Below are 51,840 nucleotides of genomic sequence, written 5' to 3'. Positions count from 1 at the left end.
TCTCCTGAAGGAACGTTGAAGACGACGACGTTGATAGGCCGGGTGTGTAAGCGCAGCGATGCGTTGAGCTAACCGGTACTAATGAACCGTGAGGCTTAACCTTACAACGCCGAAGATGTTTTGGCGGATTGAGAGAAGATTTTCAGCTCAGATTCAGAGTCCGAAGGATTTTACGCTGAGACAAGGCGGCAAACGCAGCGACGGAAGGAGCATACAGAAGTATGTGACTGACGTTCGCAAGAGCAGCCAACGCCGTATCAGTGTAAAAGACACAGGACAGAGCACAAAGAATTTGCCTGGCGGCACTAGCGCGGTGGTCCCACCTGACCCCATGCCGAACTCAGAAGTGAAACGCCGTAGCGCCGATGGTAGTGTGGGGTCTCCCCATGCGAGAGTAGGGAACTGCCAGGCATCAAATTTAGTGTGCTGATATGGCTCAGTTGGTAGAGCGCACCCTTGGTAAGGGTGAGGTCCCCAGTTCGACTCTGGGTATCAGCACCACTTAATACGGTTAAAGTTTGGCATTTGAAAAAGAATTTGTCTGGCGGCAGTAGCGCGGTGGTCCCACCTGACCCCATGCCGAACTCAGAAGTGAAACGCCGTAGCGCCGATGGTAGTGTGGGGTCTCCCCATGCGAGAGTAGGGAACTGCCAGACATCAAATAAAACAAAAGGCTCAGTCGAAAGACTGGGCCTTTTGTTTTATCTGTAGTCTGTCGGTGAGCACTCTCCTGAGGAGGACAAATCCGCCGGGAGCGGATTTGAACGTTGCGCAGCAACGGCCCGGAGGGTGGCGGGCAGGACGCCCGCCATAAACTGCCAGACATCAAATAAAGCAAAAGGCCCAATCGAAAGATTGGGCCTTTTTGCATTTATCTCTCTATGGAAAAAGTTATCGGATAATGACGCCGACGCGTTTTATATTTGGTTTATACCCTTCATACTTCAAGTCGCTTATGTGTTGGCTACGGATTACTCGGCCCATTCATGGGCCTCGCCCTGACGGGCCGTCGCACGCGACGTTCAAATCTGCTCCCGGCAGATTTGTCGCTCACCCCAGTCACATAGTTATCTATGCTCCTGGGGACTCACTCCCTTGCCGCCTTTAAGCAACTCGAATTATTTTGGGTATATAACATCTTCGTAGAGTGGATAAAAACCGTTTTAGTAAACGTGATTTCCCGCCATATATCCGCCTGAACCATCGAATGTGAACCGTGCTGAAGTAGATGTACAAACGGCTTTTACTTACGCCACTAATAAGCAATAGAGATATTCGCTGAGGACTGAGAATCTGGCCTATTTGGCTATTTTATTTGCCAGTTTGGCCCTGGGACAGTGCTCAAAATCCTCATGTATTACGTGTATGCTCCGGTTTATATCCAGACTGTCTGTAATAATTACGCCTAATGGACCACGCTCTAAGTCTTACTGTATAAAGCCTGTTTGTAATGCGGCTTACGATGCTATCAAGCTACAATTTTGTCTGCATCGGACAAGGAACAGAATAAATACTATCGGGATGGGCGAGTAAGAAAAGAGAGCGTTTTACCGTGTTAACTTTCGGGGGACAGGCTGAATAGATTACGTCGCTGAGTATCCTTACGACCTTTATATTATTACTGAAAGCGCGGCATTGCCGCGCCTGCATGTATCATTTAGAAAGCGCAATGATACCCATCGTCAACCCTGCTACCGCCGCAGCGCCGCCAGCAATAGCGCCTGCTGTCTCCCAGTTATCCTGCGTAGTACCTTTCATACATGTATTGGTATGAACCAGCCGCCCTTGATCGTCATAAACCGGTACGCAGGGAGAATCATGTGCACAACCTGCCAATATGGTGGTAAGCAATGCAACTGGGATTAGTCTTTTCATGGTGTTACCTCATTAATCAGCGTTTCGCGAAGTACAGCAACGTAAATGCTGGCTCTAACCGCTGCGAAAACGAGAGTTATTTTACCACCACAGAAAAAATGGCCGACATGAGGAATCATCTCAATTCATGTGAATTGTAAAAACTATGGAGAATGCAGAGGTAAGCGGAGAGGGGAATAGCGGAGATAAAGACGTACCGTTTAAAAAGGCGTCCGAAGACGCCTCTGTTTACCGGTTAATCATGATGGCGATTAAATCGGCGTTTTACAACAACGAAGAATACTGGTACGAAGAAGATAGCTAATAAGGTTGCGGTTAACATTCCCCCCATAACCCCTGTGCCTACTGCGTTCTGTGCCCCACTACCTGCGCCACGACTGATAACTAACGGCATTACCCCGAGAATAAAGGCCAGCGAGGTCATTAGAATAGGACGTAAACGCATACGGGATGCTTCCAGCGTCGCTTCAATCAATCCACGTCCTTCTTTCTCCATAAGATCTTTGGCGAACTCAACAATCAGGATGGCGTTTTTAGCAGAAAGGCCAATAGTGGTTAACAAGCCAACCTGGAAGTAAACGTCATTGTTCAGACCGCGCAATGACGCTGCAAGCAGAGCGCCAACCACGCCGAGCGGTACGACCAGCATTACCGAGAACGGAATTGACCAGCTTTCATACAGAGCGGCAAGGCAGAGGAAAACGACAATGAGTGAGATTGCGTACAGCGCCGGCGCCTGGTTACCTGACAACCGTTCCTGATACGACATACCTGTCCAGTCATAGCCAATACCGTTTGGCAGCTGTGAAGCCAGATTTTCCATTAACGACATGGCTTCACCGGTACTTCGTCCGGGCGCTGCTTCACCGAGCAGTTCCATTGACGGCATTCCGTTATAGCGTTCCAGGCGTGGCGAACCATAAATCCACCGTGCTGAGCTAAAGGTAGAGAAGGGCACCATCTCGCCATTGGCGCTGCGAACATAAAGATTGTTGATATCTCCCGGCAGCATACGGAACTGAGCGTCAGCCTGAACGTATACTTTTTTCACTCGTCCGCGATCGATAAAGTCGTTAACGTAATAGCCGCCCAACGCCGCGGAGATGGTTTCGTTGATATCAGACAGCGAAACACCGAGCGCCTGCGCTTTTTCTTGATCGACATCCAGCTTGAACTGTGGCGTGTCTTCCAGCCCATTCGGGCGTACGCGCACTAATAGATCAGGATGCTTCGCGACCATACCCAGCAGTTGATTACGCGCTTTTGTTAACGCATCGTGACCGAGTCCTCCCTGATCAATCAGTTCAAAGTCGAAACCTGTCGCGGTACCTAACTCGACAATTGCCGGCATGTTGAAGGGGAACACCAACCCGTCGCGAATCTGGCTAAAGGCGCGTGTCGCTCTGGCGATAACGGCTTCGACGCTATTTTCTTCACCGTTACGCTCTTCCCAGGGTTTAAGGCTGACAAATGCCATCCCTGAGTTTTGTCCCTGACCGCTAAAGCTAAAGCCGTTTACGGTAAACACGCTTTCGACGTTCGCTTTTTCATTATTCAGGTAGTAATGAGTGACTTGATCCAGCACTTTCTGCGTACGTTCTTGCGTAGCGCCAGAGGGGAGCTGAATCATGGTCAGGAATACCCCCTGATCTTCTTCCGGCAGGAAGGAGGTCGGGAGGCGTAAAAACAGAACCGCCATTCCGACTACAATAAGTAGATAGATAATGAGATAGCGACCCGTATTACGCACGATACCGCTTACGCTGTTAGTATAGTGGTTAACGCTGTGATCAAACTTGGTATTGAACCAGCCAAAGAAGCCACTTTTTTTCTCGTGATGTTCAGCAGATACGGGTTTAAGTAGCGTAGCGCACAGCGCTGGCGTCAGAATCAACGCAACCAGAACGGATAGCGCCATTGCTGAAACAATAGTAATAGAGAACTGGCGATAAATTGCCCCGGTCGAGCCGCCAAAAAAGGCCATCGGGATAAATACCGCAGACAGTACCATCGCGATACCTACCAGCGCTCCCTGAATCTGCGACATGGATTTTTCCGTCGCCTCTCGGGGAGAAAGGTTATCCTCCATCATTACACGTTCAACGTTTTCTACGACCACTATCGCATCGTCAACCAACAGTCCTATCGCCAGTACCATGCCGAACATCGTCAGGGTATTGATGGAATAGCCAAAGGCGGCGAGTACCGCAAAAGTGCCTAGCAATACGACAGGAACAGCGATGGTAGGAATCAGGGTTGCCCGGATATTCTGTAAGAACAGATACATTACCAGGAATACCAGAATAATCGCTTCAAACAGCGTTTTTACCACTTCGTGGATAGATATTTTTACGAAGGGCGTTGTGTCATAAGGATAAACCACCTTCATTCCCTGAGGGAAGAAAGGCTGCAGTTCTGCCAGTTTTGCTTTGATTGCGGTTGCGGTATCCAGCGCGTTAGCGCCGGTCGCCAGTTTAATACCGAGACCGGAGGCCGGTTTACCGTTAATGCGCGCTACAACGTTATAGTTTTCACCGCCAAGCTCAATACGCGCGACATCTTTGAGATGGACGACAGAACCGTCGGTATTGACACGCAACGTAACTTTGCCGAACTCTTGCGGATCTTTCAGACGCGTTTGGGCGATGATTGAGGCGTTAAGCTGCTGGCCCGGTAATGCTGGCGTGCCGCCCAGTTGGCCTGCCGCAATCTGGTCGTTCTGTACTTTTAACTGGTTGATGACATCAACTGGCGTGAGCTGGTATTTATTTAGCAGATTCGCATCCAGCCAGATACGCATGGCGTACTGTGCGCCAAATAGCTGAACGTCGCCCACACCATTCAGACGGCTGATAGAATCCTTAATGTTAGAGGCGACATAGTCAGAGATGTCGTCCTGGGTAGTGTTCGGATTATCCGAGACGAACCCGGCGACCATCAAAAAGCTGCTGCTGGACTTTTCAACGCTAATCCCCTGCTGCTGGACTTCTTGCGGCAGTAAAGGCGTGGCGAGCTGCAATTTATTTTGCACCTGAACCTGCGCGATATCCGGATCGGTTCCGGACTGGAAGGTCAGGGTGATGGTCACGCTACCAGCAGAGTCGCTGGTAGAGGACATATACATCAGGTTATCGATACCGTTCATATTTTGTTCGATAACCTGAGTAACCGTATCCTGTACCGTCTGCGCATCCGCGCCAGGATAGGTTGCAGAAATAGAAACCGCTGGCGGCGCAATGGTTGGATACTGCGCAACGGGAAGTTGCATTATTGCCAGTGCGCCAGCCATCATCAGGATAATGGCCAGAACCCAGGCGAAAATAGGACGTCTAATAAAAAAGTTTGCCATGTACGGTTACCTTATTGCGCCGTTTTCGCTGCAGGAGCATCGGTAGTGGCTTTCACCTGGACGCCCGGTCGCGCTTTTTGTAAGCCGCTGACGATGACCTTATCGCCCGGTTTTAACCCTTCGCTGATGAGCCATTTATCGCCAATAGCCTGAGCCGCCACGACATTGCGGGCTTCAACCTGGCTTTTATCGTTAACCACCATCACCATTGCGTCGCCGCGCGGCGTGCGGGTTACGCCCTGCTGGGGGACAAGGATGGCATTGGGCTGGACGCCTTCATCAATGCGGGCGCGCACAAACATACCGGGAAGCAGACTGTGTTGCGGGTTAGGGAAAACTGCCCTGAGCGTGATAGAGCCGGTGCTTTCATCTACGGTAACGTCGGAAAATTGCAGCGTGCCTTTAATCGGGTAGACCTGACCATTTTCCATTACCAGTTGAACCGTGCTACTGGCGCTGTCTTTATGCAGGTTACCTTGTTCGACGGATTGCTTGAGTCGCATAAAGTCGTTGCTTGATTGCGTCACGTCGACATAAATCGGGTCGAGTTGTTGCACGGTAGCCAGTTCAGTTGACTGACCATTAGTCACCAGCGCGCCTTCAGTCACATTAGATTTTCCTATACGCCCGCTGATGGGTGAGGTGACTTTGGTATACGCAAGGTTAATACGCGCGCTTTCAACAGCGGCTTTTGCCGCCACAACGGCGGCATCGGCCTGGCGGGCGTCGGCAATCGCCTGATCATATTCCTGTTGGCTGATATATTTTGTGCCGACCAGTGGAACATAGCGTTTGACCGTCAGGTGCGCGATAGCCGCAGCCGCTTCGCTTTTAGCAAGTTCGCCTTTAGCGCTGTCATAATCGGCCTGATAGGTGGCAGGATCGATCTGATAAAGCGACTGCCCGGCCTCTACATCGCTACCTTCGGTGAAGTTTCTTTTAAGCACGATCCCGCTCACCTGGGGGCGAACTTCCGCAATGCGAAATGCGGACGTACGTCCGGGAAGTTCGGTCGTTACGGCTAGCGGCGCTGTTTCGACCACATGGACGGTGACTTGCGGCTCGCCGGCATGAGCCTGGGTATCTCCCTGGTCATTACAACCGGCCAGCAGCGCAGCAGAGAATATGATGAATGAGGGCAGGAGTGAAAACCTGGCATGTTTCGTCATTACTGTTCCTTAAAAAACCGAAAGCTCGTTATTCACCGGATAACGGTAAGGCGTTAACGCGCGAAAAATAGAATAGCAGTGGGGTATCCTACAAATTATTAGCTTGTGATGTAAGCAATACTTATTTTGGGATGGGGTTCACGGCACATAAAAGCAAAAAAAAGAACTATTCCCTGTCGTTTCATAATGTCCCGATTAGTAAAATCATGATGTTGAATAACATGATTCGAAATATATATTTTATATGAATGTGTTTTATTAATTTATTTGTTTTTATTATTGTTTTGGCGGTGTTGTGCGAAATAAAAATAGCTGTCTCTCGTCTGACTAAAAAGGACATGGTAAAGTTGTTTTTTATGCTGAGTATTTTATCAGCGTATTTATCGTTTTTATGGTCCAGGATATCTTAATTATGGCGAAGAAAACGAAGGCGGATGCGCTTAAAACGCGGCAACACTTGATTGAAACCGCTATTGCGCAGTTCGCTTTGCGCGGCGTTGCCAACACGACGCTGAATGATATCGCTGATGCCGCTGATGTCACGCGGGGCGCCATCTACTGGCACTTTGAGAATAAAACGCAGTTGTTTAATGAGGTTTGGTTACAGCAACCACCTTTACGCGAACTTATTCAGGATAGGCTTACGGGATGCTGGAATGATAATCCTTTACAGGATCTACGAGAGAAATTTATTGCAGCCTTACAATATATTGCGGCAGTGCCTCGTCAGCAGGCATTAATGCAGATTTTATATCATAAATGTGAATTCCATAATGGTATGATATCGGAACAGGCCATTCGGGAGAAGATTGGTTTCCATCATCAGTCGCTGCTTGAAGTATTACAGCGATGTATGGATAAAAAGCTGATCTCAGGCAGTCTTGATCTGGATGTCATATTAATTATTCTGCATGGTAGTTTTAGCGGAATAGTAAAGAACTGGTTAATGAATCCCACAAGTTATGATCTTTATAAGCAGGCGCCTGCATTAGTCGATAATGTATTAAAAATGCTAAGCCCGGATGGCAGTGTGAGGCAATTAATGCCAAATGAACAACAGGCGGAAGAAGCCTGAGATTATTTTGAGTTGATATTATATATTGACCTTGTGAATATATTGGCAGGGTCCCGAATATCGCGAGCAATTTCCTCTGCCGTACGCGGCTTGCCAAGCAGGAACCCCTGAAGTGTATGGCATCCTAACTGGGTCAAAAATTGTTGCTGCGTTTCATTTTCTACCCCTTCTGCCACAATTTGCAGATTTAACGCTTTCGCCAGCGCGACAATAGCCGCAACAATGGTCGCGCCGTCGCTTGCCTCGCTGAGTTCATGTACGAAAGCGCGATCAATTTTTAGTTCGCACGCCGGAAGACGTTTCAGATAGAGAAGGCTGGAATAACCGGTGCCAAAGTCGTCAATAGAGGCCTTAACCCCCATTTCCGTTAATCTGGTGAGTATAGCGACGCTTTGCTCTGGCTTGTTCATCGCCGTGGTTTCGGTGATTTCCAGAATCAATAAATCGGGACGGATACTGTGTCGGGCCAGGCTCCGCGTAATGGTGTCCACAAGGCCGGGCTGCTCAAATTGTAAGGCGGAAAGATTTACCGCCACTGACCATAAGGCGTATCCCTGTAAGTGCCACTCGCGTAGCTGTCGACACGCCTCGTCTATCACCCAGCTACCGATAGTGACGATAAGACCCGTTTTTTCCGCCAGCGGTAAAAACTGGTCAGGATTCAGTACGCCTTGTTTTGGATGATACCAGCGCAACAGGGCCTCAAATCCTACAATGGGGCCGGCAGGAGCCTGAAATTTAGGCTGATACACCAGCCTGAGCTCTTGTCTTTCCAGCGCCAGCCACAGATCATTCATTAGCTGAAGCTGGGTTTGCGCCAACATATTCATTGATGGCTGAAAGAAATGGTATCCGTTACGCCCTGTATGCTTCGTGTGGTACATCGCGGCATCGGCGTTGAACATCAGTTCCCGTTCGTTTTTTCCGTCCAGCGGATAGAGCGCTATTCCCACGCTAAGGGTGACGACCAGTTCATACGGATCTATCGTAAAGGGCGCATCTATCGAATGTACCAGCGCGCTGGCAAGGGAAGCCGCTTCGTCAGGCGCGCTGACTTCTGCAAGCAGCACAAATTCGTCGCCGCCAATCCGCGCCAGGGTAAACTGACCGCTCAGCGGGTGGTTCAGACGATGCGTGACCGCTACCAGTAGCTTATCGCCAATATCATGACCATAAGCGTCATTAACGGCTTTAAAGCCATCCAGATCCATAAACAGTAGCGCGAAAGACGTGCCTTCCCGATTCGCTTTGCTGATGGCCTGTTCCAGACGATCCTCAAGGAGTACCCGGTTTGGTAAACGGGTGAGCGTATCATGCAGCGCCAACTGCGCCAGTTCCTGGTTCGCCTGCGCCAGTGAAGAGGCAAGTAGTGCGGTACGGGCCTGAAGCCGGGCGTCAAATAAAGAAACCAGCAGAGTAATGCCCAGGATAGTCAGCGCGACCACGCTGACAAGAACAGCCAGCCAGTTGCTATCGACGCCACGATGCTCCATCGGCCAGTTTTGGGGAAAGTGTGCGGCCTTCATACCGGCGTAATGCATGCCGGCGATAGCTATCCCCATTAATACCGCAGCGCCTGCTCGCCTCAGGGCGACATCTGTTCCCTCATGACGCAGGCGGAACGTGAGCCACAGCGCGCCGCAGGACGCCAGTAGCGCGATAATGATAGAGAGGGCAACCCATGCGCTATTCCAGACGATAATGGAAGCAAATTGCAGCGCCGCCATCCCGGTATAATGCATTGCGCTGATGCCCAGTCCCATCACCAGCGCGCCCGGCAGTAAACGGCGCAGGCGCAGTTTTTCAGCGCTGACCAGCCATAGCGCAAACAGGGAGGAGCCGATCGCGATCAGCATGGAGAGGCCGGTGAGGAACGGATCGAAGCGCATGTTCATCGCGTGATCCATCGCCAGCATCCCGACAAAATGCATCGCCCAAATACCGACGCCCAGCGCGAAGCCGCCGCCCATTAGCCATATTCTGGCGTTTGATCGGGCGCTTCCGGCTACGCGTCCGGCCATATTTAATGCGGTATAGGACGCAAAAATAGCGACAGCAAATGAAACCGCCACAAGGATGTGGTTGTACTCACTAACCGGCATGTATCATTAGCTCATTGGTTATGCAGGAAAAAAAAGGACGAGACAGTATCACCCCTTCTTTTATCCTCAACGTGTTTTAATTCCCTGTTTTTATAAGGGATAAAAGAAATCCGGGTGATAAATAATCATAGGTTAAATCGCCCGGTTCGCTACTCCAGATCGGTACAATTGATCAATTTGAGAGGGTTAACCGAATCCATGTTTCGGCACTTATCCTGTTCAGTTGCCATCAATTCGATCCATTGCATCAAAAGCGCATCAAAAAGAAAAACGGAGACGGCAAAAACAACCAGCCACCAATACTTACGTATCATCGTCAAATCCTGTGTATTCATGCCCATGCGTGCTGGGAATATACATGAAATTTTGACGCTGAAAAGCGGACTTACAATGCTTTTACTTCTCTGAAGATAGCGCGTTTATCCCGACATTTCGCTGCTTTTTGGACAGGTTTTGTGTTTTTCTCTTTTTGACTTTTGCAAGTTCATTTTCTGAATAATGCGAAGTGACGCTCAATCTTCTGAGCCCCATTTTTACGTACTCATTATTGAGTTCAATACCGATAAACTTACGACCTGACGCCGCTGCGACAGCACCTGTGGTGAAACTGCCCGCGAAAGGGTCCAATACGGTATCGCTCGGGTTAGAAGAGGCCAGTATGATCCGTTTTAACAGCGCGCTGGGCTTTTGCGTAGGATGGTTTTCATATTCATCCATCAGATAACGTACGCGAGGAAATGACCAGACGTTGCCCGGCACTTTTTTCTGATTGTATGGTTGGGGCGGGTTTTTTCGATAATCGATTAGCGCGCGCTTGGCGCCCGTGGTGGTCTCGACCAGAATCGCGTCACGGTTAAAGGTATAGCTTTTCGGGTTTTTTACCATCATCAGGATCGGTTCATACATAGAACCAAAGTATTTTTTCGCCTGCACCCCGGAACTATCATAGGACCAGACGATACGGCTTTTGATGGTAAAAAGCGTTCGGCATTTGAGATCGATATACGGCATATTTTCTGTGCTATTCATGATGTACATGGTGCCGTGTTTCTTCAGTACGCGGTGGCACTCATCAATGCATTCATACAGCCAGGCCAGAAAAGACGCTTCGTCCCAGGATTCGACCATACCGTCGAAATCTTTTCCGATATTGTAAGGCGGATCGGCAAAAATTAAGTCAATGCTTTCAGAAGGCAGTTTTTTAAGTTCTGTTAGCGCGTCACCGTGAATAATCTTCTTCGATTCATCGCCAAAGTACTGAGGTTCACATTCCGCTTTCATGACCAAATTCCATGTGATGCGTATAAAAAAGGCGCTTCCCCATGCCGAGTAGCGCCTTTTTAAACAAGCAGTTAGCTAATCGAAATTAGTTCATGCCGTATTTTTTTAATTTTTTACGCAGCGTACCACGGTTGATGCCCATCATCAGAGCAGCACGGGTCTGGTTACCACGGGTGTATTGCATCACCATGTCCAACAGGGGCTGTTCTACTTCAGCCAGTACCAGCTCATACAGGTCATTAACGTCCTGACCATTCAGTTGAGCAAAATAGTTCTTCAGTGCCTGTTTAACCGAGTCACGCAGGGGTTTTTGGGTTACCTGATCCTGAGAGTTAACGGTAGAAACGGTCAGTACGTCAGAATTTACGCGTTGTTCGAACATAGTTCTGTCAGCTCTTTATTTCTGTTTACGCAAAATTTTCGAAGTATGCCTCCAACGCCTCCAGCTGTTCGCTGGCGTCCTCAATAGCGTTGAATGTGCGCCGAAACTGGTCGTCTGGAGCGTGCTCCTGGAGATACCAGGAGACGTGTTTACGCGCGATTCGGTACCCTTTTGCCTGACCGTAAAAGTCATGCAGTTCCCGAACATGCGTGCAAAGCAAGCGCTTTACCTCTGCCAGCGGCAGCGGCGGAAGCAGCTCCCCAGTGTCCAGATAATGCTGGATTTCCCGAAAGATCCAGGGTCTTCCCTGAGCTGCGCGGCCTATCATCAGGGCATCCGCCCCTGTATAGTCGAGAACAGCTCTGGCTTTATGCGGGTTAGTAATGTCGCCATTCGCGATAATCGGAATGGAAACTTTCTGCTTAACTGCCCGAATACTGTCGTATTCAGCTTCTCCGTTGAACAAACAGGCGCGGGTGCGGCCATGGATGGTCAGAGCCTGAATACCACAATCTTCAGCCAGTTGGGCAATCTCTACGCAGTTACGGTGTTCCGGCGCCCAGCCGGTGCGAATCTTGAGAGTCACAGGAACGTCCACTGCGTTTACGACCCCGATGAGTATAGACTTCACTAAATCCGGGTACTGCAAGAGGGCTGAACCTGCCAGCTTACGATTCACTTTCTTCGCCGGGCACCCCATATTGATATCAATAATCTGGGCGCCGCTTTCCACGTTAATACGTGCGGCATCGGCCATCTCAACAGGGTCGCTACCGGCAATTTGCACCGTGCGAATTCCTGGCTCATCAACGTGCACCATCCGTAAACGAGATTTATCGCTTTCCCACACTTGCGGGTTAGAAGACATCATCTCGGATACTGTCAATCCTGCTCCCATCTCATAGCACAGCGTCCGGAAAGGTCTGTCAGTAATGCCAGCCATGGGCGCTGCGATCAGGCGATTTCTGAGCTGATATTGTCCGATGCGCATGAGTTAAGAAATGACCATACTGTGACTGCAAGGCGGCGTATATTACGCATTTTTTGCACGAGATGAAAGGCCAAACTTTGAACAATCCACTGTTGTAGATCAATGAATCGTGCTTAAAAACAGCAAAATAAATTTATAATTCAGTAAAATCATAGAGTTATTTATTGTCGGCGGTTTTGTACGCGCTTACAAATTCCCGTAACTTCTCTCTATTTCTTCGTCCAGAAACAAGATAAACGGAATAATCTGCTTTTTTTATAAGCTAATTACCCCAAATGAATGGGATCGCCGTCTCGTTTCAGGACAAGATCACTTCCCGCTGCGCGTGATTTTTCTCCATTGCCAGTCGGAAGGGGGCGCACAGACGCGCTTTTGTGTTCATGAATGGCACGCATAAATTTTCCCAGCTGTGCTGAAGAGCGCTTTAGCGGATGCTGCAGAACAACCCGGACAGCATTACTAAGCACGAGGGCGATGGCTGTGACCCGTTAAAACGCCAGTACCTTTTGTCCGCTGGTAGCAGCTGATCATCCAGACGGATAGTGACAAAGAAGTCATTTCAGGCATTCATTTGATGAATTTAATGATGTCTCGGTGCCTGAAAGGCGTTAAGGCAGTTGTGTGGAGAAAAGCGTGGCCGGGCGACCACGCTGACAAGAATTATTTTTTACGGCCAGTAATGCGGCACCACTCTTCTTTTTCGACGACCGGGTCGAGAGTGAAAAGCTCGGCGTAAGCATCGCAGACGCTTTCCGCCTGGCTGGCTAGAATACCTGAAAGCCCCAGCAGACCGCCCTCAACGGGCAGTACGCTGATTAACGGGGCCAGTTCGCGTAATGGGCCTGCCAGGATGTTAGCGACGACCACGTCGGCTTTCATGGCTTCTGGCTGGTCTTTCGGCAGGTACAGCTCCAGCCGGTCAGACACGCCGTTGCGTTCGGCATTATCGCGACTGGCCTGAATAGCTTGCGGATCGATATCAATACCAATCGCCTTTGCCGCTCCCAGCTTCAGCGCGGCAATCGCCAGAATGCCTGAACCGCAGCCAAAGTCGATCACGGTTTTGCCGTTGAGATCGAGCCCGTCCAGCCATTGCAGACATAAAGAAGTGGTGGGGTGCGTACCCGTACCGAACGCCAGTCCCGGGTCGAGCATCACGTTGACGGCATTCTCGTCCGGAATGTCACGCCAGCTGGGACAAATCCACAGACGCTCGCCAAAACGCATCGGATGGAAATTATCCATCCATTCGCGTTCCCAGTCTTTATCTTCCAGTTGTTCGATTTTATGGGCAAATCCGGCACCCAGCAGCCGATGTTGCTCCAGAATCGCGACAACTTCTTTCATGTCGGTTTCGGCGTCGAACAGACCGATCACATCGGTATCGCCCCACAGACGGGTTTCGCCCGGCAACGGCTCAAAAACCGGCGTATCGTGCGTATCCTGAAAGGTAATGGAAACGGCGCCCGCTTCCATCAGCGCATCACTCAGCTCTTCAGCATTCGCGCCGGTGGTATTCAGTTTCAATTGGATCCATGGCATGGCAAAACTCTTTATTTATCAGTAGACAATACGGTGGCTTGCGAAGCGGAAGAGCCGAATCGGTTTCCGATCAGAAAAGCCAATAAACTTAACAGTAACGCGGGCACAATCGGATGAAAGCCCAGGTACTGAATATTAAATGTGGCAAGTAGGGCATATAGCACGCCGCCCACGATCATGGCGCTTAGCGCGCCTGCCGCGTTTGCCCGCTCCCAGTAAAGGCCCAATACCAGCGGCCATAAGAACACCGCTTCCAGGCCGCCAAACGCCAGCAGGTTGAGCCAAATGATCATCTCTGGCGGTTTCCATGCGGCCAGCAGCAACAGCGCGCCTAGCAGTAAAGTAATCGCTGCCGACATACGCTTCAGCCGGATCTCATTTTGCATCTGATCGGGGCGTAGATTGAGATAGAGATCTTTAATGATCGTCGCGGAACTTTGCAGCAGTTGGGCGTTAATTGTTGACATGATCGCCGCCATTGGCGCAGCGAGGAAGATCCCGGCGGCAAACGGCGGCAAAACTTTCACCATTAGCGTTGGGATCACCAGATCCGGCACCGTCAGATCTGGAAGCACCGCGCGACCCAGCGCGCCGGCAAGGTGCATCCCGAACATTAAAATCGCCACGACAATCGTACCGATAATAATGCCCCGGTGTACCGCTTTACTGTCTTTATAGGAGATGCAGCGCACCGCCGTATGCGGCAGGCCAATCACGCCAAAACAGACCAGTACCCAAAAAGAGGTCATAAAAGCGGGAGAAAGTATGTCATCGGCACCCTGCGGCGTTACCAGTTTGGGGTCGAGAGCGTGCAGCGTGTCAACGGCCTGACTTAGACCGCCCGCCGCATGGACCACGCCCACCAGCAGCACTATCGTGCCGACCAGCATCACCAGGCCCTGTAGCGTATCGTTAAGTACGCTGGCGCGAAAGCCGCCAAACGCCGTATAGAGTGCGATACTGACGCCAAATATTAGCAGGCCGGTTTCGTAGGGAATTCCCGCCGCGGTTTCCAGCAGTCGCGCGCCGCCGATAAATTGTACGGTCATTGCGCCAATAAACGCGACCAATAAACTCAGGCTTGACAACCACACCAGCAGGCGGCTTTGGTAACGAGCGAATAGCATATCGTTAAGCGTGACGGCATTATAGCGACGCGCCAGGATAGCGAATTTTTTACCCAGAATACCCAGTGAAAGCCAGACGGCGGGAAGCTGGATCATCGCCAGCAAGACCCAGCCCAGACCGTATTTATAAGCCGCGCCGGGACCGCCGATAAAGGAACTGGCGCTAATATAGGTGGCGGTAAGCGTCATCGCGAGCACGATCCCGCCCATCGAACGGCTGCCAAGAAAATATTCGTTTAAAAAGGTGCCGGCGGTACGCTTGCGCATAGCGTAAATCGAGACTCCGAAGACCACGATCAGATAGGCTACCAGTGGTAGAATGACCTCAAGCTGCATTGTCATCCTCCAGCGGAATATCGCGATAAATGAATTTCACCATCGCCCAGCACAGCAAAATAAAGACCAGCGGCGTCAATAAGCAGGCCATCTCGAACCAGTGCGGCAGACCGGTAATTCCCGGCGAGTCTCCAGGTAAGTAAGCAGCCACTAACCATGCCGCCAGATAGCAAAGGGTCAGCCACAGCGCCCAGCGCGCCTCTTTATGGGCCTGAACAAAACGAGCGTCCATTTTTTGTCCCTTATGGGTGAAGAAAGCGGGAATTGTACATGATGGGGCATCGCTATCCCCAGAAATAAAAAAGGCCGGATTCACCGGCCTTTTGAGATTAACGTGCGATTACTTTTCCTGAAGACCGAGTTTTTTCTCCAGATAGTGGATGTTGGTTCCACCGTGCTGGAAGTGCTCGTCATTCATGATGCGGGTCTGCAGATCGATATTGGTTTTGATACCATCGATAATCAGTTCCTGCAGGGCATTTTTCATACGGGCAATCGCCACGTCGCGGTTTTCACCGTAGCAGATGAGTTTGCCGATCATGGAATCATAGTACGGCGGCACCGTGTAGCCCGCGTAGATATGAGATTCCCAGCGAACGCCAAAGCCGCCAGGCGCATGGAAGCGCGTGATTTTGCCAGGGCTTGGCAGGAAGGTGTTCGGATCTTCGGCATTGATACGGCATTCTACCGCATGGCCTCGAACGACAACTTCGTCCTGTGTGATCGACAGCGGCTGACCCGCCGCGATGCGCAACTGCTCTTTGATCAAATCGACGCCGGTAATCATTTCAGTCACCGGGTGTTCAACCTGAATACGGGTGTTCATTTCGATGAAATAGAACTCGCCGTTTTCGAACAGGAATTCGAACGTCCCTGCGCCGCGATAGCCGATGTCTACGCACGCTTTCGCGCAGCGTTCGCCGATATAGCGACGCAGTTCCGGCGTAATGCCTGGCGCCGGGGCTTCTTCAACCACTTTCTGGTGGCGACGCTGCATGGAACAGTCGCGTTCCGCCAGATAGATAGCGTTGCCCTGGCCGTCCGCCAGCACCTGAATTTCGATGTGGCGTGGATTTTCCAGATATTTTTCCATGTATACCATGTCGTTGCTGAAAGCCGCTTTCGCTTCCGCTTTGGTCATGGAGATGGACTGCGCCAGTTCAGCATCGCTACGAACCACGCGCATACCGCGGCCGCCGCCGCCGCCGGACGCTTTGATGATCACCGGATAGCCAATACGTTTGGCATGAGCGCGGTTCGCATTCATATCGTCGCCCAGCGGGCCGTCAGATCCTGGTACGGTCGGCACGCCCGCTTTTTTCATCGCGGTAATCGCGGACACTTTATCGCCCATCAGGCGGATGGTGTCCGCTTTCGGGCCGATAAAGATAAAGCCGGAGCGTTCAACCTGCTCGGCAAAATTGGCGTTCTCAGAAAGGAAGCCGTAACCCGGGTGGATTGCCACCGCGCCGGTGATTTCAGCGGCGCTAATGATAGCCGGGATGTTCAGATAACTTTTTACGGACGGTGCCGGGCCAATACAGACCGTCTCATCCGCCAGCAATACGTGTTTTAAATCGCGATCCGCGCTTGAGTGCACAGCGACGGTCTTGATGCCGAGTTCTTTACAGGCTCGAAGAATACGTAATGCGATCTCGCCGCGGTTGGCGATGACAATTTTATCCAACATGTTCGCCTCGTTACTCGATGACGACCAGTGGCTCGTCAAATTCTACCGGTTGACCACTTTCGACCAGAATCGCTTTCACAGTACCTGCTTTGTCTGCTTCGATCTGGTTCATCATTTTCATGGCTTCAACGATGCACAGGGTATCGCCCACGTTCACTTTCTGGCCCACTTCGATGAACGCTTTCGCGTCCGGGCTTGGGGTGCGGTAGAAAGTACCAACCATTGGGGAGCGTACGATGTGACCACTGATTTCCGCTGCGGCAGGCGCTTCCATTGCTGGAGTAGCCGTTGGCGCGACAGCGTTAGACAGAGCGGGTTGCTGCATCATCGGCGCCGCATAAGCCTGCTGCATCACCGGAAAACCGGCGTTTGCCGTTGTGCGGCTGATGCGAACAGATTCTTCGCCTTCAGAAATTTCCAGTTCGGAGATACCTGATTCTTCAACCAGCTCGATCAGTTTTTTAATCTTACGAATATCCATGAGTGGGTTCCGTACTCTTTGTTTAGTGTGATTGTGACAGGCGTTTTAGCGCCGTCTGTAAAGCATGTGAATGACTGCCGCGGGTAAAATACCGCGCATCTTTGATTTGCCTGTTATGCCGTAGCACCCGAAGGTGAAATTCATGATTTGCCAGTCATTGTGTGGCTATCTTCTGCCATTTTCGGGCAAAAAACAAAATATACCTTCATTGCACGATTGTCACCCTTTCTGCGAACGAAAATCGCCGTTGGGCAATGTAAAGTCGCACATTATAACTATTTCGTCGCAATTGGCAGCTAAATACTGGTCTTATCAGGGAAGATAATCAACCCGAAACATAAAAAGGACATTACCTGTTTTGCGTTTTGCAATCGACCGCACAGTTCACCAAACTAGCGCCACCACTGGCGAAACTTCCGGTAACGCAACGCTAAAAGGGCTAACGCTAATGCCGCGTAGATGGCCGGTTGCGGTGATAAAATCTTTACCGACCACAGGTAATGTATGGGAGCCAGGATCGCGACAAGATAGACGACGTTATGCAATGTTTGCCAGCGTTTGCCCAATTTACGCTGCGCAAATTGCGTTGAGGTCAACGTCAGCGCCAATAACACCAGCCAGCTAATGATCCCAAGCGTCAAATAAGGGCGTGAAATCAACTCGCTTCCTAACAGCGCCAGGTTATGTATCCCCAGTTCCAGTAAGGCATAGCTGGTTAAATGCAGCGTAGCCCAAACGAAACACCATAACCCCAACAGGCGGCGTGTGCGTATCAATAATGGCTGTTTAGCGTAGCGCGCCAGCGGTGAAACCAGCAAGGTGGCGAGCAAAAATTTGAGTGCGGTTCTGCCGGTAAAGTGTTGGATATCCTTTACCGGGTCTGCGCTGAGTCCACCGTGATTTATCGCCCAAAAGAGCCACAGAAGCGGCAAAAAACCGGCAAGATGCAGACAAACTTTTAGCCAGGTTATCTGTTTTGCTGTCAGACGCACTTAAAAATTCTCCCGCAAATTGAGACCGCGATACAGCGAAGCGACTTCATTGGCGTAGCCGTTAAACAGCAGCGTCGGCTGCCTTTGCACATCAAGGATACCGCCTGAACCAATAAAGCGTTCGGTAGCCTGAGACCAGCGTGGATGATCCACATGCGGGTTCACATTGGCGTAAAAACCATATTCGTTGGGAGCCGACAAATTCCAGGTGGTTGGTGGACGTTCGCGGGTGAGTTTAATGCTAACAACAGATTTAATACCTTTGAAACCATACTTCCATGGAACGATGAGTCGAATGGGCGCGCCGTTTTGCGGGGGTAACGCCTTACCATAGACGCCAACGGTCATCAGAGTCAACGGATGCATGGCTTCGTCCAGACGTAGCCCTTCGACATAAGGGTATTTCAGTCCGCCGCCAATAAAGCGATCTTTCTGTCCTGGCATATCATCCGGCGCGTATAGCGTTTCGAATGCCACATATTTAGCGTGGCTGGTGGGCTGTGCCTGCGCGAGTAGCTTATATAAAGGGAAACCAATCCACGGCACGACCATGGACCACGCTTCGACGCAGCGCATTCGATAGATACGCTCTTCTAATGGAAAACGATGTGTTAAATCGTCGTAATCCAGCGTAAATGGCTTCGCGACTTCCCCGCTGATTTTCAACGTCCACGGTTCGGTTTTCAGACTTCCGGCATTGGCCGCCGGGTCGGCTTTATCAAGGCCAAACTCATAGAAATTGTTGTAGCCCGTCACCTTATCTTCCGGCGTTAACGCTAAATCGCTTCGCCAGGCGGCAGGCTGACTAAACTCAAGCGGTTTACCGGCAGGCGCTTTCGGACGATCGTTGCCTTTAAACCAACTGAAGAGATCGGCCTGCGCCGTTGAGGGTAAGGATAAGGCGGCCGCGCTGATGCCTAATGCTTTTAGCACCTGTCGGCGCTGCATAAAAAAAGCCGATTCCGCAGTCACATCGGCTTCTGTTAATGGACGTATCTTTTTCATCACAGACTCCCGGTCTACCCACCACAACATGGCGTGTAGTGAATATGACAGGGAGTGTGTCAATGTGTAAAAATAAATAGTTAATTAAGTGTAAATTTTTTTATACGTGACGTTATTTTATCTTCACCAGCGTACGGCCCTGAACCTGATTATTGATGATGGCATCGGCGAACTTCGGCGCATCCGCCAGCGTAATCTCTGTGGCGGCCTGAGCATAGAACGATTCCGGCAGATCCTTAACCAAACGCGCCCAGGCTTCTGCGCGACGTGCCGGTGGGGTCATCACCGAGTCCACCCCTTGCAAACGCACATTACGCAGAATGAATGGCATAACGGTGGTCGGCAGCGCGAAGCCGCCCGCCAGGCCGCAGGCGGCCACGCAACCACCATAGTTCATCTGTGCCAGCACTTTCGCCAGCACTTTATCGCCAACGGTATCAATTGCACCGGCCCACAGCTGTTTTTCCAACGGGCGAGATTCAGCAAACTCATCGCGGCTGAGAATACGGTTAGCTCCCAGGCTCTTAAGATAGCCGTGGGTGCTTTCACGTCCTGATACTGCTGCAACCTGATAGCCCAGCTTATGCAGTAATGCAACGGCAGTACTGCCCACGCCGCCGCTGGCGCCGGTGACGACAATCTCACCGTCTTGCGGGCGAATACCTGCATCTTCAAGCGCCATGACGCACAGCATGGCGGTAAAACCGGCGGTGCCGATGATCATGGCGTTACGGCTGCTCAGTCCCGCAGGCAGCGCGACCAGCCAGTCGCCTTTAACGCGTGCGCGTTCGGCCAGGCCGCCCCAGTGGTTTTCGCCCACGCCCCAGCCAGTCAGTAGTACTTCCTGGCCTGCATGAAAGCGAGGATCTTCGCTTGCGTGAACGGTGCCGGCGAAATCAATACCAGGAATCATCGGAAAATGACGGATAATTTTCCCTTTTCCGGTGATAGCCAGAGCATCTTTATAATTCAGGCTGGACCAGTGGACATCCACCGTCACATCACCTGCCGGCAGTTGACTCTCTTCGAGATGTTGCACGGATGCGAGGGTTTTACCGTCCTGCTGTTCTAAGATCAACGCCTGCATAACCTGTCCTCACTTTACATGGTAGATTGGAAAAATAGCTACGAAGACTATACTCGCTAATTAAAACGTGATGCCGATGCAACGCAATAAATTGCCAGATAGATCCATTTTGGTAGTATGCCTGCTTCATTGCGCGCCGTGGCGAATTCCGCCTTCAGATTCGCTTTTTCATACTGTTTATAACCGTCGGAGTTAACTCAAGGATGCGATTAACGACGAAATTCTCAGCTTTTATCACGCTGCTCACGGGGTTAACGATCTTCGTGACTCTGATAGGTTGCTCGCTAAGCTTTTATAACGCCGTACAGTATAAGTATGTCAGCCGTGTGCAGGCGACGGCGACAGCCATTGATACGCACCTGGTGACCCATGATATTGTCTCGCTGACGCCGCAAATCGACGAACTCATGATCGCTTCCGATATTGTGCGTGTCGATCTGTTGCAGGGGGAGCGCAGCGTCTACAGCCATTCTCGCGCCAGAGGTTATCGGCCAGCCGGCACCAGCGACATGTATCGCGAGCTGGTCGTACCGCTGATAAAACATCCAGGAATGTCGCTACGTCTGGTTTATCAGGACCCGATGGGTAACTATTTTCACTCACTGATCACCACGGCGCCGCTGACGCTGGCGATCGGTTTTATCGTTCTGATTTTGTTTTTATCGGTGCGCTGGCTGCAGCGGCAGCTTTCCGGGCAAGAGCTTCTGGAAATTCGCTCAACGCGTATTCTGAACGGCGAACGCGGGGCGAATGTCCGCGGTTCTGTTTACGAATGGCCAGCGCGCACCAGTAGCGCGCTTGATGTATTGCTTTCCGAAATTCAGTTTGCTCACGAACAGCGTAGTCGCCTGGACACCCTCATTCGCTCCTACGCCGCGCAGGACACCAAAACCGGACTCGGTAACCGTCTGTTCTTTGATAACCAACTGGCGACGCTGCTGGAAGATCAGGAAAAAGTGGGAGTGCATGGCGTGGTGATGATGATCCGCTTGCCAGATTTCAATCTTCTGCGCGACAGCCTGGGAGGCAATCAGGCGGAAGAGCAGATGTTTATGCTTATCAATCTGCTATCGACATTTATTATGCGTTACCCAGGCTCGCTGCTGGCGCGTTATCACCGCAGCGACTTTGCCGTGCTGCTACCGCATCGAACGCTGAAAGAAGCGGAAAGTATTGCCGGACAACTTTTAAAAGCTGTCGATGCGCTACCGGCTAACAAAATGCTCGATCGTGACGATATGGTACATATCGGCATTTGCGCCTGGCGCAGCGGACAGTCCACCGAGCAGGTGATGGAACATGCTGAAGCCGCGGCGCGGAATGCCGCCCTGCAGGGGGGAAATAGCTGGGCTATCTACGACGACACTCTGCCGGAAAAAGGGCGCGGCAATGTACGCTGGCGCACATTGATTGAGCAGATGCTGAACCGGGGCGGACCGCGACTTTATCAAAAACCAGCGGTCACGCGAGAAGGTCGTGTGCATCATCGGGAATTGATGTGTCGCATCTATGACGGTAAAGAAGAGGTGAGCTCGGCGGAGTATATGCCGATGGTGTTGCAATTTGGTTTATCGGAAGAGTATGACAGATTACAAATTAGCCGCCTGATTACGTTGCTGGGCTACTGGCCGGATGAAAATCTGGCAATGCAGTTGACGGTTGAGTCGCTGATTCGTCCGCGTTTTCAGCGCTGGTTGCGCGATACGTTAATGCAGTGTGAAAAATCACAGCGAAATCGCATAATTATTGAACTTGCGGAGGCAGATGTTTGTCAACACATCAGCCGGTTACAACCCATCCTTCGCTTAGTCAATGCGCTTGGCGTTCGGGTGGCGGTGACACAGGCGGGTTTGACGCTGGTTAGCACGAGCTGGATTAAAGCGCTCAATGTGGAATTACTCAAGCTGCATCCGAGTCTGGTCAGAAACATTGAGAAGCGAACGGAAAACCAGCTTCTGGTTCAAAGTCTGGTAGAGGCCTGCGCGGGTACGCCTACGCAGGTTTACGCGACGGGCGTCCGTTCGCGCGGCGAGTGGCAAACGTTGACAAAACGCGGCGTGGCTGGCGGGCAGGGTGATTTTTTTGCCTCCTCCCAACTACTTGACACAAACGTGAAAAAATATTCGCAAAGATACTCGGTTTAACCTGCCGTTTAATTTGTTTTCACGTAGAATAACGCGCGCTGCGCCTCATGGGGGTGTGCTTGTCTGCTCGCCAGATTGTTGCAGCAAATATGCAGGTGAATGACCTTTGACAGGTTGCAAACGAAGGCGAGGATTGCTGCTGATTTTTTCAGCCCTGAGGGACTCAGGCCGAGATTTGTAACAAAGGAAACGAACTGCACTAATTTTCACCGTAGCAGATGATTTTTGCGCCTTGTCGCTGCTGCGTGTGGTTGGTAAAGTAAGCGGATTTTGTTTTCCGCCCCAGCTTTCAGGATTATCCCTTAGTATGTTGAAAAAATTTCGTGGCATGTTTTCCAATGACCTGTCTATTGACCTGGGTACCGCGAATACCCTCATTTATGTAAAAGGACAAGGCATCGTATTGAATGAGCCTTCCGTTGTGGCCATTCGTCAGGATCGTGCCGGTTCGCCGAAAAGCGTGGCTGCAGTCGGTCATGATGCGAAGCAGATGCTGGGCCGTACGCCGGGCAATATCGCTGCGATCCGTCCGATGAAAGACGGCGTTATCGCTGACTTCTTTGTGACCGAAAAAATGCTCCAGCACTTTATCAAACAAGTGCACAGCAACAGCTTTATGCGCCCAAGCCCGCGCGTACTGGTATGCGTGCCGGTCGGCGCGACGCAGGTAGAACGCCGCGCGATTCGTGAATCCGCTCAGGGCGCAGGCGCCCGTGAAGTCTTTTTGATCGAAGAGCCGATGGCGGCCGCGATCGGCGCAGGTCTGCCAGTTTCTGAAGCAACCGGTTCAATGGTTGTGGATATCGGTGGTGGTACCACTGAAGTTGCCGTTATCTCCCTGAACGGCGTGGTTTACTCTTCTTCTGTCCGTATTGGTGGTGACCGCTTCGACGAAGCCATCATTAATTACGTTCGTCGTAACTACGGTTCTCTGATCGGTGAAGCTACCGCAGAACGTATTAAACACGAAATCGGTTCCGCTTATCCGGGCGACGAAGTCCGTGAGATCGAAGTGCGTGGCCGTAACCTGGCGGAAGGCGTTCCACGCGGCTTTACCCTGAACTCAAACGAGATTCTGGAAGCGTTGCAGGAACCGTTGACCGGTATCGTCAGCGCGGTAATGGTAGCGCTGGAACAGTGTCCGCCGGAGCTGGCGTCAGACATCTCCGAGCGCGGTATGGTGCTCACCGGCGGCGGCGCGCTGCTGCGTAACCTTGACCGTCTGTTAATGGAAGAGACGGGCATTCCTGTCGTGGTTGCTGAAGATCCGCTGACCTGTGTGGCGCGCGGCGGCGGCAAGGCGCTGGAAATGATCGATATGCACGGCGGCGACCTGTTCAGCGAAGAGTAGTTGGATACGGGCAGGATTATCCCTGGATTGTCCTGCCTCTCCGACGCGAGAATACGCATAGCCTATGAAGCCAATTTTTAGCCGTGGCCCGTCGCTACAGATTCGCCTTATTCTGGCGGTGCTGGTGGCGCTCGGCGTTATCATTGCCGACAGCCGCCTGGGGACGTTCAGTCAAATCCGAACGTACATGGACACTGCTGTCAGTCCTTTCTATTTTATTTCAAACGGCCCTCGTGAACTGCTCGACAGCGTGTCACAAACGCTGGCTTCTCGCGACCAGCTTGAGCTGGAAAACCGGGCGCTGCGCCAGGAATTACTGCTAAAAAACAGCGATCTGCTGATGCTGGGGCAGTACAAACAGGAGAACGCGCGGTTGCGCGAGCTGCTGGGGTCGCCGCTGCGTCAGGACGAGCAGAAAATGGTGACGCAGGTTATTTCAACGGTTAACGATCCTTACAGCGATCAGGTCGTTATCGATAAAGGCAGCGTTAATGGCGTATATGAAGGTCAACCGGTCATTAGCGACAAAGGTGTCGTAGGGCAGGTTGTCGCCGTGGCGAAACTGACCAGCCGCGTGTTGCTGATTTGCGATGCGACTCATGCGCTGCCGATTCAGGTACTGCGCAATGACATCCGCGTGATTGCCGCCGGTAACGGCTGTACTGACGATCTTCAGCTTGAACATCTGCCCGCCAATACCGATATTCGCGTCGGCGATGTGCTGGTAACGTCCGGACTTGGTGGGCGTTTCCCGGAAGGGTATCCGGTGGCGGTGGTCTCCTCCGTCAAGCTGGACACTCAGCGCGCCTATACCGTCATTCAGGCACGTCCAACCGCGGGTTTGCAGCGTTTACGCTATCTGCTGCTGTTGTGGGGAGCCGATCGTAACGGCGCCAATCCGATGACGCCGGAAGAGGTTCACCGCGTCGCCAATGAGCGCCTGATGCAGATGATGCCGCAGGTGTTGCCTTCTCCGGATGCGATGGGGCCGCCGGCACCAGTGCCGGATCCGGCGACGGGGATTACTCAGCCATCTGCGGGCCAGACTGCGCCGGTATCAACGCAACCATCGCCTTCGGGCGCGACCACGCCGCCTGCGCGTGCGCCGGGAGGGTAATGGTGGCGAGCTATCGTAGCCAGGGGCGCTGGGTTATCTGGCTCTCGTTTCTTATTGCGCTGTTGCTGCAAATCATGCCCTGGCCGGACGACATCATTGTTTTCCGGCCAAACTGGGTTTTGCTCATCTTACTGTACTGGATTCTGGCCCTGCCGCACCGCGTAAATGTGGGGACGGGATTTGTGATGGGTGCCATACTTGATCTCATCAGCGGTTCCACACTTGGCGTGCGCGCTCTGTCGATGAGTATTGTCGCCTACCTGGTCGCTCTGAAATTCCAGCTCTTCCGTAACCTGGCGCTCTGGCAGCAGGCGCTGGTGGTAATGTTGCTTTCACTGGCCGTGGACATTATTGTTTTCTGGGCCGAGTTTTTAGTGATCAACGTCTCTTTCAGACCGGAAGTGTTCTGGAGTAGTGTAGTCAATGGCGTGCTGTGGCCCTGGCTCTTTTTGCTGATGCGTAAAGTACGCCAGCAGTTTGCTGTGCAATAAAGGTCGATATGACAACTCTGTATCTTGCTTCCGGTTCCCCGCGTCGCCAGGAATTATTGACTCAACTTGGATTTTCATTCGAGCAGGTCGTGCCTGGTATTGAAGAGCAACGGCGTGCTCAGGAAAGCGCGCAGCAGTATGTTGTTCGGCTGGCGCGCGAAAAGGCGCAGGCTGGCGTGGCGCTGGTTCCCCGTGATCTGCCGGTGTTGGGCGCGGATACGATAGTCGTGTTAAATGGCGAGGTGCTGGAAAAGCCGCGCGACGCCGCTCATGCCGCAGAAATGCTGCGTTTGCTTTCCGGAAATACGCATCAGGTGATGACTGCTGTTGCGCTTGCGGACTCGCAGCAGACGCTGGATTGTCTGGTGGTAACGGAGGTGACTTTCCGCACGCTTTCTGCGCAGGATATTACTGGCTATGTCGCCAGCGGCGAGCCTTTAGATAAAGCAGGTGCATACGGTATTCAGGGGCGGGGTGGCTGTTTTGTCAGGAAGATAAATGGCAGCTATCACGCCGTGGTCGGCTTACCGCTGGTTGAAACGTATGAGTTGTTGAGTCATTTTAACGCACTGCGTGATAAAAGGGATAAACATGACGGCTGAATTGTTGGTAAACGTAACGCCATCGGAAACGCGCGTGGCGTACATTGATGGCGGTATTCTTCAGGAAATCCATATTGAGCGCGAAGCGCGACGCGGAATCGTAGGCAATATCTACAAAGGTCGTGTAAGTCGTGTACTTCCAGGTATGCAGGCGGCTTTTGTAGATATTGGGCTGGATAAAGCCGCATTTCTTCATGCTTCCGACATTATGCCGCATACCGAATGCGTGGCGGGCGACGAGCAAAAACAGTTTACGGTGCGCGATATCTCCGAACTGGTGCGTCAGGGACAGGATCTGATGGTGCAGGTAGTGAAAGATCCGCTCGGCACGAAAGGCGCGCGTTTGACCACGGACATCACGTTGCCCTCCCGTTACCTTGTTTTTATGCCCGGGGCGTCACACGTTGGCGTTTCCCAGCGTATCGAAAGCGAAAGTGAACGCGAGCGCCTGAAAAAGGTGGTGGCGGAATACTGCGACGAACAGGGCGGGTTTATTATCCGTACCGCGGCGGAAGGCGTGTGTGAAGAGGATCTCGCGTCTGACGCCGCCTATCTCAAGCGCGTCTGGACGAAAGTCATGGAGCGCAAAAAGCGTCCGCAAACGCGCTACCAGATGTATGGCGAACTGGCGCTGGCGCAGCGCGTGCTGCGCGATTTCGCCGATGCGCAGTTGGACCGAATTCGCGTCGACTCACGTCTGACCTATGAGTCGCTGCTGGAGTTTACCGCAGAATACATCCCGGAAATGACCAGTAAGCTGGAGCATTACAGTGGCCATCAGCCGATCTTCGATCTTTATGACGTGGAAAATGAAATCCAGCGCGCGCTGGAGCGTAAGGTTGAACTCAAGTCCGGCGGTTATCTGATTATCGACCAAACCGAAGCGATGACGACGGTAGATATCAATACCGGCGCGTTTGTCGGACACCGTAATCTCGACGACACCATTTTTAATACCAATATTGAAGCGACTCAGGCCATTGCCCGCCAGCTACGCCTGCGTAATCTGGGCGGCATTATCATTATCGATTTTATCGACATGAATAATGAAGATCATCGCCGCCGGGTGCTGCATTCGCTGGAACAGGCGTTAAGTAAGGATCGCGTGAAAACCAGTATTAACGGTTTTTCGCCGCTGGGGCTGGTGGAAATGACCCGTAAACGGACTCGTGAAAGCGTGGAACATGTGCTTTGTAACGAGTGTCCAACCTGTCATGGCCGCGGGACGGTAAAAACGGTGGAAACCGTCTGCTATGAGATCATGCGTGAAATTGTACGTGTTCATCACGCTTATGACTCCGATCGCTTCCTGGTTTATGCTTCTCCTGCGGTGGCGGAAGCGCTGAAAGGCGAAGAATCACACGCGCTGGCGGAAGTCGAAATCTTTGTCGGCAAACAGGTTAAAGTTCAGGTCGAACCGCTTTATAACCAGGAGCAGTTTGACGTCGTAATGATGTAATTGAGTAGTAGCACCAGCGCATGTAGGCCGGATAAGGCGCAAGCGCCGCCATCCGGCAATATACCTTCAAGGGGTGTGAGTCGTATTTTTTGGCAGACAAGGAGAGACGCGTGAGGCGATTGCCGGGGATTTTATTGCTCACTGGAGCCGCGCTCATCGTCATTGCAGCGCTGCTGGTTAGCGGGTTGCGCCTGGCGTTGCCTCATCTTGACGCCTGGCGTCCAGCTATCCTGAATAAAATTGAGTCTGTGACCGGCGTGCCGGTGGCCGCCAGCCAACTCTCCGCAAGCTGGCAAAATTTTGGCCCTACGCTGGAAGCGCATAATATTCATGCCGCCCTGAAAGATGGCGGCGAACTGTCGATAAAACGCGTTACGCTGGCGCTGGACGTCTGGCAAAGCCTGTTGCATATGCGCTGGCAGTTTCGCGACCTGACCTTCTGGCAACTCAATTTCCGCACCAACACGCCTCTTCAAAGCAGCGACGGCGAAGGCATCGAAACCAGCCGTTTAAGCGATCTTTTCCTGCGTCAGTTCGATCATTTCGATCTGCGCGATAGCCAAATCAGTTTTCTGACGCTTTCCGGACAACGCGCGGAGCTGGCGATCCCACAGCTTACCTGGCTAAACGGCAAAGAGCGGCACCGCGCCGAAGGCGAGGTCAGTCTCTCCAGCCTGACCGGGCAGCACGGTGTGATGCAGGTGCGGATGGATTTACGCGATGACGACGGTTTGCTGAATAATGGCAGAGTCTGGTTACAGGCCGACGATATTGACGTCAAGCCGTGGCTGGGCAAATGGATGCAGGATAATGTGGCGCTCCAGACGGCGCGTTTCAGTCTGGAAGGCTGGATGACGCTCAGCAAAGGCGAAATCGCCGGAGGAGACGTCTGGCTGAAACAGGGTGGCGCAAGCTGGCTGGGTGATAACACGACGCACACGCTGTCTGTCGATAACCTGACGGCGCAGATTAGCCGCGAGCAGCCGGGCTGGCAGTTTTATATTCCGGACACACGGATTACGCTTGATGGTAAACCCTGGCCGAGCGGAGCCTTAACCGTGGCCTGGCTCCCGCAGCAGGATGTCGGCGGCGAGAATCACACACGTAGCGATGAGCTACGCATTCGCGCCAGTAACCTTGAACTGGCGGGGCTGGAAGCATTACGTCCGCTGGCGGCTAAACTGTCGCCTGTGCTGGGCGAAATATGGCAGGCTACGCAGCCGAGCGGAAAGATCGCCACACTGGCGCTGGATATTCCGCTACAGGCGACCGAAAAAACGCGTTTTCAGGCATCGTGGGAAAATCTTGCCTGGAAACAGTGGAAGCTGTTGCCCGGCGCGGAACATTTTTCCGGTACGCTGGCGGGAAGCGTAGAAGACGGGCAGATGAAGGTTGCGATGCAGCAGGCTAAAATGCCCTATGAAACCGTTTTTCGCGCGCCGCTGGAAATTGAAAACGGCGTCGCGACGCTTAGCTGGTTGAAGAATGAGAACGGCTTTCAGCTTGATGGCCGCGACATTGACGTCAAAGCAAAGGCGGTACATGCGCGCGGCGGGTTCCGCTATCTGCAACCGACGGGCGACGAACCGTGGCTGGGCATTCTGGCCGGCATCAGTACCGACGATGGATCTCAGGCGTGGCGCTATTTTCCGGAAAACCTGATGGGCAAAGCGCTGGTCGATTACCTTAGCGGCGCGATTCAGGGCGGCGAGGCGGATAACGCCACGTTGGTTTACGGTGGTAACCCGCACCTCTTTCCCTATAAGCATAACGAAGGTCAGTTTGAAGTGCTGGTGCCGCTGCGCAATGCGACGTTTGCCTTTCAACCCGACTGGCCGGCGCTAAAAAATCTCAACATTGAACTGGATTTCCTGAACGACGGCCTGTGGATGCGTTCGGATAGCGTCGATTTGGGCGGGGTGAAGGCCAGCAAACTCGCGGCGGCGATTCCGGATTATTCCAAAGAGAAACTGCTCATTGATGCCGATATTAACGGGCCGGGAAAAGCCGTTGGGCCTTATTTTGACGAGACGCCGCTAAAAGACTCGCTTGGCTCGACGCTGGCGGAGCTCCAATTAGATGGCGATGTGAATGCTCGCTTACATCTTGATATTCCGCTGGATGGCGAACAGGTTACCGCTGAGGGCGATGTCTCGTTGCGTAATAACAGTCTGTTTATTAAGCCGCTAAACAGCACGCTCAAAAATCTGAACGGTAAATTCAGCTTTGTGAATGGCGCGCTAAAAAGCGGGCCGCTGACGGCAAACTGGTTTAATCAGCCGCTTAACCTGGATTTCAGTACGACGGAAGGGGCAAAAGCCTATCAGGTCGCCGTCAACCTGAACGGTAACTGGCAGCCAACGCGTATGGGCGTCTTACCGCCGCAACTGAATGACGCCCTGAGCGGCAGCGTGACGTGGAATGGTAAAGTCGGCATCGATCTTCCGTATCACGCTGACACCACTTATCACATCGAGCTGAACGGCGATCTGAGAAATGTGAGCAGTCACTTACCTTCTCCGCTAAATAAACCCGCAGGCGAAGCCATTCCGGTGAACATTCAGGCTGACGGCAACCTGAAAAGTTTTGCGCTAACGGGGAGCGCAGGGAGTAAAAATCACTTTAACAGCCGCTGGTTATTAAATCAGAAGCTGACGTTGGATCGGGCTATCTGGACGACGGACAGCCGGACGATTCCGCCATTACCTGCTCAACAAGGCGTTGAGCTCAATCTGCCGGCGCTGGATGGCGCGCAGTGGCTGGCGTTATTCCAGAAAGGCGCGGCGGATAACGTGAGCAGTTCGGCCGAGTTTCCTCAACGCATCACGTTGCGTACTCCCGCGCTATCGCTGGGCGGCCAGCAGTGGAACAATTTGAGCGTCGTTTCAGCCCCCTCGCTGAACGGAACAAAAATTGAAGCGCAGGGCCGTGAGGTGAACGCCACGCTGCTCATGCGCAACCATGCGCCGTGGCTGGCGAACATTAAGTACCTGTATTACAACCCTGGCGTCGCAAAAACGCACGCCTCGTCACCAACGCCGACATCGCCGTTGGCTTCGGCGAACACGATTAGCTTCCGCGGCTGGCCGGACTTACAGCTTCGCTGCGAAGAGTGCTGGCTGTGGGGGCAAAAATATGGGCGTATTGATGGCGATTTCGCCATCAAAGGCAATACGCTGACTCTGGCGAATGGCCTGATCGATACCGGATTCGCCCGTTTGAAAGCGAACGGCGAGTGGGTGAATGCGCCGGGTAATGAACGAACCTCGCTGAAAGGTAGTCTGCATGGTAGTAACCTCGACACGGCTGCCGGGTTCTTCGGCATCTCGACGCCAATCCAGAACGCGTCTTTTAACGTAGATTACGATCTGCACTGGCGAAACCCGCCCTGGCAACCTGAGGAAGCCACGCTCAACGGGATTTTACGTACGCGTCTGGGTAAAGGCGAGTTTACTGATCTCAGTAGCGGTCATGCCGGACAGTTACTGCGGCTGCTCAGTTTTGATGCGTTGCTGCGTAAGCTGCGGTTTGACTTCAGAGATACCTTTAGCGAGGGCTTCTATTTCGACTCTATTCATAGTACCGCGTGGATTAAAGATGGCGTCCTGCATACTGACGATACGCTGGTGGATGGGCTGGAAGCGGATATTGCAATGAAAGGTTCTGTTGATCTGGTGCGTCGTCGTCTTGATATGGAGGCCGTTGTCGCGCCGGAAATTTCCGCCACCGTGGGCGTCGCTGCCGCGTTTGCCGTTAACCCGATTGTCGGCGCGGCGGTATTTGCCGCCAGTAAAGTGTTGGGGCCGCTATGGAGCAAGGTCTCCATTTTGCGTTATCGCATTACCGGTCCGGTCGATGCGCCGCAGATCAACGAAGTTCTGCGCCAACCGAGAAAAGAAAGCCAGCAATGATTTGACGGGGGCGAGGAATTGCCCCACTCTCAGTAAATAGTCATGCCGGACGGCGCTGCGTTTATCCGGTTTGTACAATCTAACAACGTAGTCCGGATAAGGCGTGAACCGCCATCCGGCAGAAATCAACGAGTAGCAAAAACGATGAGTCTGAACCTGGTAAGTGAACAATTGCTAGCGGCGAATGGCCTGAACCATCAGGATCTGTTCGCTATTTTGGGCCAACTGGCCGAACGCCGTCTTGATTATGGCGACCTCTATTTTCAGTCGAGCTATCACGAATCCTGGGTTTTAGAAGACCGCATCATTAAAGATGGTTCATATAATATCGACCAGGGCGTTGGCGTTCGCGCCATTAGCGGCGAAAAAACCGGTTTTGCTTATGCTGACCAGATAAGCCTCCTGGCGCTGGAGCAGAGTGCGCAGGCAGCGCGAACCATTGTACGCGAGAACGGCGAAGGCAAGGTAAAAACGCTCGCCGCCGTAGCGCATCAGCCGCTCTACACCACCCTTGATCCGCTGCAAAGTATGAGCCGCGAAGAGAAGCTGGATATCCTCAGACGCGTTGATAAAGCGGCGCGAGAAGCCGATAAACGCGTGCAGGAAGTTAACGCCAGCCTGACCGGCGTATATGAATTAATCCTCGTGGCGGCGACCGACGGGACTCTGGCGGCGGATGTCCGTCCACTGGTGCGGTTGTCCGTTAGCGTGCAGGTGGAAGAAGACGGTAAACGCGAGCGCGGCGCCAGCGGCGGCGGCGGTCGCTTTGGTTATGAGTATTTTCTTGCCGATCTCGACGGCGAGGTTCGCGCCGACGCGTGGGCGAAAGAAGCGGTACGCATGGCGCTGGTTAATCTCTCCGCGGTCGCTGCGCCAGCGGGGACGTTACCGGTGGTTCTGGGCGCCGGGTGGCCGGGCGTATTGCTGCACGAAGCGGTCGGTCACGGGCTGGAAGGTGATTTTAACCGTCGTGGGACATCTGTGTTTAGCGGTCAGATCGGCGAGCAGGTTGCCTCCGCGCTTTGCACCGTAGTGGACGACGGCACAATGATGAACCGTCGCGGCTCCGTTGCTATCGATGATGAAGGTACGCCAGGCCAGTACAACGTATTGATTGAAAATGGCGTGCTGAAAGGATACATGCAGGACAAGCTGAACGCGCGCCTGATGGGCGCTGCGCCGACCGGTAACGGGCGTCGCGAATCTTATGCGCATCTGCCGATGCCGCGTATGACGAATACCTATATGTTGGCGGGGCAGTCAACGCCGCAGGAAATTATCGAATCCGTTGAGTACGGCATCTATGCGCCTAACTTTGGCGGCGGTCAGGTGGATATCACCTCCGGCAAGTTTGTGTTCTCTACCTCGGAAGCGTATCTGATTGAAAACGGCAAAGTCACGACGCCGGTGAAGGGCGCGACGTTGATTGGATCAGGCATTGAAACGATGCAACAGATCTCCATGGTCGGCAACGACCTTAAGCTGGATAACGGGGTGGGGGTCTGCGGTAAAGAGGGTCAAAGTCTGCCGGTAGGCGTAGGCCAGCCGACGCTGAAAGTCGATAACCTGACGGTTGGCGGCACCGCATAACTGTCCGCCTTATCAGGCCTGTGGTGTGTGCCGCCCAGGCCTGATAAGCGCAGCGCCATCAGGCAATGTCAGCCTCGGGTGGCATCTGGCTACAATCGTCTTCAGCAATTACCCGGTGTTTTTATTTTTCTTTCCCTCGCCCGTGCATCCCCTGAAACAGGTGTGCGACATCGACAAAATAGTCAGTTAACGCGTTAATCACTACCTGCACTTTAAGCGGCAGCTTATCTTTTTCGGTATACAGCGCGTACACCGGACGGGGATCGGACTGATAGCGAGGCAGCAGGATCTCCAGATCGCCACGATTGATCTCATCGATCACCCACATCAGCGGCACATAGGCGATTCCGGTTCCGGCGGTCAGCCAGCGTACCAGCGTCATCGGATCGTTAGTGACGAACCGCCCCTGTGGAATCAGTCGGGTAGAAATTCCTTCCGGCGCGATAAGTTCAAACTCATTATCCGGGCGCACGCTATATTCCAGCCAGGAATGGCTACTGAGATCGGCGGGTTTTTCCGGGACGCCGTACTGAGCGAGGTAGGGCTTGGCGGCGCACACAACCATCGGCATCGCGCCAAGTCGACGGGAAAACAGGCTGGAGTCTTGCAGCGCGCCCACGCGGATCACCACGTCCAGCCCGTCGGCAATTAAATCCGGAGCCGGAATTCCTGTCACCAGATTGACCGCCAGACCGGGATACTCTTTTAATAATTTTGCGGTAAGCCCGGCCAGCACATTTTGCGCCATGGTTGAAGAACAGCCGATACGCAATGTACCGATAGGCGTGTTATTAAAAGCGTAAAGCTGCTCGTGAACATCCTGCACTTCATGCAGCATACGACGACAGCCCTGATAATAGATTTTTCCAGCCTCGGTGAGCCCAATGCTGCGTGTGCTGCGGTTGAGCAATTTAACCTGAAGCTCATCTTCCAGTTTCGCCACAGTCTGGCTGATGGACGATACGCTCATTTGCAGCTGTCTGGCTGCGGCGGTAAAAGAGCCAAACTCGACAACTTTGGCGAATACCGACATTCGTTTTAATCGTTCCATTATTCACTCTGGCTTAAAAGTGATTTAGATCACATAATATAGATAACAGCATAACAATTACGTTAATATACTATTATTCGAATAAGAGCTATGTCGCTCTCGCCTGGCGTCTCTTGCCCTTCTCTGCGGCGATGTAGCTTAACAATCTATCGCCTGCTCTCTCTCAGAAATCAAGGTCAACATGAGTCTGTTTCCCGTTATCGTGGTGTTTGGTCTTTCCTTCCCACCGATATTTTTCGAATTGCTTTTGTCACTGGCTATTTTTTGGCTGGTGCGTCGGATGCTTGTACCGACGGGCATCTATGATTTTGTCTGGCATCCGGCTCTGTTCAATACCGCGCTGTATTGTTGTCTGTTTTATTTAATATCGCGCCTGTTCGTTTGAGGTTGAAGTGAAAACACTAACAAGAAAACTCTCCCGTACGGCCATTACCCTCGTACTGGTTATTCTGGCCTTTATCGCCATTTTCCGCGCCTGGGTGTATTACACCGAATCTCCCTGGACGCGCGACGCGCGTTTTAGCGCCGATGTCGTCGCTATTGCCCCGGATGTCGCGGGCCTGATTACCCATGTAAACGTGCATGATAACCAACTGGTGAAAAAGGATCAGGTTCTGTTTACCATCGATCAGCCACGCTATCAAAAAGCGCTGGCGGAAGCGGAAGCTGATGTAGCCTATTATCAGGTCCTGGCGCAGGAAAAACGCCAGGAAGCCAGTCGCCGTAATCGCCTCGGCGTACAGGCGATGTCCCGGGAAGAGATCGATCAGGCGAACAATGTTTTGCAGACTGTACTGCATCAACTGGCTAAAGCCCAGGCGACGCGCGATCTGGCTAAACTCGATCTGGAACGCACCGTCATTCGCGCGCCTGCCGACGGCTGGGTGACTAACCTCAATGTTTATGCCGGTGAATTTATTACCCGCGGTTCCACAGCCGTCGCCCTGGTGAAAAAGAACTCTTTTTACGTGCAGGCCTATATGGAAGAGACCAAGCTGGAAGGCGTGCGTCCGGGATATCGTGCCGAAATCACGCCGCTTGGCAGTAACCGGGTATTAAAAGGTACCGTCGATAGCGTGGCGGCAGGGGTAACGAATGCCAGCAGTACCAGCGATGCGAAAGGGATGGCGACGATAGACTCTAACCTCGAATGGGTGCGTCTGGCCCAGCGTGTCCCGGTGCGCATCCGGCTCGACGAGCAGCAGGGGAATTTGTGGCCTGCCGGTACGACGGCAACCGTCGTGATCACCGGTAAGCAGGATCGTGACGCAAGCCAGGACTCCTTCTTCCGTAAACTGGCGCACCGGCTGCGCGAATTCGGTTAATCGTCATGGGCATTTTCTCCATTGCCAACCAGCACATTCGTTTTGCGGTAAAGCTGGCGTGCGCCATTGTGCTGGCATTATTTATCGGCTTCCATTTTCAACTGGAGACGCCGCGTTGGGCGGTGCTGACCGCCGCGATCGTGGCGGCAGGCCCGGCATTTGCCGCCGGCGGGGAACCCTATTCCGGCGCTATCCGTTATCGCGGAATGTTGCGTATTATCGGGACGTTTATTGGCTGTATCGCCGCGCTTATCATTATTATCTCTATGATCCGCGCGCCGCTATTGATGATTTTGGTGTGCTGTGTCTGGGCCGGTTTTTGTACCTGGATCTCCTCTTTAGTACGGATCGAAAACTCTTATGCGTGGGGACTGTCAGGTTATACTGCGCTGATCATTGTGATTACCATTCAGACGGAGCCGCTGCTCACGCCGCAATTTGCGCTTGAACGCTGTAGCGAAATCGTCATCGGCATTGGCTGCGCTATTTTAGCGGATCTGCTTTTCTCGCCGCGATCGATAAAGCAGGAGGTTGATCGCGAACTGGACAGTTTACTGGTAGCGCAATATCAGCTAATGCAACTTTGTATTAAGCATGGCGACAGCGAAGAAGTCGACAACGCCTGGGGCGATCTGGTGCGACGCACGGCGGCGCTGGAGGGGATGCGAAGTAATCTGAATATGGAATCTTCGCGCTGGGTACGCGCTAACCGCCGCCTGAAAGCGTTGAATACGCTTTCGCTCACGCTGATTACGCAATCCTGTGAAACTTATCTTATTCAAAACACGCGGCCGGAACTGATTACCGATACATTCCGGGAACTGTTCGAGACGCCGGTTGAAACGGTACAGGACGTCCACAGACAGTTAAAACGGATGCGGCGTGTCATTGTCTGGACCGGCGAGCGCGAAACGCCCGTCACGCTTTATAGCTGGGTAGGCGCTGCGACGCGCTATCTGCTGCTTAAACGCGGCGTGATCAGCAACACCAAAATCAGCGCGACGGAAGAAGAGATCCTGCAAGGCGAGCCCGTAGTTAAAGTGGAATCCGCTGAACGCCACCATGCGATGGTGAACTTCTGGCGCACCACGCTTTCCTGCATTCTGGGGACATTATTCTGGCTATGGACCGGCTGGACATCGGGTAATGGCGCGATGGTGATGATTGCCGTGGTGACCTCGCTGGCGATGCGTTTACCCAATCCGCGCATGGTCTGCATTGATTTTATTTATGGCACTCTGGCGGCGTTGCCGCTGGGATTGCTCTATTTCCTGGTGATTATTCCCAATACGCAGCAAAGTATGCTGTTGTTATGTTTGAGCCTGGCGGTATTGGGGTTCTTTATCGGCATTGAGGTCCAGAAACGGCGTCTGGGGTCGATGGGGGCGCTGGCCAGTACGATTAACATTATTGTGTTGGATAATCCGATGACGTTCCATTTCAGCCAGTTCCTCGACAGCGCGTTGGGGCAAATTGTTGGCTGTATGCTGGCGTTTATCGTCATCCTGCTGGTGCGTGATAAATCCAAAGATCGAACCGGTCGCGTGCTGCTTAATCAGTTTGTTTCCGCTGCGGTCTCGGCAATGACGACCAACGTGGTACGTCGTAAAGAAAACCGTCTGCCTGCGTTATATCAGCAACTCTTTTTGCTGATGAATAAATTCCCTGGCGATTTGCCGAAGTTTCGCCTGGCGCTAACGATGATCATTGCTCATCAACGCCTGCGCGACGCGCCGATACCGGTTAATGAAGATCTGTCAGTGTTTCACCGTCAGCTTCGTCGTACCGCAGACCATGTTATTTCCGCCGGAAGCGATGATAAACGGCGACGCTACTTTGGTCAGTTGCTGGATGAGCTGGATATCTATCAGGAGAAATTACGTATCTGGGAGGCGCCGCCGCAGGTGACGGAACCGGTTAAACGCCTGACGGGCATGTTACATAAATACCAGAACGCGCTTACCGATAGCTAACCCACAAGAACCGATGCCAAAAGCGTCGGTTTTTTTATGACTATACTTATTTGAGATACAAAAACAGCGCAAGAGTGCTCCGGGGCTAAAAGCGTTTCTGGAAGTGAAACCTCTGCATAATGATGCTTAGTAGTAAAACAGACAATTGTCTGTCGGGGATGGTGGCTGGCTATGAATGTCTATACTTTTGATTTTAATGATATTAAAAACCAAAGCGATTTTTATCGCGAGTTTACGCAGACGTTTGGTCTTGCCAGTGAGAAAGTAAGCGATCTTGATACATTATGGGATGCGGTAATGAGCGGTATCTTACCCCTACCGCTAGAGATTGAGTTTGTTCACCTGCCTGATAAACTGCGCAGGCGCTACGGGGCGCTGATTTTACTCTTTGATGAAGCGGAAGAAGAGCTGGAGGGGCGGCTACGGTTTAATGTCCGGCATTGAAAAAGCATAAAAAAGCCCCCGACAGGCGGGGGCAAGTCGTCGGGTTAGACGACGAGGGTTTACTTATACAACTCGGCGGTGGCGTGCCAGTTATCACCTTCTTTTAATTCGATGATGCGATAGCTATTAGCGCCTGCTTTTTCGGCTTTAGCGACGATCTCCTGGCGCATATCCATTGGCGTACTGCCAATCTGCGAGACGGAAATGGTGCCCATCGGTTGCAGATTCTGCGCCTGTTCCGCGTTGACCTGGTGTACTGCGGCATTTGCGCCGAAAGAGAGCAGAGTGGCCAGGCCGAGTGATGCGATAATGTATTTCGTTTTCATGGTCTTTTATTCCTTTATAGGGTCAACCTCGCGGATTAATGGGCTTTTCTTATGCGATATCTCCGCGAAGTAACGACACGTTATATGCGATGGCAGGTGAATTTTATTTGTACAGTTCGGCAGTGGCGTGCCAGTTGCTGCCGCTACGCGCTTCGGTAATGTGGTAGGCCGTAGCGCCTTGTTCATCCGCTTTTTTGCTCAGCATGGCGTTCATATCCATAGGCGATGAGCCGATAGCGCTGACTGAAACCGATCCGATTGCTTCACGATTTTGCGCTTGCTCTGCGCTGATAGGTTCTGCGGCGAAAGCGCCAAAAGAGAGAACGGACAGAACACTTAATGTTGCAACAGTGGTTTTGATATTCATGATTTTTACCTCGTCGAATTCCTTTACTGGGGTCTTTGTTTCGTGACCCTCATCACAAAATTAAGTATACACTAATCACGCGATTAATTAATACCACGCTAATTGTTTCTGCTTTTTAAAGACATTAAAAATTTTATTTTTTATAACGTTATGGAATTAAAATTGCTGTTTTTCGCCGCTGTCTTTTAAAAAATAAAAGAAAATCAATTGGTTAAGAAATTTGGCATTTTGTGCGTTTTTTTGATTTGTCATTCACGTGGTGAATGTTTAAGGGCATGATTTGCCAAATGATAGCCGTACAGGAAAGCGGCGAGGGGAGAGGACAAAAAGGTGCCTCCGCCGTACGACGACGGAGGAAGTGGGACTAGAGCTCTTGTTCAAAAAGTTCCAGAATGGCTTCGTACAGATCTCTTACGGAAAATCCGCTGGCAGGCGTAGTGAAGATAGTATCGTCGCCGGCAATCGTGCCGAGAATACCTTCTGCTTTCCCCAGTGAATCCAGCAGGCGCGCAATGAGTTGTGCCGCGCCGGGGCTGGTATGAATCACCACGACAGCGTCGTTATAGTCGATATCCAGCACCAGATTTTTCAACGGACTGGATGTTGTTGGGACGCCCAGTTCAGCCGGAAGACAGTACACCATTTCCATTTTTGCGTTACGTGTACGCACTGCGCCGAACTTAGTCAACATGCGCGAGACCTTGGACTGATTGATATTTTCAAAGCCCTGATCCTGCAACGCGAGGACGATTTCGCCCTGTGAGCTGAATTTTTCTTCTTTGAGGAGCGCTTTAAACGCTCTTACTAGTTCTTCTTGTTTAGCCGAGCTTCGCATAAGTCACCCGTAATATGGCGGTAGAAACAACATTATTGTGCATACAGATGAATTTTTATGCAAACAGTCTGCCTTGTTTAAGGCTGAAATAATGTTATGAAAGAGCGGAATCTTATCAAATTTCGTTATCAAGAAACATGCCTGTGTCACGCCTCGCAAATAAGATTAAAAGTAAATTAATTGTTATCAAAATGATGTTGTTTTGAGAGGATAGTAGGGTATATTGTCACCACCTGTAGGAACGTTGCTCTCTGGTTGCAGCCGATCCGGATTACGCAAATTAAATGCATAAAAGCCAAAATTGCGCGACTCCGCATTCTTGATGAGTGAGGATTGTAATCATTGAATTTGTGAATTAAGGTCGCCGCCGCGGAGCAATAGACACTTAGCTAATCATATAATAAGGAGTTTAGGATGAAAGTCGCAGTCCTCGGCGCTGCTGGTGGTATCGGTCAGGCGCTGGCATTACTTTTAAAAAACCAACTGCCTTCAGGTTCAGAACTCTCCCTGTACGACATCGCTCCAGTGACTCCCGGTGTGGCCGTTGATTTGAGCCATATCCCCACCGCTGTAAAAATCAAAGGTTTCTCCGGTGAAGACGCAACCCCGGCGCTTGAAGGCGCTGACGTAGTACTGATTTCTGCGGGTGTGGCGCGTAAGCCGGGTATGGACCGTTCCGACCTGTTTAACGTTAACGCCGGCATCGTGAAAAACCTGGTGCAGCAGATCGCTAAAACCTGCCCGAAAGCGTGCGTGGGCATTATCACCAACCCGGTGAACACCACCGTTGCGATTGCGGCGGAAGTGCTGAAAAAAGCAGGCGTATACGACAAAAACAAACTGTTTGGCGTCACCACGCTGGATATCATCCGCTCTAATACCTTTGTTGCAGAGCTGAAAGGTAAGCTGCCAACGGAAGTTGAAGTCCCGGTGATTGGCGGGCACTCCGGCGTGACGATTCTGCCGCTGCTGTCGCAGATTCCAGGCGTAAGTTTTACCGAACAAGAAGCGGCCGAGCTGACTAAACGTATTCAGAACGCCGGTACTGAAGTCGTCGAGGCGAAAGCCGGCGGCGGATCGGCAACCCTCTCTATGGGTCAGGCTGCCGCACGTTTCGGTCTTTCTCTGGTTCGCGCTCTGCAGGGCGAAAAAGGCGTGGTGGAATGCGCCTATGTGGAAGGCGACGGTCAGTATGCCCGTTTCTTCTCTCAGCCGCTGCTGCTGGGTAAAAACGGTGTAGAAGAGCGTAAATCCATCGGCACACTGAGCGCTTTCGAGCAACATTCGCTGGACGCTATGCTGGATACGCTGAAAAAAGATATTCAGTTGGGTGAAGATTTTATTAATAAATAAGCTGTTCCTGCCCGATGCCGGGGCTTTTGCTCCGGCTTCTTTGACTGTAAACAAGCCACGAAATCAAGTACTAAATCTGCTAAACTCCTCACGTCTTATCGGTTATTAACGAGAACGTCGTGAAAAAGATCCAAAGAACGCAAACCCGCGATCACATTACGCAAATGCTTCGCTATGAAATTCTTTCCGGCAATATAAAAGCGGGAGAAGAACTCGCGCAGGAAAGTATTGCGGAGCAGCTCGGTCTTTCACGAATGCCGGTTCGAGAAGCGCTACAGTCACTCGAACAGGAAGGTTTTTTAATCCGACTGCCCAACAGGCACATGCAGGTCGCGCATCTTGAGGCCGATCGCGTGAGTCATATTTTTCGCGTGATTGCCGCGATGGCCGCCGAAATGTTTTCGCTGATACCCAGCGAAGTAGGCGATGCCCTCCTGATACGTGCGCAAGTGCTGGCTGTCGCAGAAGACAAATCCTGCGAACTGGAGTGTCATGCGATGCTGATTTCTTATGTGAATAACCGCTATCTGGAAAAGGTGTATCAGCAGTTCCTGGACGGTTATGTCTCTTATGTTATTTTGCATCTGAAAAAAGATAATCAGGAGTCGGCGCAGCTTTTCGCTGAACTGGCTGACGTCATACGCCAGGGGCGGCGTGATGAGATTGGGCAAGTTATGCAGCGTTATTTCCTCTCTTTAGCAGAAATAATGCGTCAACATATGAAGGATTGGGAAAGTGCAGAAGCCTAAGTTAGGGAAGATTAAGCTTCTTTCAGCGAAAGAACAGGTCGCGGCGGTGCTGCGTAAAGCGATTCTTTCGAGGGAGTTAGTGGAAGGGCAGGAGATTACGTTAGAAGGCATTGCCGGAATGGTCGGCGTGTCCAGTATGCCAGTGCGCGAGGCGTTTCAGATTCTGGCGGCGGATGGGCTGATAAAAGTGCGCCCTAATAAAGGGGCGGTGGTGTTGGGCATCAATGAACAAACGATCCGTGAACACTATGAAATTCGCGCGCTGTTAGAAAGTGAGGCGGTAGCTAAAGCTTCTCGTCCTGGCACCGATATCTCGCGGATAGCCCAGGTGCATTATGCCGCTGAAAAGGCTCTCGCGGAAAATAACTCGGCGGAATACTCCGACCTGAATCAGGCATTTCATATGGAAATATGGAATGTTGCTGGCAACGAAAAAATGAAAATGTTGCTCTGTAATATGTGGAACGGCCTGTCGATGGGCCATAAGGTCACCGAAGAAGAGTATGCCGTGATTTCCATTCAGGAACATAAAAGTATTCTGCAAGCTCTTGAACTTCATGATGAAACATTGGCACGCCAGCGCATGCGCGAACACATTATTCGCTCGATGGAGAATATGCTGACCCGCTATGTTGGTGACCCTTCAGCCTGATCTTTTCGCCTGCGTGAGCATCGCAGGCGCTTCAACCAATTCTTCAATTCTATTAATCACGTCCAGTAACGATCCAACTACGATCTTGATGTAGATCCCACTCCTGCATTTTTCCTGAGAAACGATTTGACTTAGTTTTTGTATGGGAATAATTTCTCCTCGTCAACATTGGATACAATATCATATATCATTGATTGGATAATTATAAATATGGAACCCATTACCCTTACCCTATGTTTATTGGTGTTCGCTATCGTCATGTTTGTATGGGAAAAAGTGCCACTGGCCGTCACTTCCATGATTGTCTGCGTGGCCTTAGTTATCACCGGCGTTCTGAATATCAAACAGGCCTTTGCTGGCTTTATCGACACTAACGTCATCCTCTTTGTCGCGATGTTCATCGTAGGCGGTGCGTTGTTCGAGACCGGTATGGCAAACAAAGTGGGCGGCGTCATCACGCGCTTCGCGAAAACAGAAAAACAGCTGATCTTCACCATTATGGTGGTGGTGGGGTTGATGTCTGGCGTCCTCTCTAACACCGGTACCGCTGCGGTTTTGATTCCGGTGGTGATCGGCGTGGCGGCAAAATCGGGCTTCTCGCGTTCTCGTCTACTGATGCCGCTGGTTTTCGCCGCTGCGTTGGGCGGTAACCTGTCGTTAATTGGCGCGCCGGGAAATCTTATCGCGCAGTCTGCGCTACAGAATATTGGCGGCGGCTTTGGCTTTTTTGAATACGCAAAAATCGGTCTCCCGATGCTCATCTGCGGCATTCTCTACTTCCTGACTATTGGCTATCGCTTTCTGCCGAATAATGCGACCGGCGGTGAGGTGGGGAGCGTCGGGGAGCAACGTGACTACAGCCATGTTCCACAGTGGAAACAACGGCTCTCACTCGTGGTGTTGATCGCAACGATCCTCGGCATGATCTTTGAGAAGAAGATCGGTGTCAGCCTGGCCGTGACCGGTTGTATTGGCGCTCTTGTGCTGGTCGTAAGCGGCGTACTCACGGAAAAACAGGCCTATAAAGCCATTGATTCACAGACTATTTTTATCTTTGGCGGCACCCTGGCGCTGGCAAAAGCGCTGGAAATGACCGGGGCAGGCAAGCTGGTTGCGGACTATGTAATCGGCATGCTGGGGCAAAACTCCTCACCGTTCATGTTGCTGATCGCCGTTTTCGCCTTATCCGTTGTGATGACCAACTTTATGTCCAATACCGCAACGACAGCGCTGTTGGTGCCGGTGAGTTTGTCCATTGCCGCAGGTATGGGGGCCGACCCACGTGCGGTTCTGATGGCGACGGTCATTGGCGGTTCCTGCGCCTACGCAACCCCTATCGGTATGCCTGCCAACATGATGGTGCTCTCCGCGGGTGGCTATAAATTTGTCGACTACGCTAAGGCCGGTATCCCCCTGATTATCGTTTCAACCATTGTCAGCTTGATCCTGCTGCCAATCCTTTTCCCTTTTCATCCGTAATTAACGGAAGCTGTTCTGACTAAGGAGCATTTATGAGCAAAAGTGAACAGATATCCCATATGACCGACGTTATGGCCAAGTTTGTGGGATATACCGGCAAAGTTTTGCCTGATGATGTCACTGCAAAACTGGAAGATTTGCATAAGAAAGAGACCAGTAAACTGGCCGACGTCATCTTTACTACCATGATTGAGAACCAGCGTCTGGCGAAAGAGCTGGATCGTCCTTCCTGCCAGGACACCGGTGTCATTCAGTTTCTGGTGGAGTGCGGGACGAACTTTCCGCTGATTGGCGAGCTGGAAGCGTTGTTGCGTGAGGCGGTGATCAAAGCAACTGTAGATTCTCCGCTGCGCCACAACAGCGTAGAAACTTTTGATGAATACAACACCGGTAAAAACGTGGGTAAAGGTACGCCGACGGTCTTCTGGGAGATCGTTCCCAATTCCGATCAGTGCAGCATTTATACCTATATGGCGGGCGGCGGTTGTTCTCTGCCGGGGAAAGCGATGGTGCTGATGCCGGGTGCAGGCTATGAAGGTGTGACCCGCTTTGTACTGGATGTGATGACCAGCTACGGCCTCAACGCGTGTCCGCCGCTGCTGGTTGGCGTGGGCGTAGCGACCTCTGTTGAAACGGCGGCACTGCTATCGAAAAAAGCGCTGATGCGTCCGATCGGTTCGCATAACGAGAATGAGCGTGCAGCCTCGCTGGAAAAAATGCTGGAAGACGGCATTAACAAAATTGGCCTGGGGCCGCAGGGGATGTCCGGTAATACCTCCGTTATGGGCGTGAACATTGAAAACACCGCGCGTCATCCTTCTACCATCGGCGTGGCGGTAAACGTCGGCTGCTGGTCGCACCGTAAAGGGCACATCGTTTTCGATAAAGATTTGAATTACACCATTACGTCTCACAGCGGAGTGAATTTCTGATGACTAAAAAAATCCTGACTACGCCAATTAAAGATGAAGATTTAGCAGATATTAAGGCTGGCGATATTATTTATCTCAACGGTCATATTGTTACCTGCCGTGACGTAGCTCATCGCCGTTTAATTGAAGGTGGTCGCGAACTTCCGGTAGATGTTCGCGGCGGCGCTATTTTACACGCTGGCCCAATTGTCCGCTCAATTAAAGGCGAAGACGATAAGTTTGAAATGGTCTCCGTTGGACCAACCACCAGCATGCGTATGGAGAAATTCGAAAAAGAATTTATTGCGCAGACCGGCGTGAAATTAATTGTGGGTAAAGGCGGTATGGGTAAAGGTACCGAAGAGGGCTGTGCTGAACACAAAGCGCTGCACTGCGTATTCCCTGCCGGTTGTGCGGTTGTAGCCGCCGTGTGCGTGGACGAAATTGAAGATGCCCAATGGCGCGATCTGGGGATGCCGGAAACGCTGTGGGTCTGCCGGGTTAAAGAGTTTGGCCCGCTGATTGTTTCTATTGATACCCATGGGAATAATCTGTTTGAACAGAACAAAATTATTTTTAATCAGCGTAAAGAGATCGTCGCTGATGAAATATGCCAGAACGTAAGTTTCATCAAATAAACCTGATTACGTAAATTGCACGATAATGGTGGCAATACGTTATGACGATAATAATAACCAAGGGCTCTGGCCGGGGGCGGCTCAGGGAAATCCACCCTTATTATTTCATCGTCATAAATAGCACCATTATCGTGCCTCCTGCCTGAAGGCTATTTTATGACTGATGCAGCTCTGCTATTAGGTGAAGGCTTCACCCTGATGTTCCTCGGCATGGGGTTCGTGCTGGCGTTTCTGTTCCTGCTGATTTTCGCCATCCGCGGCATGTCCGCCGCCGTCAACCGCTTCTTCCCCGAACCGGTCCCGGCGCCGAAGGCGGCACCTGCCGCCGCCGCGCCCGCTGACGACTTCACCCGCTTAAAGCCGGTGATTGCCGCCGCCATTCACCATCACCGCCACCACGTTTAATTTCCCGGAGGGATCCATGACCATTGCCATTACCGATGTCGTCCTGCGCGACGCCCACCAGTCCCTGTTTGCCACCCGTCTGCGTCTTGATGATATGCTGCCGATTGCCGCTCAGCTCGACGACGTGGGCTACTGGTCGCTGGAGTGCTGGGGCGGCGCCACCTTTGACGCCTGCATCCGTTTCCTCGGCGAAGACCCGTGGGTCCGCCTGCGCGAGCTTAAAAAGGCCATGCCCAAAACCCCGCTGCAGATGCTGCTACGCGGGCAGAACCTGCTCGGCTACCGCCACTACGCCGATGACGTGGTGGAACGCTTCGTCGAACGCGCGGTGAAAAACGGCATGGACGTGTTCCGCGTCTTCGACGCCATGAACGACCCGCGCAATATGAAAGCCGCACTGCAGGCGGTGCGCAGCCACGGCGCGCACGCCCAGGGCACGCTCTCCTACACCACCAGCCCGGCGCACACCCTGCAGACCTGGCTGGATTTAACGGAGCAACTGCTGGAAACCGGCGTTGACTCGATTGCCATCAAGGATATGTCCGGCATTCTCACGCCGATGGCGGCGTATGAGCTGGTCAGCGAAATCAAAAAACGTTTTGAGGTGCGCCTGCACCTGCACTGTCACGCCACCACCGGGATGGCGGAGATGGCCCTGCTGAAGGCCATCGAGGCGGGCGTTGACGGCGTGGACACGGCGATTTCCTCCATGAGCGCCACCTACGGCCACCCGGCCACCGAGGCGCTGGTGGCGACGTTGGCAGGTACTGAGCACGACACCGGGCTGGATATCCTGAAGCTGGAAAGCATCGCCGCCTACTTCCGCGAGGTGCGCAAAAAGTATCACGCCTTTGAAGGCCAGCTGAAAGGCTACGACAGCCGCATTCTGGTGGCGCAGGTGCCGGGCGGAATGCTGACCAACCTCGAAAGCCAGCTGAAGCAGCAGAACGCGGCGGACAAACTCGACCAGGTGCTGGCGGAAATCCCCCGCGTGCGCGAGGACCTCGGTTTTATCCCGCTGGTGACCCCCACTTCACAGATTGTCGGCACCCAGGCGGTGCTCAACGTCCTGACCGGCGAACGCTACAAGACCATTGCCAAAGAAACGGCGGGCATTCTGAAAGGCGAATACGGGCACACCCCGGTGCCGGTGAACGCGGTACTGCAGGCGCGGGTGCTGGAAGGGGGCGCTCCGGTGACCTGCCGTCCGGCGGATTTACTCAAACCGGAGCTGGCTGAACTGGAAGCCGACGTCAGGCGCCAGGCGCAGGAGAAGGGCATCCAGCTTGCGGGAAACGCCATCGACGACGTGCTCACCGTGGCGCTGTTCCCGCAAATCGGCCTCAAATTCCTTGAGAACCGCCACAATCCGGCGGCGTTTGAGCCACTGCCGCAGGCGGAAGCCGCGCAGCCTGCCGCTGCCCCGGCAAAAGCCGCAGCTTCCGGTATCTACACCGTCGAAGTGGAAGGCAAAGCCTTTGTGGTCAAAGTCAGCGACGGCGGCGATATCAGCCAGCTTACTGCGGCTGAACCGGCGGCCTCTTCCGCACCGGTTCAGGCCGCCGCCCCCGCAGGCGCAGGCACCCCGGTCACCGCCCCGCTGGCGGGCAACATCTGGAAGGTGATTGCCACCGAGGGCCAGACGGTGGCCGAAGGCGACGTGCTGCTGATTCTGGAAGCCATGAAGATGGAAACCGAAATCCGCGCTGCGCAGGCCGGGACGGTACGCGGTATTGCGGTGAAGTCCGGGGACGCGGTTTCCGTCGGTGACACCCTGATGACGCTGGCGTAAGGACGAGGAGCGGAAATGGAAAGTCTGAACGCCCTGCTTCAGGGCATGGGGCTGATGCACCTTGGCGCAGGCCAGGCCATCATGCTGCTGGTCAGCCTGCTGCTGCTGTGGCTGGCGATTGCGAAAAAGTTCGAGCCGCTGCTGCTGCTGCCGATTGGCTTCGGCGGCCTGCTCTCCAACATCCCGGAAGCGGGCATGGCGCTGACCGCGCTGGAAAGCCTGCTGGCACATCACGACGCCGGGCAGTTGGCGGCGATTGCCGCGAAGCTGAACTGCGCGCCGGACGTGCACGCCATTAAAGAGGCGTTAGCGCTGGCGCTGCCGTCGGTGCAGAGCCAGATGGAGAACCTGGCGGTGGACATGGGCTATACGCCGGGGGTGCTGGCGCTGTTCTACAAAGTGGCGATTGGCTCCGGCGTCGCGCCGCTGGTCATCTTTATGGGCGTGGGCGCGATGACCGACTTCGGCCCGCTGCTGGCGAATCCGCGCACCCTGCTGCTCGGCGCGGCGGCGCAGTTCGGTATCTTCGCCACCGTGCTGGGGGCGCTGACGCTGAACTACTTCGGCCTTATCAGCTTCACCCTGCCGCAGGCGGCGGCCATCGGCATTATCGGCGGCGCGGACGGCCCGACGGCGATTTATCTGTCGGGCAAGCTGGCGCCGGAGCTGCTGGGGGCCATCGCGGTGGCGGCGTACTCGTATATGGCGCTGGTGCCGTTAATCCAGCCGCCGATTATGAAGGCGCTGACCACGGAGACGGAGCGGAAAATCCGCATGGTGCAGCTGCGCACCGTCAGCAAGCGGGAAAAAATCCTCTTCCCGGTGGTGTTGCTCATGCTGGTGGCCCTGCTGCTGCCGGACGCCGCGCCGCTGCTGGGGATGTTCTGCTTTGGCAACCTGATGCGCGAAAGCGGCGTGGTGGAGCGTCTGAGCGACACGGTGCAGAACGGGCTGATTAATACCGTGACCATCTTCCTCGGGCTGTCGGTGGGGGCCAAGCTGGTCGCGGACAAATTCCTGCAGCCGCAGACGCTGGGCATTCTGCTGCTGGGGGTGATTGCGTTCGGGATTGGGACGGCGGCCGGGGTGCTGATGGCGAAGCTGCTGAACCTGTGCAGTAAGAACAAAATCAACCCGCTTATCGGTTCGGCGGGGGTGTCGGCGGTGCCGATGGCAGCCAGGGTGTCGAACAAGGTGGGGCTGGAATCGGACGCACAGAACTTCCTGCTGATGCACGCGATGGGCCCGAACGTGGCGGGGGTTATCGGTTCGGCCATTGCGGCGGGCGTGATGCTCAAGTACGTGCTGGCGATGTAATCCAATCTAATCGGGAGCAGTGATTCTGCTCCCGCAAAATGAGGACACAGTAATGAGTGAAATGGTTGCGTTTCGGCAAGGTACATCCATGCCATCCAGAGAAACCATCTTGCATTATGTTGTTGAGACGGTGAATCAGATAACTGAGCTTGAGCCAGCGCTGCATTTGCTGCCGTGGTCTGGCGTCAACTCAGCAATATATGAGCAACGTTTTGCACAGTGTTACGACGAGGGGCTTTGTGCCGCACAGACGTCGGCACCGAATGTTCCGCAGGGGATTCTGCCATCGACCGATTGGGCTCAGGGTATCGGGTTACTCTGTTTTGCCGCAGGGTATATGAGCGCAGGCGAGCGGCCATTAACACACAATCAGTTATGCGATTTCGTCAAACAGGCGGCTGTTGGTTTATCGCCGATTGAGGGGGAGGCGGCGAGCGGTTTCTCGACGGTACGTAGTATTGCATTACCCGTATTCAGGCGATTACAACGCGATGGTCACGCATCTCGGATCCTGCTGTTACAAACGTTGCTGCATCTGATCGCCTGGAAAAGCGCATCGCAGTATGCGCGTCAACAGGCGCAACGACTGCTCTGGATGGGCGGCATTCTGGGGGAAGGAGGCGAGTCTGGCTTATTGGCACTCGATAAGGTGCTGCGTGAAGAGGCCGTCGGGGAGAAAAGTCTCCCCGCTCTGCTGATCTTCACGAGTTTCCTGGCGCATTTTCCGGCAGGGCCAGTCTTTATTGACTAGCCGTCGAACGACGCGGGCAAAAGCCGCGTCGTTTTAGTTCGACGCCGGGTATTCCTGCACCGTCACCTGGAACGTGAGCTGCTTATCATCCCGCATTACCACGACCGGAATGACGGAGCCCGGGCGGATTTCCGCCACCTGATCCATCGTCTCCAGTGCGGACACAGCGGGTTTATTATTGACCGAAATAATCAAATCATTAACCTGAATACCGGCAAGCGCGGCGGGGCCGTTTGGCGTCACTTCATTAACGACAATGCCCTGAATCGGGTCCATGCCGCTACCCTGCTGCGCGTGCAGCGGCGCGATTTCTCGTCCGCCAATACCGATATAGCCGCGAATCACGCGACCGTCGCGGATAAGCTTATCCATAATTTTCGTGGCTAGCTGGAAGGGAATCGCAAAACCAAGGCCTTCCGGCGTTTCGCCATCGTTACTCTTATCAAAAGAGAGGGTGTTGATCCCCATCAGTTCGCCTAACGAGTTGACCAGCGCGCCGCCGGAATTACCGTGGTTAATCGAGGCGTCGGTCTGGAGAAAATTCTGTCGCCCCGTCGGGTTCAGGCCGATACGACCCGTTGCGCTGATGATCCCCTGGGTGATGGTCTGTCCCAGATTATATGGGTTGCCGATAGCCAGTACGACGTCGCCAATATGCGGTGTACGCTTTGTATTAATCGGGATGGTAGGCAGCCCGCCAGTGGCGTTGATCTTCAGCACCGCCAGATCGGTAAGCGAATCGGAGCCAACCAGTAGCGCTTCAAAGACGCGGCCATCCTGTAGCGCGACGATAATCTGATCGGCATCGTTAATCACGTGCTTGTTGGTAATAATATAACCGCGTTGATCCATGATCACGCCGGAACCCAGCGTGCGGATCTCCAGTTGATTATGCGCGGTACTGTTCATACTGCGGTTATAGACATTGACGACGGCAGGCGCGGCGCGGCGAACCGCAAAATTATAACTGGCTGGCGTCTCATCGGTACTGTCGAATTGCGGGACGGCGATAGGATTAATTTTGCGCAAAGAAGGCATGACGGCCAACAGAATAGCGCCGACAATTAAACCTATTGCGACCGAACGTAAGAGCTTCACAAACATGATGGAGGCGTCGTTAAAAAAGGGAACGGCAGCAGCATACCATGAGTTAACCGGACATCACATCGCAGGCTGATGCCCGGTTTAAGACAGGATTAGCGCAGCAATAGATAAATGTTCTCGTTGCCGCGTACTACCTGAAGAGCAATGATGGACGGTTTTGCCGCCATCACTTTGCGCATTTCGGCGATAGAACTGATACGATCGCGGTTAACGCCGATGATAACATCATCTTTTTGCAAACCGGCCTGCGCGGCAGGACTGCTTTTTTCGACGCTATCAACCTTAACGCCTTTCGTCCCGTCTTTCAGCTGGCCGTCGCTCAACGTCGCGCCTTGCAACGCCGGGGCGATCATTTCGGCGCTGGCGGAAGAAGAGGTATTGGAATCCAGCGTGACTTCCACCTCCAGCGGCTTACCATCGCGCAGCAGGCCCAGCTTCACTTTCGTGCCCGGTTCGGTGGTGGCGATACGTGAACGCAGTTCGGCAAAGCTATTCAGCGGCTTACCGTTAAGACTGATAATCACGTCTCCGGATTTCACCCCGGCCTTCGCCGAACCTGAATTGGGTAAAACCTCGCTGACAAAAGCGCCACGCTGAACGTTCAGTTTGAATGCCTTGGCGATATCAGCGGTCATTTCAGTGCCTTTAATTCCCAGCAATCCGCGTTTGATTTCGCCGAACTGAATCAACTGCTGCGCCAGCGTCTGCGCCATATTGGAAGGAATAGCAAAGCCAATGCCGATACTCCCGCCACCTGGCGCGAGGATCGCGGTATTAATCCCGATCAGCTCGCCGTTCAGGTTAAGCAGCGCGCCGCCGGAGTTGCCGCGGTTAATAGAGGCATCGGTTTGAATAAAGTTCTCAAGCCCTTCCAGATTAAGCCCGCTGCGTCCCAGCGCTGAAATAATCCCGGAGGTGGCGGTTTGCCCAAGACCAAACGGATTACCGACCGCTACGGCGAAATCGCCGACGCGGAGTTTGTCGGAATCGGCGATGGTAATTTGCGTTAACTTGCTGGGATTCTGAATTTGTAACAGAGCGATATCGCTCTGGTCGTCGCCGCCGATCAGCTTCGCGTCGAATTCGCGTCCGTCATTCAGTTGAATGCTGATCTTTTGTGCCTGATTAATCACATGATTATTGGTTAATACATAGCCTTTCGCGGCATCGATAATCACCCCCGAACCGAGTCCTTCAAACGGCTGGGACGGCTGGTCTG

45 protein-coding genes, 1 tRNA gene and 3 rRNA genes (1 of these 49 only partly in view) are annotated in these 51,840 nt (G+C 52.8%); 27 read left to right on the top strand and 22 right to left on the bottom strand.

The genetic code is table 11. The features are described 5' to 3' along the window. The 4 genes from J4645_RS13335 to rrf (J4645_RS13320) form a co-directional block, all read left to right on the top strand. Window positions 1–103, top strand: a 23S ribosomal RNA gene (locus J4645_RS13335); the annotation flags it as partial. A 192-nt stretch (window positions 104–295) separates the two neighbouring features. After that, window positions 296–411: ribosomal RNA gene (rrf, locus tag J4645_RS13330) — 5S ribosomal RNA — on the top strand. A gap of 14 nt (window positions 412–425) precedes the next feature. Continuing rightward, window positions 426–501, top strand: a tRNA-Thr gene (locus tag J4645_RS13325). 39 nt (window positions 502–540) lie between these two features. Continuing rightward, a 5S ribosomal RNA gene (rrf, locus tag J4645_RS13320) occupies window positions 541–656 on the top strand. Between the two features lie 997 nt (window positions 657–1,653). On the opposite strand, the gene J4645_RS13315 is transcribed toward rrf (J4645_RS13320), so the two are convergent. The 3 genes from J4645_RS13315 to J4645_RS13305 all read right to left on the bottom strand — a co-directional run bounded on the left by J4645_RS13315 (window position 1,654) and on the right by J4645_RS13305 (window position 6,393). Then, complete coding sequence (locus J4645_RS13315; protein WP_015406264.1) at window positions 1,654–1,875, bottom strand: hypothetical protein; 222 nt, start codon at window positions 1,873–1,875, stop codon at window positions 1,654–1,656. A gap of 235 nt (window positions 1,876–2,110) precedes the next feature. Then, window positions 2,111–5,224 (bottom strand): efflux RND transporter permease subunit, encoded by a 3,114-nt coding sequence (locus tag J4645_RS13310; protein ID WP_023214451.1) that lies wholly within the window; start codon window positions 5,222–5,224, stop codon window positions 2,111–2,113. A gap of 11 nt (window positions 5,225–5,235) precedes the next feature. After that, on the bottom strand, window positions 5,236–6,393 hold the full coding sequence (locus tag J4645_RS13305; protein ID WP_000160383.1) for an efflux RND transporter periplasmic adaptor subunit: 1,158 nt from the start codon (window positions 6,391–6,393) through the stop codon (window positions 5,236–5,238). 412 nt (window positions 6,394–6,805) lie between these two features. Here J4645_RS13305 and envR point away from each other — a divergent pair, with 412 nt between their 5' ends. Beyond that, on the top strand, window positions 6,806–7,468 hold the full coding sequence (gene envR / locus J4645_RS13300; RefSeq protein WP_001085721.1) for an acrEF/envCD operon transcriptional regulator: 663 nt from the start codon (window positions 6,806–6,808) through the stop codon (window positions 7,466–7,468). A gap of 2 nt (window positions 7,469–7,470) precedes the next feature. On the opposite strand, the gene J4645_RS13295 is transcribed toward envR, so the two are convergent. The 13 genes from J4645_RS13295 to J4645_RS13235 all read right to left on the bottom strand — a co-directional run bounded on the left by J4645_RS13295 (window position 7,471) and on the right by J4645_RS13235 (window position 20,484). After that, window positions 7,471–9,570, bottom strand: coding sequence for a bifunctional diguanylate cyclase/phosphodiesterase (locus J4645_RS13295; protein WP_023214450.1), 2,100 nt, complete (start codon window positions 9,568–9,570; stop codon window positions 7,471–7,473). Window positions 9,571–9,719: 149 nt separating this feature from the next. After that, entirely contained in the window at window positions 9,720–9,884 is a 165-nt protein-coding gene (locus tag J4645_RS13290; protein ID WP_000620015.1) for a DUF2556 family protein, read from the bottom strand. Window positions 9,885–9,966: 82 nt separating this feature from the next. Next, on the bottom strand, window positions 9,967–10,851 hold the full coding sequence (gene yhdJ, locus J4645_RS13285) for an adenine-specific DNA-methyltransferase (RefSeq protein WP_000642611.1): 885 nt from the start codon (window positions 10,849–10,851) through the stop codon (window positions 9,967–9,969). Window positions 10,852–10,936: 85 nt separating this feature from the next. Then, window positions 10,937–11,233, bottom strand: coding sequence for a DNA-binding transcriptional regulator Fis (gene fis, locus J4645_RS13280; protein WP_000462905.1), 297 nt, complete (start codon window positions 11,231–11,233; stop codon window positions 10,937–10,939). 25 nt (window positions 11,234–11,258) lie between these two features. After that, window positions 11,259–12,224, bottom strand: a complete 966-nt coding sequence (dusB, locus tag J4645_RS13275) for a tRNA dihydrouridine synthase DusB (RefSeq protein WP_001219664.1) — start codon at window positions 12,222–12,224, stop codon at window positions 11,259–11,261. Between the two features lie 660 nt (window positions 12,225–12,884). Then, the gene (prmA, locus tag J4645_RS13270) at window positions 12,885–13,766 is read right to left on the bottom strand and encodes a 50S ribosomal protein L11 methyltransferase (RefSeq protein ID WP_023137162.1); all 882 of its coding nucleotides are present in this window, start codon (window positions 13,764–13,766) and stop codon (window positions 12,885–12,887) included. A gap of 11 nt (window positions 13,767–13,777) precedes the next feature. Then, complete coding sequence (panF, locus tag J4645_RS13265; RefSeq protein WP_023214449.1) at window positions 13,778–15,229, bottom strand: sodium/pantothenate symporter; 1,452 nt, start codon at window positions 15,227–15,229, stop codon at window positions 13,778–13,780. After that, the gene (locus J4645_RS13260) at window positions 15,219–15,461 is read right to left on the bottom strand and encodes a YhdT family protein (protein ID WP_000340017.1); all 243 of its coding nucleotides are present in this window, start codon (window positions 15,459–15,461) and stop codon (window positions 15,219–15,221) included. The genes panF and J4645_RS13260 overlap by 11 nt, the downstream gene beginning before the upstream one ends. Before the next feature lie 108 nt (window positions 15,462–15,569). After that, window positions 15,570–16,919, bottom strand: a complete 1,350-nt coding sequence (gene accC, locus J4645_RS13255) for an acetyl-CoA carboxylase biotin carboxylase subunit (RefSeq protein WP_000884627.1) — start codon at window positions 16,917–16,919, stop codon at window positions 15,570–15,572. Window positions 16,920–16,929: 10 nt separating this feature from the next. Continuing rightward, the gene (accB, locus tag J4645_RS13250) at window positions 16,930–17,400 is read right to left on the bottom strand and encodes an acetyl-CoA carboxylase biotin carboxyl carrier protein (protein ID WP_000354628.1); all 471 of its coding nucleotides are present in this window, start codon (window positions 17,398–17,400) and stop codon (window positions 16,930–16,932) included. Window positions 17,401–17,792: 392 nt separating this feature from the next. After that, window positions 17,793–18,392, bottom strand: coding sequence for a protein-methionine-sulfoxide reductase heme-binding subunit MsrQ (gene msrQ, locus J4645_RS13245; RefSeq protein WP_079960381.1), 600 nt, complete (start codon window positions 18,390–18,392; stop codon window positions 17,793–17,795). Further along, window positions 18,393–19,397, bottom strand: coding sequence for a protein-methionine-sulfoxide reductase catalytic subunit MsrP (gene msrP / locus J4645_RS13240; RefSeq protein WP_000723877.1), 1,005 nt, complete (start codon window positions 19,395–19,397; stop codon window positions 18,393–18,395). 112 nt (window positions 19,398–19,509) lie between these two features. Next, entirely contained in the window at window positions 19,510–20,484 is a 975-nt protein-coding gene (locus J4645_RS13235; protein WP_001148240.1) for an MDR family oxidoreductase, read from the bottom strand. 203 nt (window positions 20,485–20,687) lie between these two features. Here J4645_RS13235 and csrD point away from each other — a divergent pair, with 203 nt between their 5' ends. From csrD to tldD, 8 genes are all read left to right on the top strand, one after another. Next, window positions 20,688–22,628: an RNase E specificity factor CsrD gene (gene csrD / locus J4645_RS13230; protein WP_001241381.1), complete on the top strand. Its 1,941-nt coding sequence runs from the start codon at window positions 20,688–20,690 to the stop codon at window positions 22,626–22,628. 307 nt (window positions 22,629–22,935) lie between these two features. Beyond that, complete coding sequence (mreB, locus tag J4645_RS13225) at window positions 22,936–23,979, top strand: rod shape-determining protein MreB (RefSeq protein ID WP_000913396.1); 1,044 nt, start codon at window positions 22,936–22,938, stop codon at window positions 23,977–23,979. 64 nt (window positions 23,980–24,043) lie between these two features. Next, entirely contained in the window at window positions 24,044–25,096 is a 1,053-nt protein-coding gene (gene mreC / locus J4645_RS13220) for a rod shape-determining protein MreC (RefSeq protein ID WP_000802538.1), read from the top strand. A gap of 2 nt (window positions 25,097–25,098) precedes the next feature. Next, window positions 25,099–25,587 (top strand): rod shape-determining protein MreD, encoded by a 489-nt coding sequence (gene mreD, locus J4645_RS13215; RefSeq protein WP_000179403.1) that lies wholly within the window; start codon window positions 25,099–25,101, stop codon window positions 25,585–25,587. Between the two features lie 8 nt (window positions 25,588–25,595). Beyond that, complete coding sequence (locus tag J4645_RS13210; RefSeq protein WP_000210306.1) at window positions 25,596–26,189, top strand: nucleoside triphosphate pyrophosphatase; 594 nt, start codon at window positions 25,596–25,598, stop codon at window positions 26,187–26,189. Continuing rightward, window positions 26,179–27,648: a ribonuclease G gene (gene rng, locus J4645_RS13205; protein WP_000123188.1), complete on the top strand. Its 1,470-nt coding sequence runs from the start codon at window positions 26,179–26,181 to the stop codon at window positions 27,646–27,648. The genes J4645_RS13210 and rng overlap by 11 nt, the downstream gene beginning before the upstream one ends. A 110-nt stretch (window positions 27,649–27,758) precedes the next feature. Further along, window positions 27,759–31,559 (top strand): AsmA2 domain-containing protein YhdP, encoded by a 3,801-nt coding sequence (gene yhdP, locus J4645_RS13200; protein WP_001253495.1) that lies wholly within the window; start codon window positions 27,759–27,761, stop codon window positions 31,557–31,559. 144 nt (window positions 31,560–31,703) lie between these two features. Continuing rightward, a complete protein-coding gene (gene tldD / locus J4645_RS13195) occupies window positions 31,704–33,149 on the top strand; it encodes a metalloprotease TldD (RefSeq protein ID WP_000055936.1) in 1,446 nt (481 codons plus the stop codon). Window positions 33,150–33,270: 121 nt separating this feature from the next. Here tldD and aaeR read toward each other — a convergent pair whose 3' ends face one another. Then, on the bottom strand, window positions 33,271–34,200 hold the full coding sequence (aaeR, locus tag J4645_RS13190) for an HTH-type transcriptional activator AaeR (RefSeq protein ID WP_000440300.1): 930 nt from the start codon (window positions 34,198–34,200) through the stop codon (window positions 33,271–33,273). A gap of 181 nt (window positions 34,201–34,381) precedes the next feature. On the opposite strand from aaeR, the gene aaeX reads away from it, so the two are divergent. From aaeX to J4645_RS13170, 4 genes are all read left to right on the top strand, one after another. Next, window positions 34,382–34,585, top strand: coding sequence for a p-hydroxybenzoic acid efflux pump operon protein AaeX (aaeX, locus tag J4645_RS13185; protein WP_000051840.1), 204 nt, complete (start codon window positions 34,382–34,384; stop codon window positions 34,583–34,585). Window positions 34,586–34,592: 7 nt separating this feature from the next. After that, window positions 34,593–35,525, top strand: coding sequence for a p-hydroxybenzoic acid efflux pump subunit AaeA (aaeA, locus tag J4645_RS13180; protein ID WP_000855138.1), 933 nt, complete (start codon window positions 34,593–34,595; stop codon window positions 35,523–35,525). A 5-nt stretch (window positions 35,526–35,530) separates the two neighbouring features. After that, entirely contained in the window at window positions 35,531–37,498 is a 1,968-nt protein-coding gene (gene aaeB, locus J4645_RS13175) for a p-hydroxybenzoic acid efflux pump subunit AaeB (protein ID WP_000510913.1), read from the top strand. A gap of 171 nt (window positions 37,499–37,669) precedes the next feature. Further along, the gene (locus J4645_RS13170) at window positions 37,670–37,942 is read left to right on the top strand and encodes a barnase inhibitor (RefSeq protein WP_023214447.1); all 273 of its coding nucleotides are present in this window, start codon (window positions 37,670–37,672) and stop codon (window positions 37,940–37,942) included. Window positions 37,943–38,001: 59 nt separating this feature from the next. Here J4645_RS13170 and yhcN-B read toward each other — a convergent pair whose 3' ends face one another. From yhcN-B to argR, 3 genes are all read right to left on the bottom strand, one after another. Further along, a complete protein-coding gene (gene yhcN-B / locus J4645_RS13165; RefSeq protein WP_000853277.1) occupies window positions 38,002–38,268 on the bottom strand; it encodes a DUF1471 family stress response protein YhcN-B in 267 nt (88 codons plus the stop codon). A 103-nt stretch (window positions 38,269–38,371) separates the two neighbouring features. Next, entirely contained in the window at window positions 38,372–38,635 is a 264-nt protein-coding gene (yhcN, locus tag J4645_RS13160) for a peroxide/acid stress response protein YhcN (RefSeq protein WP_001022820.1), read from the bottom strand. A 364-nt stretch (window positions 38,636–38,999) separates the two neighbouring features. Continuing rightward, complete coding sequence (gene argR / locus J4645_RS13155) at window positions 39,000–39,470, bottom strand: transcriptional regulator ArgR (protein ID WP_001257852.1); 471 nt, start codon at window positions 39,468–39,470, stop codon at window positions 39,000–39,002. 414 nt (window positions 39,471–39,884) lie between these two features. On the opposite strand from argR, the gene mdh reads away from it, so the two are divergent. From mdh to J4645_RS13105, 10 genes are all read left to right on the top strand, one after another. Then, window positions 39,885–40,823, top strand: a complete 939-nt coding sequence (gene mdh, locus J4645_RS13150) for a malate dehydrogenase (RefSeq protein WP_000861586.1) — start codon at window positions 39,885–39,887, stop codon at window positions 40,821–40,823. Between the two features lie 119 nt (window positions 40,824–40,942). Beyond that, window positions 40,943–41,572, top strand: a complete 630-nt coding sequence (locus tag J4645_RS13145; protein ID WP_023137159.1) for a GntR family transcriptional regulator — start codon at window positions 40,943–40,945, stop codon at window positions 41,570–41,572. Then, window positions 41,559–42,224 (top strand): GntR family transcriptional regulator, encoded by a 666-nt coding sequence (locus tag J4645_RS13140; RefSeq protein WP_001171581.1) that lies wholly within the window; start codon window positions 41,559–41,561, stop codon window positions 42,222–42,224. Before J4645_RS13145 ends, J4645_RS13140 begins: the two co-directional genes overlap by 14 nt. A 210-nt stretch (window positions 42,225–42,434) precedes the next feature. Further along, entirely contained in the window at window positions 42,435–43,703 is a 1,269-nt protein-coding gene (locus J4645_RS13135; protein ID WP_000433390.1) for an SLC13 family permease, read from the top strand. Between the two features lie 32 nt (window positions 43,704–43,735). Continuing rightward, window positions 43,736–44,635 carry a L(+)-tartrate dehydratase subunit alpha gene (ttdA, locus tag J4645_RS13130; RefSeq protein ID WP_000045349.1) on the top strand — a complete coding sequence of 300 codons (900 nt, stop codon included), beginning with the start codon at window positions 43,736–43,738 and terminating at the stop codon, window positions 44,633–44,635. Continuing rightward, window positions 44,635–45,252, top strand: a complete 618-nt coding sequence (gene ttdB / locus J4645_RS13125) for a L(+)-tartrate dehydratase subunit beta (protein ID WP_023214446.1) — start codon at window positions 44,635–44,637, stop codon at window positions 45,250–45,252. Before ttdA ends, ttdB begins: the two co-directional genes overlap by 1 nt. Before the next feature lie 156 nt (window positions 45,253–45,408). Then, a complete protein-coding gene (locus tag J4645_RS13120) occupies window positions 45,409–45,657 on the top strand; it encodes an oxaloacetate decarboxylase subunit gamma (protein ID WP_001529289.1) in 249 nt (82 codons plus the stop codon). A 16-nt stretch (window positions 45,658–45,673) separates the two neighbouring features. After that, the gene (gene oadA, locus J4645_RS13115; RefSeq protein ID WP_023214445.1) at window positions 45,674–47,449 is read left to right on the top strand and encodes a sodium-extruding oxaloacetate decarboxylase subunit alpha; all 1,776 of its coding nucleotides are present in this window, start codon (window positions 45,674–45,676) and stop codon (window positions 47,447–47,449) included. A 15-nt stretch (window positions 47,450–47,464) separates the two neighbouring features. Then, complete coding sequence (locus J4645_RS13110; protein ID WP_023214444.1) at window positions 47,465–48,766, top strand: oxalacetate decarboxylase subunit beta; 1,302 nt, start codon at window positions 47,465–47,467, stop codon at window positions 48,764–48,766. 19 nt (window positions 48,767–48,785) lie between these two features. Then, a complete protein-coding gene (locus tag J4645_RS13105; protein ID WP_023208354.1) occupies window positions 48,786–49,517 on the top strand; it encodes a triphosphoribosyl-dephospho-CoA synthase in 732 nt (243 codons plus the stop codon). A gap of 33 nt (window positions 49,518–49,550) precedes the next feature. Here the strand turns inward: J4645_RS13105 and degS are convergent, their stop codons facing one another. After that, entirely contained in the window at window positions 49,551–50,621 is a 1,071-nt protein-coding gene (degS, locus tag J4645_RS13100) for an outer membrane-stress sensor serine endopeptidase DegS (protein ID WP_000497705.1), read from the bottom strand. A gap of 92 nt (window positions 50,622–50,713) precedes the next feature. Next, on the bottom strand, window positions 50,714–51,840 hold the 3' portion of the coding sequence (degQ, locus tag J4645_RS13095; protein WP_023208355.1) for a serine endoprotease DegQ. 241 nt of this gene lie beyond the right edge of the window; 1,127 of the gene's 1,368 nt are visible here — the last part of the coding sequence; its start codon lies beyond the right edge, outside the window; it ends in the stop codon at window positions 50,714–50,716.

Source organism: Salmonella sp. 32082101201600294FB01SM01 (genome assembly GCF_017572865.1).
Classification (GTDB): Bacteria; Pseudomonadota; Gammaproteobacteria; order Enterobacterales; family Enterobacteriaceae; genus Salmonella; species Salmonella enterica.
This window is presented reverse-complemented; position numbering and strand designations above follow the sequence as displayed.

What these genes read in the sequence shown, in the direction of transcription:
- aaeB (WP_000510913.1), top strand. Translation starts at nt 35,531, where the DNA reads ATGGGCATTTTCTCCATTGCCAACCAGCACATTCGTTTTGCGGTAAAG.
- dusB (WP_001219664.1), bottom strand. Translation starts at nt 12,224, where the DNA reads ATGCGCATCGGACAATATCAGCTCAGAAATCGCCTGATCGCAGCGCCC.
- yhcN (WP_001022820.1), bottom strand. Translation starts at nt 38,635, where the DNA reads ATGAATATCAAAACCACTGTTGCAACATTAAGTGTTCTGTCCGTTCTC.
- accB (WP_000354628.1), bottom strand. Translation starts at nt 17,400, where the DNA reads ATGGATATTCGTAAGATTAAAAAACTGATCGAGCTGGTTGAAGAATCA.
- fis (WP_000462905.1), bottom strand. Translation starts at nt 11,233, where the DNA reads ATGTTCGAACAACGCGTAAATTCTGACGTACTGACCGTTTCTACCGTT.
- J4645_RS13170 (WP_023214447.1), top strand. Translation starts at nt 37,670, where the DNA reads ATGAATGTCTATACTTTTGATTTTAATGATATTAAAAACCAAAGCGAT.
- J4645_RS13135 (WP_000433390.1), top strand. Translation starts at nt 42,435, where the DNA reads ATGGAACCCATTACCCTTACCCTATGTTTATTGGTGTTCGCTATCGTC.
- J4645_RS13120 (WP_001529289.1), top strand. Translation starts at nt 45,409, where the DNA reads ATGACTGATGCAGCTCTGCTATTAGGTGAAGGCTTCACCCTGATGTTC.
- mdh (WP_000861586.1), top strand. Translation starts at nt 39,885, where the DNA reads ATGAAAGTCGCAGTCCTCGGCGCTGCTGGTGGTATCGGTCAGGCGCTG.
- J4645_RS13305 (WP_000160383.1), bottom strand. Translation starts at nt 6,393, where the DNA reads ATGACGAAACATGCCAGGTTTTCACTCCTGCCCTCATTCATCATATTC.
- J4645_RS13295 (WP_023214450.1), bottom strand. Translation starts at nt 9,570, where the DNA reads ATGCCGGTTAGTGAGTACAACCACATCCTTGTGGCGGTTTCATTTGCT.
- tldD (WP_000055936.1), top strand. Translation starts at nt 31,704, where the DNA reads ATGAGTCTGAACCTGGTAAGTGAACAATTGCTAGCGGCGAATGGCCTG.
- J4645_RS13235 (WP_001148240.1), bottom strand. Translation starts at nt 20,484, where the DNA reads ATGCAGGCGTTGATCTTAGAACAGCAGGACGGTAAAACCCTCGCATCC.
- rng (WP_000123188.1), top strand. Translation starts at nt 26,179, where the DNA reads ATGACGGCTGAATTGTTGGTAAACGTAACGCCATCGGAAACGCGCGTG.
- aaeX (WP_000051840.1), top strand. Translation starts at nt 34,382, where the DNA reads ATGAGTCTGTTTCCCGTTATCGTGGTGTTTGGTCTTTCCTTCCCACCG.
- J4645_RS13310 (WP_023214451.1), bottom strand. Translation starts at nt 5,224, where the DNA reads ATGGCAAACTTTTTTATTAGACGTCCTATTTTCGCCTGGGTTCTGGCC.
- aaeR (WP_000440300.1), bottom strand. Translation starts at nt 34,200, where the DNA reads ATGGAACGATTAAAACGAATGTCGGTATTCGCCAAAGTTGTCGAGTTT.
- J4645_RS13260 (WP_000340017.1), bottom strand. Translation starts at nt 15,461, where the DNA reads ATGGACGCTCGTTTTGTTCAGGCCCATAAAGAGGCGCGCTGGGCGCTG.
- ttdA (WP_000045349.1), top strand. Translation starts at nt 43,736, where the DNA reads ATGAGCAAAAGTGAACAGATATCCCATATGACCGACGTTATGGCCAAG.
- J4645_RS13290 (WP_000620015.1), bottom strand. Translation starts at nt 9,884, where the DNA reads ATGATACGTAAGTATTGGTGGCTGGTTGTTTTTGCCGTCTCCGTTTTT.
- J4645_RS13110 (WP_023214444.1), top strand. Translation starts at nt 47,465, where the DNA reads ATGGAAAGTCTGAACGCCCTGCTTCAGGGCATGGGGCTGATGCACCTT.
- mreC (WP_000802538.1), top strand. Translation starts at nt 24,044, where the DNA reads ATGAAGCCAATTTTTAGCCGTGGCCCGTCGCTACAGATTCGCCTTATT.
- oadA (WP_023214445.1), top strand. Translation starts at nt 45,674, where the DNA reads ATGACCATTGCCATTACCGATGTCGTCCTGCGCGACGCCCACCAGTCC.
- degS (WP_000497705.1), bottom strand. Translation starts at nt 50,621, where the DNA reads ATGTTTGTGAAGCTCTTACGTTCGGTCGCAATAGGTTTAATTGTCGGC.
- J4645_RS13315 (WP_015406264.1), bottom strand. Translation starts at nt 1,875, where the DNA reads ATGAAAAGACTAATCCCAGTTGCATTGCTTACCACCATATTGGCAGGT.
- csrD (WP_001241381.1), top strand. Translation starts at nt 20,688, where the DNA reads ATGCGATTAACGACGAAATTCTCAGCTTTTATCACGCTGCTCACGGGG.
- mreB (WP_000913396.1), top strand. Translation starts at nt 22,936, where the DNA reads ATGTTGAAAAAATTTCGTGGCATGTTTTCCAATGACCTGTCTATTGAC.
- J4645_RS13210 (WP_000210306.1), top strand. Translation starts at nt 25,596, where the DNA reads ATGACAACTCTGTATCTTGCTTCCGGTTCCCCGCGTCGCCAGGAATTA.
- argR (WP_001257852.1), bottom strand. Translation starts at nt 39,470, where the DNA reads ATGCGAAGCTCGGCTAAACAAGAAGAACTAGTAAGAGCGTTTAAAGCG.
- yhdJ (WP_000642611.1), bottom strand. Translation starts at nt 10,851, where the DNA reads ATGAAAGCGGAATGTGAACCTCAGTACTTTGGCGATGAATCGAAGAAG.
- panF (WP_023214449.1), bottom strand. Translation starts at nt 15,229, where the DNA reads ATGCAGCTTGAGGTCATTCTACCACTGGTAGCCTATCTGATCGTGGTC.
- accC (WP_000884627.1), bottom strand. Translation starts at nt 16,919, where the DNA reads ATGTTGGATAAAATTGTCATCGCCAACCGCGGCGAGATCGCATTACGT.
- yhcN-B (WP_000853277.1), bottom strand. Translation starts at nt 38,268, where the DNA reads ATGAAAACGAAATACATTATCGCATCACTCGGCCTGGCCACTCTGCTC.
- prmA (WP_023137162.1), bottom strand. Translation starts at nt 13,766, where the DNA reads ATGCCATGGATCCAATTGAAACTGAATACCACCGGCGCGAATGCTGAA.
- ttdB (WP_023214446.1), top strand. Translation starts at nt 44,635, where the DNA reads ATGACTAAAAAAATCCTGACTACGCCAATTAAAGATGAAGATTTAGCA.
- msrP (WP_000723877.1), bottom strand. Translation starts at nt 19,397, where the DNA reads ATGAAAAAGATACGTCCATTAACAGAAGCCGATGTGACTGCGGAATCG.
- envR (WP_001085721.1), top strand. Translation starts at nt 6,806, where the DNA reads ATGGCGAAGAAAACGAAGGCGGATGCGCTTAAAACGCGGCAACACTTG.